Origin of the sequence: Streptomyces sp. NPDC127108 (assembly GCF_042677545.1) — a bacterium.
Lineage (GTDB): Bacteria > Actinomycetota > Actinomycetes > Streptomycetales > Streptomycetaceae > Streptomyces.
Genome location: NZ_JBHXTE010000014.1, coordinates 147028 through 190407 on the forward strand (window position 1 = coordinate 147028; position 43380 = coordinate 190407).

Annotated in this window: 45 protein-coding genes (1 of these 45 only partly in view); 36 read left to right on the forward strand and 9 right to left on the reverse strand. The window is 74.5% G+C overall.

Annotation, left to right across the window (positions count from 1 at the left end):
- The 15 genes from ACFVHO_RS14350 to ACFVHO_RS14420 all read left to right on the forward strand — a co-directional run.
- Positions 1 to 339, forward strand: the 3' end of a protein-coding gene (locus ACFVHO_RS14350; RefSeq protein ID WP_385713406.1) for an agmatine/peptidylarginine deiminase. The gene continues 702 nt to the left of window position 1, outside the view; 339 of the gene's 1041 nt are visible here — the last part of the coding sequence; its start codon lies beyond the left edge, outside the window; its stop codon occupies positions 337 to 339.
- Between the two features lie 19 nt (positions 340 to 358).
- Positions 359 to 2017: an ABC transporter substrate-binding protein gene (locus ACFVHO_RS14355; protein WP_385713408.1), complete on the forward strand. Its 1659-nt coding sequence runs from the start codon at positions 359 to 361 to the stop codon at positions 2015 to 2017.
- Between the two features lie 17 nt (positions 2018 to 2034).
- Positions 2035 to 2994: an ABC transporter permease gene (locus tag ACFVHO_RS14360; protein ID WP_385713410.1), complete on the forward strand. Its 960-nt coding sequence runs from the start codon at positions 2035 to 2037 to the stop codon at positions 2992 to 2994.
- Positions 2991 to 3845 (forward strand): ABC transporter permease, encoded by an 855-nt coding sequence (locus ACFVHO_RS14365; protein ID WP_385713412.1) that lies wholly within the window; start codon positions 2991 to 2993, stop codon positions 3843 to 3845. Before ACFVHO_RS14360 ends, ACFVHO_RS14365 begins: the two co-directional genes overlap by 4 nt.
- A complete protein-coding gene (locus ACFVHO_RS14370; RefSeq protein WP_385713414.1) occupies positions 3842 to 4891 on the forward strand; it encodes an ABC transporter ATP-binding protein in 1050 nt (349 codons plus the stop codon). The genes ACFVHO_RS14365 and ACFVHO_RS14370 overlap by 4 nt, the downstream gene beginning before the upstream one ends.
- A gap of 175 nt (positions 4892 to 5066) precedes the next feature.
- Positions 5067 to 5870: an ABC transporter ATP-binding protein gene (locus ACFVHO_RS14375; RefSeq protein ID WP_385713488.1), complete on the forward strand. Its 804-nt coding sequence runs from the start codon at positions 5067 to 5069 to the stop codon at positions 5868 to 5870.
- 94 nt (positions 5871 to 5964) lie between these two features.
- Positions 5965 to 7101, forward strand: coding sequence for an agmatine/peptidylarginine deiminase (locus ACFVHO_RS14380; protein WP_385713416.1), 1137 nt, complete (start codon positions 5965 to 5967; stop codon positions 7099 to 7101).
- Between the two features lie 181 nt (positions 7102 to 7282).
- A complete protein-coding gene (locus ACFVHO_RS14385; RefSeq protein ID WP_385713418.1) occupies positions 7283 to 8116 on the forward strand; it encodes a M55 family metallopeptidase in 834 nt (277 codons plus the stop codon).
- Positions 8109 to 9434, forward strand: a complete 1326-nt coding sequence (locus tag ACFVHO_RS14390; protein ID WP_385713419.1) for a M20/M25/M40 family metallo-hydrolase — start codon at positions 8109 to 8111, stop codon at positions 9432 to 9434. Before ACFVHO_RS14385 ends, ACFVHO_RS14390 begins: the two co-directional genes overlap by 8 nt.
- 43 nt (positions 9435 to 9477) lie before the next feature.
- Entirely contained in the window at positions 9478 to 11478 is a 2001-nt protein-coding gene (locus ACFVHO_RS14395) for an LpqB family beta-propeller domain-containing protein (RefSeq protein ID WP_385713421.1), read from the forward strand.
- Positions 11479 to 11600: 122 nt separating this feature from the next.
- Entirely contained in the window at positions 11601 to 12536 is a 936-nt protein-coding gene (locus ACFVHO_RS14400; RefSeq protein ID WP_385713490.1) for an LD-carboxypeptidase, read from the forward strand.
- Positions 12537 to 12659: 123 nt separating this feature from the next.
- Positions 12660 to 12911 (forward strand): hypothetical protein, encoded by a 252-nt coding sequence (locus tag ACFVHO_RS14405; RefSeq protein WP_380859950.1) that lies wholly within the window; start codon positions 12660 to 12662, stop codon positions 12909 to 12911.
- A 76-nt stretch (positions 12912 to 12987) separates the two neighbouring features.
- Positions 12988 to 13548: a GNAT family N-acetyltransferase gene (locus tag ACFVHO_RS14410; RefSeq protein ID WP_385713423.1), complete on the forward strand. Its 561-nt coding sequence runs from the start codon at positions 12988 to 12990 to the stop codon at positions 13546 to 13548.
- 113 nt (positions 13549 to 13661) lie between these two features.
- Positions 13662 to 14558, forward strand: a complete 897-nt coding sequence (locus ACFVHO_RS14415; RefSeq protein ID WP_385713425.1) for an arginase family protein — start codon at positions 13662 to 13664, stop codon at positions 14556 to 14558.
- 126 nt (positions 14559 to 14684) lie between these two features.
- On the forward strand, positions 14685 to 16643 hold the full coding sequence (locus ACFVHO_RS14420) for a DUF5107 domain-containing protein (protein WP_385713427.1): 1959 nt from the start codon (positions 14685 to 14687) through the stop codon (positions 16641 to 16643).
- Positions 16644 to 16904: 261 nt separating this feature from the next.
- Here the strand turns inward: ACFVHO_RS14420 and ACFVHO_RS14425 are convergent, their stop codons facing one another.
- A complete protein-coding gene (locus ACFVHO_RS14425; RefSeq protein WP_385713428.1) occupies positions 16905 to 17264 on the reverse strand; it encodes a VOC family protein in 360 nt (119 codons plus the stop codon).
- A 136-nt stretch (positions 17265 to 17400) separates the two neighbouring features.
- Here ACFVHO_RS14425 and ACFVHO_RS14430 point away from each other — a divergent pair, with 136 nt between their 5' ends.
- Positions 17401 to 18258 carry a phage holin family protein gene (locus tag ACFVHO_RS14430; RefSeq protein WP_385713429.1) on the forward strand — a complete coding sequence of 286 codons (858 nt, stop codon included), beginning with the start codon at positions 17401 to 17403 and terminating at the stop codon, positions 18256 to 18258.
- Here ACFVHO_RS14430 and ACFVHO_RS14435 read toward each other — a convergent pair.
- Together ACFVHO_RS14435 and ACFVHO_RS14440 are read right to left on the reverse strand one after the other, a co-directional pair.
- Positions 18233 to 18721, reverse strand: coding sequence for a hypothetical protein (locus ACFVHO_RS14435; protein WP_385713431.1), 489 nt, complete (start codon positions 18719 to 18721; stop codon positions 18233 to 18235). The genes ACFVHO_RS14430 and ACFVHO_RS14435 overlap by 26 nt on opposite strands.
- 434 nt (positions 18722 to 19155) lie before the next feature.
- On the reverse strand, positions 19156 to 20259 hold the full coding sequence (locus ACFVHO_RS14440) for an enolase C-terminal domain-like protein (protein ID WP_385713432.1): 1104 nt from the start codon (positions 20257 to 20259) through the stop codon (positions 19156 to 19158).
- A gap of 149 nt (positions 20260 to 20408) precedes the next feature.
- Between ACFVHO_RS14440 and ACFVHO_RS14445 the strand changes: the two genes are divergently transcribed.
- From ACFVHO_RS14445 to ACFVHO_RS14495, 11 genes are all read left to right on the forward strand, one after another.
- A complete protein-coding gene (locus tag ACFVHO_RS14445) occupies positions 20409 to 21767 on the forward strand; it encodes an NAD(P)/FAD-dependent oxidoreductase (protein ID WP_385713434.1) in 1359 nt (452 codons plus the stop codon).
- A gap of 67 nt (positions 21768 to 21834) precedes the next feature.
- Positions 21835 to 22164, forward strand: a complete 330-nt coding sequence (locus ACFVHO_RS14450; RefSeq protein WP_385713435.1) for a gas vesicle protein — start codon at positions 21835 to 21837, stop codon at positions 22162 to 22164.
- A 134-nt stretch (positions 22165 to 22298) separates the two neighbouring features.
- The gene (locus tag ACFVHO_RS14455; RefSeq protein ID WP_385713436.1) at positions 22299 to 22733 is read left to right on the forward strand and encodes a gas vesicle structural protein GvpA; all 435 of its coding nucleotides are present in this window, start codon (positions 22299 to 22301) and stop codon (positions 22731 to 22733) included.
- Positions 22730 to 23488 carry a GvpL/GvpF family gas vesicle protein gene (locus tag ACFVHO_RS14460; RefSeq protein WP_385713438.1) on the forward strand — a complete coding sequence of 253 codons (759 nt, stop codon included), beginning with the start codon at positions 22730 to 22732 and terminating at the stop codon, positions 23486 to 23488. The genes ACFVHO_RS14455 and ACFVHO_RS14460 overlap by 4 nt, the downstream gene beginning before the upstream one ends.
- A 16-nt stretch (positions 23489 to 23504) precedes the next feature.
- On the forward strand, positions 23505 to 23783 hold the full coding sequence (locus tag ACFVHO_RS14465) for a gas vesicle protein GvpG (protein ID WP_385713439.1): 279 nt from the start codon (positions 23505 to 23507) through the stop codon (positions 23781 to 23783).
- A gap of 16 nt (positions 23784 to 23799) precedes the next feature.
- Positions 23800 to 24402 (forward strand): DNA primase, encoded by a 603-nt coding sequence (locus tag ACFVHO_RS14470; protein WP_385713441.1) that lies wholly within the window; start codon positions 23800 to 23802, stop codon positions 24400 to 24402.
- The gene (locus tag ACFVHO_RS14475; RefSeq protein WP_385713443.1) at positions 24395 to 25546 is read left to right on the forward strand and encodes an SRPBCC family protein; all 1152 of its coding nucleotides are present in this window, start codon (positions 24395 to 24397) and stop codon (positions 25544 to 25546) included. The genes ACFVHO_RS14470 and ACFVHO_RS14475 overlap by 8 nt, the downstream gene beginning before the upstream one ends.
- Positions 25543 to 25941, forward strand: coding sequence for a gas vesicle protein (locus ACFVHO_RS14480; RefSeq protein ID WP_385713444.1), 399 nt, complete (start codon positions 25543 to 25545; stop codon positions 25939 to 25941). Before ACFVHO_RS14475 ends, ACFVHO_RS14480 begins: the two co-directional genes overlap by 4 nt.
- The gene (locus ACFVHO_RS14485; protein WP_385713446.1) at positions 25931 to 26797 is read left to right on the forward strand and encodes a GvpL/GvpF family gas vesicle protein; all 867 of its coding nucleotides are present in this window, start codon (positions 25931 to 25933) and stop codon (positions 26795 to 26797) included. Before ACFVHO_RS14480 ends, ACFVHO_RS14485 begins: the two co-directional genes overlap by 11 nt.
- Before the next feature lie 14 nt (positions 26798 to 26811).
- Positions 26812 to 27051 (forward strand): gas vesicle protein, encoded by a 240-nt coding sequence (locus ACFVHO_RS14490; RefSeq protein WP_385713491.1) that lies wholly within the window; start codon positions 26812 to 26814, stop codon positions 27049 to 27051.
- A gap of 95 nt (positions 27052 to 27146) precedes the next feature.
- Positions 27147 to 27416 carry a gas vesicle protein K gene (locus ACFVHO_RS14495; protein WP_385713448.1) on the forward strand — a complete coding sequence of 90 codons (270 nt, stop codon included), beginning with the start codon at positions 27147 to 27149 and terminating at the stop codon, positions 27414 to 27416.
- A gap of 70 nt (positions 27417 to 27486) precedes the next feature.
- Here the strand turns inward: ACFVHO_RS14495 and ACFVHO_RS14500 are convergent, their stop codons facing one another.
- Both ACFVHO_RS14500 and ACFVHO_RS14505 read right to left on the reverse strand, forming a co-directional pair.
- Positions 27487 to 28314, reverse strand: a complete 828-nt coding sequence (locus ACFVHO_RS14500; RefSeq protein ID WP_385713449.1) for a class I SAM-dependent methyltransferase — start codon at positions 28312 to 28314, stop codon at positions 27487 to 27489.
- An 80-nt stretch (positions 28315 to 28394) separates the two neighbouring features.
- Positions 28395 to 29882 (reverse strand): bifunctional phosphatase PAP2/diacylglycerol kinase family protein, encoded by a 1488-nt coding sequence (locus tag ACFVHO_RS14505; RefSeq protein WP_385713450.1) that lies wholly within the window; start codon positions 29880 to 29882, stop codon positions 28395 to 28397.
- Positions 29883 to 30037: 155 nt separating this feature from the next.
- On the opposite strand from ACFVHO_RS14505, the gene ACFVHO_RS14510 reads away from it, so the two are divergent.
- The 3 genes from ACFVHO_RS14510 to ACFVHO_RS14520 all read left to right on the forward strand — a co-directional run bounded on the left by ACFVHO_RS14510 (position 30038) and on the right by ACFVHO_RS14520 (position 33687).
- Complete coding sequence (locus ACFVHO_RS14510) at positions 30038 to 31666, forward strand: ABC-F family ATP-binding cassette domain-containing protein (protein ID WP_385713452.1); 1629 nt, start codon at positions 30038 to 30040, stop codon at positions 31664 to 31666.
- Between the two features lie 53 nt (positions 31667 to 31719).
- A complete protein-coding gene (locus ACFVHO_RS14515) occupies positions 31720 to 32682 on the forward strand; it encodes an AraC family transcriptional regulator (protein ID WP_385713454.1) in 963 nt (320 codons plus the stop codon).
- Between the two features lie 420 nt (positions 32683 to 33102).
- Positions 33103 to 33687: a TIGR03086 family metal-binding protein gene (locus ACFVHO_RS14520; RefSeq protein WP_385713456.1), complete on the forward strand. Its 585-nt coding sequence runs from the start codon at positions 33103 to 33105 to the stop codon at positions 33685 to 33687.
- A gap of 43 nt (positions 33688 to 33730) precedes the next feature.
- Here the strand turns inward: ACFVHO_RS14520 and ACFVHO_RS14525 are convergent, their stop codons facing one another.
- Positions 33731 to 34141 carry a CBS domain-containing protein gene (locus tag ACFVHO_RS14525; protein WP_385713458.1) on the reverse strand — a complete coding sequence of 137 codons (411 nt, stop codon included), beginning with the start codon at positions 34139 to 34141 and terminating at the stop codon, positions 33731 to 33733.
- A 306-nt stretch (positions 34142 to 34447) separates the two neighbouring features.
- Between ACFVHO_RS14525 and ACFVHO_RS14530 the strand changes: the two genes are divergently transcribed.
- Positions 34448 to 35431 (forward strand): RNA polymerase sigma factor SigF, encoded by a 984-nt coding sequence (locus ACFVHO_RS14530; RefSeq protein ID WP_385713460.1) that lies wholly within the window; start codon positions 34448 to 34450, stop codon positions 35429 to 35431.
- On the opposite strand, the gene ACFVHO_RS14535 is transcribed toward ACFVHO_RS14530, so the two are convergent.
- A complete protein-coding gene (locus tag ACFVHO_RS14535; protein WP_385713462.1) occupies positions 35412 to 36533 on the reverse strand; it encodes a PAS domain-containing protein in 1122 nt (373 codons plus the stop codon). The genes ACFVHO_RS14530 and ACFVHO_RS14535 overlap by 20 nt on opposite strands.
- 107 nt (positions 36534 to 36640) lie before the next feature.
- Between ACFVHO_RS14535 and ACFVHO_RS14540 the strand changes: the two genes are divergently transcribed.
- The 4 genes from ACFVHO_RS14540 (at position 36641) to ACFVHO_RS14555 (ending at position 41109) form a co-directional block, all read left to right on the forward strand.
- Positions 36641 to 37342 (forward strand): ANTAR domain-containing response regulator, encoded by a 702-nt coding sequence (locus tag ACFVHO_RS14540; RefSeq protein WP_385713463.1) that lies wholly within the window; start codon positions 36641 to 36643, stop codon positions 37340 to 37342.
- 78 nt (positions 37343 to 37420) lie between these two features.
- Positions 37421 to 38323 carry a hypothetical protein gene (locus tag ACFVHO_RS14545; protein WP_385713465.1) on the forward strand — a complete coding sequence of 301 codons (903 nt, stop codon included), beginning with the start codon at positions 37421 to 37423 and terminating at the stop codon, positions 38321 to 38323.
- Between the two features lie 108 nt (positions 38324 to 38431).
- Positions 38432 to 39679, forward strand: coding sequence for an aminotransferase class I/II-fold pyridoxal phosphate-dependent enzyme (locus ACFVHO_RS14550; protein WP_385713467.1), 1248 nt, complete (start codon positions 38432 to 38434; stop codon positions 39677 to 39679).
- A 239-nt stretch (positions 39680 to 39918) separates the two neighbouring features.
- Positions 39919 to 41109 (forward strand): MBL fold metallo-hydrolase, encoded by a 1191-nt coding sequence (locus ACFVHO_RS14555; RefSeq protein WP_385713493.1) that lies wholly within the window; start codon positions 39919 to 39921, stop codon positions 41107 to 41109.
- A gap of 15 nt (positions 41110 to 41124) precedes the next feature.
- Here the strand turns inward: ACFVHO_RS14555 and ACFVHO_RS14560 are convergent, their stop codons facing one another.
- Both ACFVHO_RS14560 and ACFVHO_RS14565 read right to left on the reverse strand, forming a co-directional pair.
- Positions 41125 to 41757, reverse strand: a complete 633-nt coding sequence (locus ACFVHO_RS14560) for a DedA family protein (RefSeq protein WP_385713469.1) — start codon at positions 41755 to 41757, stop codon at positions 41125 to 41127.
- The gene (locus tag ACFVHO_RS14565; RefSeq protein ID WP_385713471.1) at positions 41754 to 42548 is read right to left on the reverse strand and encodes an MBL fold metallo-hydrolase; all 795 of its coding nucleotides are present in this window, start codon (positions 42546 to 42548) and stop codon (positions 41754 to 41756) included. The genes ACFVHO_RS14560 and ACFVHO_RS14565 overlap by 4 nt, the downstream gene beginning before the upstream one ends.
- An 82-nt stretch (positions 42549 to 42630) precedes the next feature.
- On the opposite strand from ACFVHO_RS14565, the gene ACFVHO_RS14570 reads away from it, so the two are divergent.
- On the forward strand, positions 42631 to 43059 hold the full coding sequence (locus ACFVHO_RS14570) for a hypothetical protein (RefSeq protein ID WP_385713473.1): 429 nt from the start codon (positions 42631 to 42633) through the stop codon (positions 43057 to 43059).
- Positions 43060 to 43380 lie beyond the last annotated feature (321 nt).

Below are 43380 nucleotides of genomic sequence, written 5' to 3' on the forward strand. Positions count from 1 at the left end.
AACCGCGCCGTCCTGGAGGCCAGCACCGACGCCCGCGGCCGCGCCCTGGAGATCGTCGACGTCCCGCAGACCGTGTACGCCGAGGTGGCGGGCGGCGAGGTCGAGGTGTCGTACCTCAACTACTACGTCGCGAACGGCGGCGTCGTCGTACCGGTGGCGGGCAGGCCCGAGCACCCCGGTGCCCCGGAGCACCTGGAGGACGAGGCCGCGCTCGCCGTGATCGCTTCGGCGCACCCCGGCCGCAAGGTCGTCGGCGTGCGGGCCGCCGCCATCGCGTACGGCGGCGGGGGAGTCCACTGCATCACCCAGCAGATCCCCGCCGCCCGCCCCAGCGCGTGACGACCGGGTGAGCGCCCCCATGACCACCGCGTCCTCGTACCGCGTCGGGAGCCGCCGCCGCGGCCGGCACCGGCGGCTCGTCGCCCAGGCCGCCGCCCTGGCCACGCTCGCCGCCCTCGCGGCGTGCGCCGGACCGCCCAGGAACGGCTCCGGCATCGCGTACTCCCTCTCCGCGGGCACCCCCCGCGCCAAGGGCGACATCGACTCCTTCACCTGGGCGCTGTACGCCGAACCGCCCACGCTCGACTACACGGTGGCGTTCGACTACCCGCAGAACATGGTGCTCTCCAACGTGTGCGAGAGCCTGATGCGCTGGACGCCGGGGCTCACCGTCGAACCGGGCCTGGCCCGACGGGCCACCCACCCCGACCCCACCACCTGGGTCTACGACCTGCGCCGGGGCGTGCGCTTCCACGACGGCAGGACGATGACCGCCGACGACGTGGTGTACAGCCTGCGGCGACAGCGCGACCCGGACAACGCCGCCGCGTGGGCACAGGTCTTCCAGAACGTCACCTCCGTTCGCAGGACCGGCGCGCTCCAGGTCACCGTCAAACTGAAGAAGCCCGACTCCCAGTTCCCCCAGTACATGGCGAGCGCCGCCGGAGTGGTCGCCTCCAAGGCCGGGGTCGAGGCGGCAGGACGGGACTACGGCACCTCCGGCGGGCTCGCCTGCACCGGCCCGTTCACCCTCGGCACCTGGCACAAGGGCCAGTCCGTCGAACTCGACCGCTTCGACCGCTACTGGGGACGCCCGGCCAAGTCGGGCAAGGTCGTCTTCCGCTTCCTGCCCGACGCGTCGGCCCGCACCAACGCCCTGCTCAGCGGGGAGGCCGACGGCGGCTATCTGATCCCGACGGAGAGTTACGCCCGGCTGCGCGGCAGCGGCGTCGGCAAGCTGTACTTCGGCGAGGGCCTGAGCACGGTCAACGTGGCCCTCACCAACATGCGGGGCGCGCTCGGCGACCTGCGCGTGCGGCGGGCGCTTTCGCTGGCCCTGGACCGCTCCGGCTTCGTCGAGGTCGGCCTCGGCGGTGCGGGCACCCCTACCGGCGCCCTCACCACCCGGGCCGCCTGGGCCGGGGCGCCGGAGCGGACCAGGAAGCGGGCCTTCGCCGGACTGCGGCCCGGCGCCCCCGACATCGCCCGGGCCAAGGCCCTGGTCAAGGCGGCGGGCGCCACCGGCAAGACCCTGACCGTCGCCACCAGCTCCGTCGGCCAGGACGTGTCGCTCCTCGCCACGGCCGTGCAGTCCGCGGGCACCCGCATCGGCCTCGACATCCGGCTCAAGTCCATCGCGCCCAACGCGTTCACCGCGCTGTTCACCGACCCCGGCGCCCGCAAGGGCATCGACATGTTCCCGCTCACGTACTACGACTCGATCACCGACCCGCTGGACCTCCTGACCAACTTCAAGACCGGCGCGTACCTGAACTTCGCCCGTCACAGCGACAAGGAGTACGACGCCCTCGTCGACCGGGCGAGCGCGGTCGACGACCCGGAGCGGCGCCTCGGCATCGAGGCGCGGATCCACCAGCGCGCCGCCCGGCGACTGCTGTGGATCCCCGTCGCGGAGTGGCCCACCGCCGTGTTCCTCAACAAGCGGATCACGGGCGCCCCCACGACCATCTCGTACCTGTACCACCCGTGGGCCGCCGTTGTGGGGGCCGCGAAATGACGGGCCACAGAAGGGAGTTGCCCTTCCTCAGATTCGCGGGGCGCCGACTCGCCGAGATGGCGGCCACCCTGCTCACGGCGTCGTTCGTGGTGTTCGGCGCGATGTATCTGGCACCGGGCAGCCCGGCGAGCTTTCTGCTCTCGGGCCGCTCGGCCTCACCGGAGGCCGTCGCGGCCATCAACGCCCAGTACCACCTCGACGATCCGTTCGCCGTACGGTACTTCGCCTGGCTCGGCGACGTCCTCCAGGGCGACTTCGGCCGGTCCATCACCTACCGCACCGACGTCTCCCGGCTCCTCGCCGACCGGCTGCCCACCACCCTGCTCCTCATCGCGATGGCCCTCACCGTGGTCGTCGCCGTCGGACTGCTCCTCGGCAGACTGGCCGCCGTCCGCGGCGGGTTCACCGACTCCGCGATCCTGCTCGCCACGACGTTCGCCGTCGGCACCCCGTCGTTCGTCGCGGCCGTCCTGCTCCAGGGCCTCTTCGCCGTGCGCCTCGGCTGGTTCCCGAGCGGCGGCGCGGGCGACGGACTCGCCGACACGCTCTGGCACCTGACGCTGCCCGCGATCGCCCTCGCCCTCTACCTGATCGGCATGCTCGCCCGCGTCACCCGCGCGGCCATGCTCGAAGCGCTCGGCAGCGAACACGTCACCGTGGCCCGCAGCCGGGGCGTGCCCGAACGCCAGGTCATCCGCCGCCATGTGTTCCGCAACTCCCTCGGCACCGTACTGACCACCGGTGGCCTGGTCGTCTCCACGCTCCTGGTCTGCACGATCCTCGTCGAGACCGCCTTCAGCGTCGGCGGCGTCGGCCAGCTCCTCGAACTGTCCACCACCACCAAGGACTTCCCGACCGTCCAGGCCATCTCCCTGATCATCGTGGCCCTGTTCATGGCCGTGAACCTGGTCGTCGACCTGCTCCTGCCGCTGGTCGACCCACGGCTCACCCTCGGCACCAGGGGGTCCGCCGCATGACCGCCGTCCTCACCCGCCGCCCCGGCCTGGCCCGGATCCGCGCCGCCGGTTCCCCGCTGCACCTGCTCTGCCTCGGCCTGGTCGCCCTCGTCGTCACCGCCGCCCTGCTCGCCCCCTGGGCGGCACCCCACGACCCGAACGCCGTCGACCTCGGCGGCGCGCTCGCCGGGCCCTCCGCCGACCACCCCCTCGGCGTGGACGCAGCGGGCCGCGACACCCTGTCCCGGCTGCTCATCGGCGCCCGCACGTCCCTGCTCGGCCCGCTCGGCGTGGTCGTCCTCTCCACCCTCGCCGGAGTCGCGATCGGCACGGCCGCGGCCTGGCGCGGCGGCTGGCTCGACTCCGTCCTGTCGCGCGGCACCGAACTCGTCTTCGCCTTCCCCGGCCTGCTCCTCGCGATCCTCGTCATCTCCGTGTACGGCGAGGGGCTCCTCGCCCCGGTCATCGCGCTCGGCGTCGCCTACCTCCCGTACGTCAGCCGCCTCACCCGCTCCCTGGTACTCGCCGAACGCGCCCGCCCCTACGTCAGCGCCTACCTCGTCCAGGGCCACACGGCCCCACAGATCTGCCTGCGCCACATCCTCCCCAACATCGCCCCCGTCGTCCTCGCCCAGGCCACCATCAACTTCGGCTACGCCCTCATGGACCTCGCCGGTCTCTCCTTCCTCGGACTCGGCGTGCCCCCGCTCACCCCCGACTGGGGCCGGATGGTCTTCGACGGCCAGACCGCCGTCCAGCACGGCTATCCGCTGTCCGCGATCCTGCCCTGCGTCCTCATCGTGCTGACCGTGGTCGCCTTCAACGTCGTCGGCGAACGCTGGGCCGACCGCGTCGCCAGGAGAGACCGATGAACACACCCGCCACGCCCACCGATCCGGGCGGCACGCCCACCGATTCAGGCGACACGCCCTCCGACCCGAGCGACACGCTCGACATCCGCGGCCTCCGCGTCACCCTGCCCGGCACCGCACGCCCCGTCCTCGACGGCGTCGACCTCACCGTCGCCGCAGGGGAGACCGTCGCCCTCGTCGGCGAGTCCGGCTCCGGCAAGACCCTCACCTCACGCAGCGCGCTGCGCCTGCTGCCGCCGGGCGCCACCGCCGAGGGCACCGTCCGCGTCGACGGCGACGACGTCCTCATGATGACGGGCGACCGGCTGCGGGCCCTGCGCACCGGCACCGTCGCCATGGTCTTCCAGGACCCGCGCGCCGCCCTCAACCCGCTGCGCCGCATCGGCGACTTCCTGACCGAAGGCGTCCGCGCGACCGGCGGGACGACCAGGGCCGACGCCACCGCCCGCGCCACCGAACTCCTCCAGGCCGTCGGCCTCGACGCCGCCGTCCTCAGCAAGTACCCGAGCCAGGTGTCCGGCGGCATGCTGCAACGCGTCATGATCGCCGCGGCCCTCATGGGCGACCCCGCCCTGCTCCTCGCCGACGAACCCACCACCGCCCTCGACGTCACCACCCAGGCCGAGGTCATCGCGCTCCTCGGCCGCCTGCGCGCCCGCTTCGGCACCGCGCTGCTCTTCGTCACGCACGACCTCGACCTGGCCGCCGCCATCAGCGACCGCGTCTACGTCATGTACGCGGGCCGGATCGCCGAACACGGCCCCGCGAAGGCCCTGTTCGCGAGCCCCCGGCACCCCTACACCGCGGCCCTCCTCGCCTCCACGCCCCGCCTGGAGAGCGCCGGGGACAGGCTCAAGGCCATCGACGGCCAGCCCCCGGACCTGCGCACGCCCCTGACCGGCTGCGCCTTCGCCGCCCGCTGCTCCCTCGCCACCGAGGTGTGCGACCAGCGGGTGCCCGCGCCCCGGCCCGCACCGGGACGGCCCGAGCACCGGGCCGCGTGCCACCACAGCGAACGGCTCGAAGGGAGCAGCGGTGACGAGTGACGCGACGGGAGCACCGGCGACGAGTGGCGTACAGGGAGCCCCGGTGACGGGCGATCCGAAGGGCGCACCGGTCCAGGGCGATCCGAAGGGCGCACCGGCCAAGGAAGATCCGAAGGGCGCACCGGCCAAGGCCGAACCGAAAGGCGCACCGGTCCACGGCGATGCGGCGGCGGCCGTGCCCGTCCTCGAAGTCCGTGGCCTGCGGCGCGTCTTCGGCGCCGTGCGTGCCGTGGACGACGTGTCCTTCGCCGTGCCCGAGGGCGGCTCCCTCGGCATCGTCGGGGAGTCCGGCTCCGGCAAGACCACGACGGCCCGCGTCATCGTGGGCCTGGAGCGGGCCGACGCCGGTGAGGTCCACGTGCGCGGCCGGTCCCGGGCCGACCGGGCGCGCGGCCGGGAACGCGGCCGTCAGCGGCGGCTCGCCCGGGCCCGCGAGGTCCAGATGGTGTTCCAGGACCCCTACCTCTCCCTCGACCCGAGGACGAGCGTCGAGGCCGTCCTGCGCGAGACCCTGCGCCTGCACTTCCCCCGCGCCGACCACACCCGGCGGGTGCGGGAACTCCTCGACCAGGTCGGACTCGGCACCCGTGCCGCCGACGCACTGCCCCGCCAGCTCTCCGGCGGCCAGCGCCAGCGCGTGGCCATCGCCCGCGCCCTGGCCGTGGAACCCGCCGTGCTCGTCCTCGACGAGGCCGTCGCCGCCCTCGACGTGTCCGTACAGGCGCAGATCCTCAACCTGCTCGCCGACATCCGGGAGCGCACCCCGATCGGCTACCTCTTCATCACCCACGACCTCGGCGTGGTCCGCCACGTCACGGACGACGTCATCGTGATGCGCCACGGCGCCGTCGTCGAGGCCGGGCCCACCGCCGCCGTGCTCGGCGCGCCCACGCACCCGTACACCCGGCTGCTCCTGGACTCCGTCCCGCACCCGGGCTGGGACCCGGAGCGGATCTCGGCGGCCCGCAGGGCCCTGTGACCCACCCGCACGACCCGCTCACCCCCCTTTTCCCTTACCCCTCTCCTTCCCCCACCCCGCGCCCTTCCCGGGCCGGTCGAAACAGGAGGCACCCGTGAACGACACCCCGGCACGCAGGACCGGCAGGCCGACCCCGAGCAGGCGCGCCTTCCTGATGACGGCGGGCGCCGTCGCGGCGGGCGCGGCCCTCACCGGGACCGCGGTCCGGGCCGGGGCCGAGCCCCGGTCGGACTTCGCCGTCCCGGCCGAGGACGCCCGCCACACCCGCACCTGGATGGCCTGGCCCGACAGCCGCGCCATCTGGGGCGGGGGCCTCGGCGGGGTCCAGGCGGACATCGCGCTGATCGCACGGACCGTCGCCCGCTACGAACCCGTCACGCTGTGCGCCAACCCGGCGAGCGCCGACCGCGCGCGGTCCCTGTGCGGCCCCTCGGTCACCGTCGTGACGTCCGTCCCGGTCGACGACTGCTGGATGCGCGACTCCGGGCCGGTCTTCCGCACCGACGGCGCCGGCGGCCTGGACGCCGTCGGGCTGCACTTCAACGGCTGGGGCGGCAAGCAGACCCATGCCAGGGACGCGCGGGTCGCCGAGCGGATCGCCGCGCTCGCCGGGGTGCCGTTCACCGGCGCGGGCCTGGTGGGCGAGGGCGGCGGCGTCGAGCAGGACGGCGCGGGCACCCTGATGGCGACCCGCAGCAGCCTCCTCAACAAGAACCGCAACCCCGGCATGTCCGAGGCACGCCTGACGGACGCCCTGTGCGACGCGTACGGCGCCGACAAGGTCATCTGGTTCGACGGCGTCTACGGCCAGGACATCACCGACGACCACGTCGACGCCACGTCCCGCTTCCTCGCCCCCGGCCGCGCGCTCGTCCAGATGCCCCTGGCCTCGGACGACGACGCGTACGCACGGGACGCCCGGGCCCAGTACCGGACCCTGTCCGCGTCCACCACCGCCACCGGGAAGCCCATCGAGGCGACCCGCCTCCAGGGCCCCGACTACGACCGGATCCGCTCCCGGAACCCGAACTTCCTCGCCTCCTACGCCAACTACTACGTGTGCAACGGCGCCGTCATCAGCGCCCACTTCGGCGACACCGCGGCCGACGCGGCGGCCAAGGCGACCCTCGCGCGGCTGCACCCCGGCCGGACCGTCGAACAGCTCGACATCGACCGCCTCGGCGCGGGCGGCGGCGGCATCCACTGCGTCACCCAGCAGCAGCCCGCGTAACAACCTGAACAGCAGCCTTGCGGGAGAGGTCTAGGCCCGGGCGATCCACACCGCGTAGCGTGACGCCCTGTGAAGATCTTTACCCCGGACCGGCGGTGCCCGTGGGCCGGGTGAGCGGTGCTGATGCCGCTCCCCGCGCCCGCGTCCCGCACGCACCGCCTCGCACGCAAGGCTGGAGCTCATGAAAATCCTCATCAGCGCCGACATGGAGGGCGCCACCGGCGTCACCTGGCCCGCCGACGTGCTGCCGGGCACGCCGCAGTGGGAGCGGTGCCGGTCGATGTTCACCTCGGACGTGAACGCCGCCGTGCTCGGGTTCTTCGACGGCGGTGCCGACGAGGTGATCGTCAACGAGGCGCACTGGACCATGCGCAACCTGCTCCTCGAACGGCTCGACGAGCGGGCCGAGATGCTCACCGGCAGGCACAAGTCCCTCTCCATGGTCGAGGGCGTCCAGCACGGCGACGTGGACGGCATCGCCTTCATCGGCTACCACGCGGGCGCCGGCATGGAGGGCGTCCTCGCGCACACGTATCTGGCCAACCAGATCACCGGCGTGTGGGTCGACGGCGTCCGCGCCAGCGAGGGCCTGCTCAACTCCCACGTCGTCGCGGAGTACGGCGTCCCGGTGGTCCTCGTCACCGGCGACGACCTGGCCTGCGAGGACGCCCTCGGCTACGCGCCGGGCGCGCTGAAGGTCGCCGTGAAGGACCACGTGTCGCGGTACGCGGCGGTGTGCCGCACCCCCGCGCGCACCGCCACCGACATCCGGGCCGCCGCCAAGGAGGCGGCCGCCCTCGCCGTGCGCCACGAGCCGGTGGCGGGCGGCCCGCACACCGTGGAGGTCGAGTTCGACGCGGAGCACCTGTCGATGGCCGCGACGGTGGTTCCGGGCGTGCGGCGCGTGGCGGAACGGAAGGTCGCCTACACGAGCGACACCATGTACGAAGGCATCCGCACGTTCAAGGCGGTCACCACGATCGCCTCCGCCGCTGTCGAGGAGCAGTATGGCTGAGCAGGTCGACCCGCAAGCACTGGACGAGGTCGTCCGGTTCACCTCGGACCTCATCCGCATCGACACCACCAACCGCGGCGACGGCGAGTGCCGCGAGCGCCCCGCCGCCGAGTACGCCGCCGAGCTGCTCGCCGGGGCGGGCCTGGAGCCCACGCTCCTGGAGCGCACGCCGGGCCGCACGAACGTCGTCGCCCGGATCGAGGGCACCGACCCGGCGGCGGACGCGCTGCTCGTCCACGGCCATCTGGACGTGGTCCCGGCCGAGGCCGCCGACTGGCGCGTGCACCCCTTCTCCGGCGAGATCGTCGACGGCGACGTGTGGGGGCGCGGCGCCATCGACATGAAGAACATGGACGCGATGATCCTCGCCGTCGTCCGCAACTGGCGGCGGGCGGGCGTGCGTCCGCGCCGGGACATCGTGATCGCCTTCACCGCCGACGAGGAGGCCAGCGCCCGCGACGGCTCCGGGTTCCTCGCCGACGAGCACGGGGATCTGTTCGAGGGCTGCACGGAGGGCATCAGCGAGTCCGGGGCGTTCACGTTCCACGACGGCCGGGGCAACCAGCTCTACCCGATCGCGGCGGGCGAGCGCGGCACCGGCTGGCTCAAACTCACCGCGCGCGGCACCGCGGGCCACGGCTCCAAGGTGAACCGCGACAACGCGGTCAGCAGGCTCGCCGCGGCCGTCACCCGCGTCGGGGAGCACCGCTGGCCGGTGCGGCTCACCCCGACGGTGCGGGCGGCCCTCGTCGAACTCGCCGGGATCTACGGCCTGGAGGCCGACCCGGACGCGCCCGCCTTCGACGTCGACGCCTTCATGGAGAAGCTCGGCCCCACCGCCGCCCTCGTCGAGCCCACGGTGCGCAACAGCGCCAACCCGACCATGCTCCAGTCCGGGTACAAGGTCAACGTGGTGCCCGGTGAGGCCACGGCCTATGTGGACGGCCGATATGTGCCCGGCGGCGAGGAAGAGTTCCGCGCCACCCTTGACCGGCTCACCGGACCGGACGTCGACTGGGAGTTCCACCACCGGGAGGTGGCGCTGCAGGCGCCGGTGGACACCCCCACGTACGCCAGGATGCGGGCGGCCGTCGAGGAGTTCGCGCCGGAGGGCCGGGTCCTTCCGTACTGCATGTCGGGAGGCACGGACGCCAAGCAGTTCTCGCGGCTCGGCATCCGCGGCTACGGCTTCTCGCCGCTGCGGACGCCGGAGGGCTTCGACTACCAGGCCCTCTTCCACGGAGTGGACGAGCGGGTGCCGGTCGAGGCGCTGCACTTCGGCACCCGGGTGCTCGACCGCTTCCTGCGCACGGCCTGACCGAGCTGTCGGGGGGAACGAACGACATGGCCCTTTGGGGGAGATGAACGACATGGCGAAGACCAAGCCGTACGGCTCGTGGCCGTCCCCGATCGACGCCGCGCTCGCCGCGGCCCACGACGGCCACCCCGCCTTCGTCGGCTTCGTGGGGGACGAGGCCTGGTGGACCGAGCCGCGGCCCACCGAGGGCGGGCGGCGGGCGCTGGTGCGGCGCCGCCCGGACGGGACCGAGGAGTCGGTGCTGCCCGCGCCCTGGAACGTCCGCAGCCGCGTCATCGAGTACGGCGGCCTGCCCTGGGCCGCCGTCGCACGGCCCGGGAATCCGCGCGGACCGCTCCTGGTGTTCGCCGACTTCACCGACCAGCGCCTGTACGCCCACGAGCCCGACGTCCCCGAGGCCGAGCCCAGACCCCTGACCCCGCTGTCCGGCGTCGGCGGCGGGCTTCGCCTCGCCGACCCGCGCATCCTCCTGGACCGCGGCGAGGTGTGGTGCGTCCTGGAGGAGTTCACCGGCGAGGGGCCCACCGACGTGCGGCGGGTCCTGGTCGCCGTACCGCTGGACGGCTCGGCGGCACAGGACCGGGCGGCGCTGCGGGAACTCTCCGACGGGCGGCACCGCTTCGTCACCGGGCCGCGGCTCTCCCCGGACGGCACCCGGGCCGCCTGGCTGGCCTGGGACCATCCGCGGATGCCGTGGGACGGCACGGAACTCCTGGTCGCCGACGTCGGCGCGGACGGCGTCCTCGCGGACGCCCGGGTGCTCGCGGGCGGCCCGGAGGAGTCGATCGCGCAGGCCGACTGGGCGCGGGACGGGCGGCTCCTCTACGCCAGCGACCGCTCCGGCTGGTGGAACCTGTACCGCGCCGAGCCCGACGGCACGACGAGCGCGCTCTGTCCGCGCGAGGAGGAGTTCGCCGGGCCCCTGTGGCAGCTCGGCCTCAGCTGGTTCGCGCCCCTGGACAGCGGCCTCGTCGCCGTCGTGCACGGCACCGGCGCCACCGCGCTCGGCATCCTCGACCCGGAGACCGGCGAGGTCGTCGACGCGGCGGGCCCCTGGTCGGAGTGGTCCGCCTCGCTCGCCGTCCACGGCACCCGCGTCGCCGGCATCGCCGCCAGCCCCCGCAGCGCCTACGAGGTCGTGGAGCTGGACACCCGCACCGGCAGGGCCCGTGTCATCGGCGCCGCGCACGACGACCCGGTCGACCCCACGTACTACCCCGAACCCCAGATCCGCACCTTCCTCGGCCCGGCCGGGCGCGAGATCCACGCCCACATCTACCCGCCGCACCACCCCGGCCACCTCGCCCCCGGCGACGAACTGCCGCCGTACGTGGTGTGGGCGCACGGCGGCCCCACCACCCGCGCCCCCCTTGTCCTCGACCTGGCCATCGCCTACTTCACGTCCCGTGGCATAGGCGTCGCCGAGGTCAACTACAGCGGCTCCACGGGGTACGGCCGGGCCTACCGCAACCGGCTGCGCGAGCAGTGGGGCATCGCCGACGTCGACGACTGCGCGGCCGTGGCGCTCGCGCTCGCCGACGAGGGCACCGCCGACCGCGCGCGGCTCGCGATCCGGGGCGGCAGCGCGGGCGGCTGGACCACGGCGGCCTCCCTGACCACGACCGACGTGTACGCCTGCGGCACCATCATCTACCCCGTCCTCGACCTCACCTCCTGGCAGGACGGCGAGACCCACGACTTCGAGTCGCGCTATCTGGAGACCCTGGTCGGCCCCTACGCCGAGGTGCCGGGCCGCTACGAGGAGCGCTCGCCCGCCCGCCACGCCGACCGCATCACCGCGCCGTTCCTGCTGCTCCAGGGCCTCGACGACGTGATCTGTCTGCCCGCGCAGTGCGAGCTGCTGCTCGCGCGGATGCAGCGGCGCGGGGTGCCGCACGCGTACATCGCCTTCGAGGGCGAGGGGCACGGGTTCCGGCGCGCCGACACCATGATCAGGGCCCTGGAGGCCGAACTCTCCCTGTACGCCCAGGTGTTCCGACTCGACCCGGCGGGTGGCAGACCCACGCTGGAGCTCACCAAGTGACCGGACCCGACAAGCCCGAGTCCGACGAGCCCGAGTCCGAGCAGCCCGGGGCCGAGGAGCCCGTGGCCGGTCCGAGGCTGACCGTGCCGCCGCTCCCGCCGCCGCCCGTGCCCGCGGTCACCATGCCGCCCCTGGTCCGGCCGCCCCGGCTCGTCCCCGGCGACCGGGTCGCCGTCGTCGCGCCGAGCGGGCCCGTGCCCGAGCACCGGCTCGAAGCGGGCCTCGACATCCTGCGCGGCTGGGGCCTTGAGCCCGTCGTAGCCCCCCACGTCCTGGACGTGCACCGGGAGTTCGACTACCTCGCGGGCGAGGACGCCGACCGCGCGCGGGACCTGGAGCGGGCCTGGCGCGACCCGTCGGTGGCGGGCGTGCTCTGCGCCCGCGGCGGCTACGGCGCCGCGCGGATGGTGGAGCTGATCGACTGGAACGCGCTGCGGGCCTTCCCGCCCAAGGTGTTCCTCGGGTTCAGCGACATCACCACGCTGCACGAGGCGTTCGCACGGCGCCTCGGGCTCGTCACCCTGCACGGCCCGATGGTGGCCGCGGCCGACTTCCTCAAGAACGCCCGCGCCCAGGAACACCTGCGGCTCACCCTGTTCCGGCCGGAGGCGGTGCAGGTCGTCGAATCGCCCGGGCGGCCCCTCGTCGGCGGCCGGGCCCGCGGCGTCACCTTCGGCGGCTGCCTGTCCCTGCTCGCCGCGGACGCCGGTGTGCCCGGGACGCGGGTGCCCGCACGGGGCGGGCTGCTGTGCCTGGAGGACACGGACGAGGAGCCGTACCGCCTCGACCGCTACCTCACGCAACTCCTGCGCGCCGGATGGCTCGACGGCGTCACGGGCGTCGCCCTCGGCTCCTGGGAGGAGTGCGGCCCCTACGACGCCGTGCGCGCGGTCCTGCGCGACCGCCTCGGGGGTCTCGGCGTGCCGATCGTGGAGGAGTTCGGATTCGGCCACTGCGAGGGGGCGCTGACGATCCCGTTCGGGGTGGCGGGGGAGCTGGACGCGGACACGGGGACGCTGCGCCTCGACACACCGGCGCTGGCGGAGCGCCCGGCCTGACGTCACCCGAATGGCCCACCCCGTCCCGCCCCCGGCGACACCCACCGCGCGGGATCCCGTACCACTGCCCATCCTGGACCCGGAGGAGCGGCCGACGCTCCGACGGAACGGAAGGGTCCAGACATGAGCCCCAAGAGCTCCACGGGCGGCTCGACGAGCCCCTCGAAGGGCGGCGTGGGTGCGCTGATGACGCCCGGCAGAGTGACCGTCGCGGTGATCGCCCTCCTCACGCTCGTCTTCATCTTCGAGAACACCCGCAGCACCAAGATCCGGCTCCTGATCCCGGAAGTCACCGTGCCGCTGTGGATGGCGCTGCTCGGCACCGGCCTGATCGGCGCCCTGTGCGGGGCGTTCTTCGTCAGCCGGCGCAAGTGACGGCGCCCTCGTCGCGGCGTCCGGCCGGGGTCGACCGCGTGCGGTGACCCCGCGGACCGCCGGGTAGCGTGGCCGGATGTCGCACACCCGGCCCGCCCCGCTCGCCGAAGGCCCCCGCGTGGGCATACGCCCCTACTCGTACGCGGACGCCGCCGAGTTCACCGCCCGGGCCCGGGAGAGCGGCGAACTGCACCGGCCCTGGCTGTTCCCGCCGACGACGGACGAGACCTACGCGGCGTACGCGCGCGTGCTCATCGAGGACCCCGGCAAGGCCGGTTTCCTCGTCTACGAGCGGGCCGACGGCGCCCTCGCCGGGTTCATCAACATCAACAACATCGTCGAGGGCGGCTTCCGGTGCGGGGCCCTCGGCTACGGCGCGTTCGCGCACGCCGCGGGGCGCGGGCTCATGGGGGAGGCGCTCGGGCTCGTCGTGCGCCACGCCTTCGGGGAACTGCGGCTGCACCGTCTGGAGATCAACGTCCAGCCGCGCAACACCGCCTCCATCACCCTCGCCCGCCGCGCGGGCTTCCGTCTCGAAGGGTTCTCACCTCGCTTCCTCTTCCTCGACGGCGCCTGGCGCGACCACCAGCGGTGGGCCCTCACCACCGAGATGATCACGGGCGACGCCCTCGGATGACGCGGTCCCGACCCGCGTCCCGTCGCCCGAGGGCGTCGGCCGGGACGGATCGCCGAAGGTCCGCGGCCGAGGGCCATTGAAAGCGGCCACGCGGGTCACGGAGGATGAGCGGCATGCGAACTGTTGTGATCATCGACGCGCCCTCCAACCTGGGACTGCGTCCGCCCGCCCCCGGCACCGTGCCCGGCTGCTACAAGCTCGCCGGAGCGCTGCGCGAGCGCGGCATCCTGCGCCGCCTCGACGCCGTGGAGGGCGGCGTCGTCGTACCGCCCCGCTATGACCGCGGCGCGTGGAAGGAGGGCGACGGCGTCTTCAACGCGGCCGCCATCGCCGCCTACACACCGAAGCTCGCCGACCGCATCGAGCGGCACGTCCGCGCCGGAGAGCTGCCCGTCGTCCTCGGCGGCGACTGCTCCATCCAGCTCGGCGCGTCCCTCGCGCTGCGCCGGATCGGACGCTTCGGCCTCGCCGCGATCGACGCCTCCGCCGACTTCCGCCACCCCGGCAACTCCGACCGCGTCGGCGCCGCGGGCGGCGAGGAGCTGGCCCTCGCCACCGGGCGCGGCCAGCGCGACCTCAGTGACCTCGAAGGGCTCAGCCCCTACCTGCGCGACGAGGACGTACGCCTCTTCGGGATGCGCGACGAGGACGAGGACCGCGTCGAACTCGGCGAGCTCGGCATACCGACCGTCACCGTCGGCGAACTGCGCCAGTGGGGCGCCGACGACGTGGCCCGCTCCGCCGTCCTCAGCCTGGAGAACGAGGCCCTGGAAGGCTTCTGGGTGCACCTCGACGCCGACGTGCTCGACCCCTCCGTGATGCCCGCCGTCGACAGCCCCGACGCGGACGGCCTGCACCCCGACGAACTCCTCGCGCTGCTGCGCCCGTTGGTGCGCTCCCCGCGCTGCGTCGGCCTCAACGTCACGATCTACGACCCCGACCTCGACCCGGACGGCACCGCGGGCGACGTCCTCACCGACGTGGTCGTGGCCGCCTTTGCGGAATCCTGACCCTTCCGTACGAAATCCGTGCGCAATCCTGACCGGCGAAGGCCCTGGCCGGAGCGGGGCCGAGCGTGTTCCATGGTCGACGAAGGGCCCGGGGGCGCGCAGCCTCCTTGAACTGGGGAGGACGCCTTGGCGACGACCGTGCGACGCGACACGACGACCCTGCCTGCGGCCGCGCTGGGACCGGAGAACCCACTGCCGCCGCTCAAGCCGCTGGACGCGGCGCACGGCCTCGACGACCGGGACCTGCAGGGGATGCCGCGCGACATGGCGCGGCAGCTCCGTTACGAACCGCTGCGGTCGGTGCTGCCCGCGCGCGTCCGCGACGGCTACGGCCGCGAGCGGACCCCCACGTCCTTCGACACCCTCGTCATCGAGAACGCCCGGCTGCGCGTCACCGTCCTGCCCGGCCTCGGCGGCCGGATCCACTCCCTCTTCCACAAGCCCACCGGGCGTGAACTCCTCTACCGCAACCCGGTGTTCCAGCCCGCCGACTTCGCCCTCAACGGCGCCTGGTACTCCGGCGGCATCGAGTGGAACATCGGTGCCACCGGCCACACGGCCCTGTCCTGCGCGCCCCTGCACGCCGCGCGCCTGACCGCGCCCGACGGCGGCGAGATGCTGCGCCTGTGGGAGTGGGAGCGGCTGCGCGACATTCCCTTCCAGGTCGACCTGTGGCTGCCGGAGGACTCCGACTTCCTGCACGTCGGCGTGCGGATCCGCAATCCCCACGAGCGGCCCGTGCCCGTCTACTGGTGGTCCAACATCGCCGTGCCCGAGGAGCGCCGGGTCCTCGCCCCCGCCGACGAGGCCTGGCACTACGGATACGCGCGCACCCTGCGGAAGGTGCCGGTGCCCGAGCACGACGGCGTGGACCGCACCCGCCCGCCGCGCGCCGAGTTCCCCGCCGACTACTTCTACGACGTCCCCGACGGGGCGCGCCGCTGGATCGCGGCCCTCGACGCCGACGGGCACGGTCTCGCGCAGACCTCCACGGCCCTGCTGCGCGGCCGCAAGCTCTTCGTGTGGGGCACCGGGGCGGGCGGGCGGCGCTGGCAGCGGTGGCTCACCGAGCCCGGCACCGGCGGCTATGCGGAGATCCAGGCGGGGCTCGCGCGCACCCAGCTGGAGCACGTACGCCTCGACGCGGAGAGCGAGTTCGCGTGGCTGGAGTCGTACGGGCCGCTCACCGCCGCCCCGGACGTCGTGCACGGCGCCGACTGGGCGGCGGCCCGCGGCGAGGCGCGGGCGCGGCTCGACCTGGCGCTGCCCGCCGAGGCCGTGGACGCCGCCTACGCGCGGTGGCGGCCCCACGCCGACGCCGAGCCGGGCGAGACGCTGGCCGCCGGGTCGGGGTGGGGCGCCCTCGAAGTCCTGCGCGGGCAGTACAAGTTGCCCGGCACGCCGTTCGCCGAGTCCACGCTCGGGCCCGAACAGGAGCCGTGGCTGGAGCTGTTGCACAGCGGGGCCGTGCCGGAGCCCCGGCGGGTCGGGCCGCCCGGGCCCACCCTGGTCGCCCCGCACTGGCGGGACATGCTGGAGACCGCGCCCGCACGCCCGCACGCCGAGTACCACCTCGGCGTCGCCCAGTGGCACGCCGGGGATCTCGCCCAGGCGGTCCGCAGCTGGGAGCGCGGCCTGGAACTCGCCCCGTCCCGCTGGCCGTTGCTCCGCTGCCTCGCCGTCGCCGATCAGGAGTCCGGCCATGTGGAGCGCGCCGCCGACCGGTACGCCGAGGCCTTCGACGACCTGTGCGCCGAGCGCCGCGACGACGGTGTGGTGTGGTCCGCAGCGACCGCGTCCCTCGGCCGCGAGGCCATCGGCGCGCTCGTGGCCGCGGGGCGCGCCGAGGCGGCCCGCGGCGTGTGGAACCGCCTCCATCCGCACACCCGGCGAACGGGCCGCTTCCGCCTGATCGAGGCCCAGCTGCTCCTCGCGGAGGGCGAACTCACCGCCGCCCGCGCCGTCTTCGACGAGGACTTCGAGGTGGCCGACCTGAGAGAGGCCGACGAGGTCATCGGCGAGGTGTGGGCGGCGGTGTCGGACGAGCCCCTGCCGGGGAGGTACGACTTCCGGATGCGGCCTTGAGGGGGCCTGTGGGGTGAGGAGCCTGCGAGGCGCGGGGCCTGTGAGGTGCGGGGCCTGTGGGGTGAGGAGGGTGTGCCCCGGCTGCGTGTGACCCAGGTCGGACCGTGCGGGGCCGGGTGTGCGCCTCGGTGGTTCACGTCGGCCCGCTCCGGCCGGTTCGCGCCCTCGGTGGCGCGCCCTCTCCCGTCCCGGTCCACCCCGGTGCGGTGCCGGGGCGACGGTGACGGGTGGGCGCTTTCGGTTCGGTCTGCGGGGTGAGGGTCAGCGGGGGGCGGGGGCGTTGCGGTCCACGTACTCGAAGACCGAGCCGTCGGGGTGCATCGCGATGAGGTTGCGTCCCGCGGGGGTCGGCACAGGTCCGGCGACGATGTGCGCGCCGGAGGCGGTGAGGGTCGCGTGCGCCTCGTCGACGTCCTTGACGGCGATGGTCGCGGCGACCTTGCGCAGCACCTCCAACTCCGCCTCAGGACCGCTCATGAGCAGAAAGCAGCCGACCGAGGCGACGGCCACGCCGCCCCGCTCGAAGCGCATCGCGGTGCTGCCCGTCAGCCGTTCGTAGAACGTGACGGACGCCTCCAAGTCGCTGACGCAGACACGCAGCACGGTTCCCAGGATCTCCATGGGGACGAGCCTAGTTGGCGCCGCGCGGACACGAGATCGTTTCCGGTTCTCGGGCATCCGGGGCCCGGAGCCGTTACGCGCCGCGGGCGCCGGGTACCCGTCCGCCCCGACCGCTTCGGACAGGAAGGACGAGGAGATGCCGGTCCAGGACAGGAACGCACCGCTGACGGACAGGACCCTGGGCGACGCCCTGTCGCAGGTCGTCCGCGACGCGGTGCACGAGTCCCTGCGGCAGACGGTGCGGCAGTCGCTGCGCGAGGAGCTGCGCCGGGAACTGCGCCACGAGTTGCGCGAGGAACTGCGCACGGAGGTCTCCGGGGTGGCGCGCAAGCAGCGCCGCAGGGCCGCCCTGTACGCGTCGTCCGGCGTCGCCGCCCTCTACGCGGGCGCGGGCGCCGCGCTCGCCCTCGGCCTGGTCATCGCCCTCGGCCTGCCGGGCTGGGCGGCCGCGCTGATCGTGACCGCGTTGCTCGCCGTGGCCGCCGTGGTGATGCGCAACGCGGCCCGGTCGCCGGGGAAGGCACCGGGGGCACGTGAGGCCCACAAGGCTCCGGCGGTCCCGGAGGCTCCGGCGGTCCCCGAGGCCTCGGTCGCTCCGGAGGCGTCGGCGAGCCACGCGGCCGCCGCTGCCGCCGATGCGCCCGCCGCCCCTGAGGTCCCCGCTGCGCCCAAGGCCCCCGCAGCCCCCGACGCGCCCGCACTCCCCACGCCGACCGGACCCCCGGCGGCGGCAGCGAACCCCCCGGCCGCCGCCCCGGCCACCCCGACGGCCCCGCCTCCGACAGCCCCGGCCCCGACAGCCCCGGCCCCGAACACCCCGACGGCGCCAGCACCCCCGACGGAGTCGGCAACCCCTGCGGGGCCCACGACCCCCGCAGGGCCCGCGACCCCCGCGCAGCCCGCACCCCCGACCTCCCCACCCACCCCCACCGCCGACTTCCCGACGGTCCCGCCGTCCCGCGCGCCCCTCAGGCCGCCCAACCCGCCCGCCTGATCACCTCCGCCGCGATGTCGCCCACCGTCCGGCCGTCCGTCGGCACACGGTGGGTGTCCGGCGGCACCAGCTCGTCGAGGTGCCGCGACATGAAGGCGCTGCGGCGCAGGTGCCGGTCCAGCTCGGAGCCCGACTCGCGTTCGGTGAGGCGCTGTTCGGCTGTGGCGTCGGTCGCCGTGAGCAGGATCCGGACGAGCCGGGGGCGGCCCAGGGCCTCCGTGAACAGCCACTCCTCGGAGGGCAGGACGCTCGCCGTGTTCGTGTAGACGAGGCGGCGGCAGCCGAGGTCGGCGTAGTTCGCCCAGAGGGCGGCGAGGTTGCGGCGGGTGAGCTGGGAGCGGTGCGGGTCGCCCGCGGGGGCGGGGTGGACCGCGTCCAGGAAGTCGCCCTCGATCAGGGCGTGGCCGATGTCGGCGGCCCGCAGCTGGGCCGCGATCTCCCAGCCGACGGAGGACTTGCCCACCCCCGAGCGTCCCCCGATCAGCACGACGTCCGGCCCGGCGGCGGGCCCTGTGTCTGGCCCCGCGTCCGATCCCGCGTCTGGCCCCGCGTCAGGCCCCGTGTCCGGCCCCGCGTCCAATCCCGCGTCCAATCCCGCGTCCGATCCCGTGTCCGGCCCCGCGTCCGATCCCGCGTCCGATCCCGTGTCCGGCCCCGCGTCCGATCCCGCGTCCGATCCCGTGTCCGGCCCCGCGTCCGATCCCGCGTCCCCGGCGGGCCCTGCCCCCTCGGCGGCCCCGACAGCCGTGGTGTCCCCGTTCGGCCCGGCATCCCTCATCGCGTCCATGACCGCCGAGCATGCCCGCGCCCCACCACCGCACGCGACCCGATATTCCACGCCCGATGTCCGCCGACGTCCGCCCCGACACGCATTGCCTCACACAGCCGCACGCCGCCTCACGCGACCCGGTACTCCTCCACGTCCGGCGTGCGCAGGCGCAGCCCGTGGCCGGTGCCGCCGCCCGGGCGGACCGTGCCTCCGGTCGGGTCGAGGACGCCGTCGAAGACGATCGACTCGACCCGGACGTGGTCGTGGAACCACTCGACGTGCCGCAGGTTCGGCACGCACGCCGCGACCGCCGCGTGCGCGTGCGGGGCGCCGCGCGCCGACACCTCCAGGCCGTGGGCCTCGGCGAGCGCGGCGGCGCGCAGCCACGCGGTGAGGCCGCCGCAGCGGGTGGCGTCGGCCTGGAGGCAGTCGACGGAGGGGATCATCCGGGCGAAGTAGGGGAGCCCGTGCCCGTACGCGCCGGCCGCGACATCGCAGACGAGGGCGTCGCGCACCAGCGCGAGCCCCCGCAGGTCGTCGGAGGACACCGGCTCCTCGAACCAGCCCACGCCGTGCTCGGCGAGCACCCGGCCGATCCGTACCGCCTGCTTGCGGGTGTAGGCGCCACCCGCGTCGACGTACAACTCGGCCTGCCGCCCGATGACATCCCGGGCCCGCCGCACCCGCGACACGTCGCGCGCCGCGGCCCGCCCCCAGCTCTCGCCCACCTTGATCTTGACGCGCGGTATCCGCTGGCCGTGCACCCAGCCGTTGAGCTGGGCCGCCAGATGCGTGTCGTGGTACGTGGTGAAGCCGCCGCTGCCGTAGACCGGCACGTCGTCGCGGGCCGCGCCGACGAGACGGACCAGCGGGACCTCGAAGAGGCGGGCCTTGAGGTCCCACAGGGCGATGTCGAGGGCCGAGATCGCGCGGGCGGCGAGCCCCTCGCGGCCGGAGTCGCGCACCGCCTTGGTCAGCGCGTCGTGCGCGGCGGGGATGTCGAGGGCGTCGCGGCCCGCGAGGACGGGCGACAGCTGCTCCCGTACGAGGTCGACGGTGGCGGCGGGCGCGTAGGTCCAGCCGGTGCCGGTGACGTCGCCCGCGGAGACCTCGGCGACGACGATCGTCGTGGTGTCCCACGCGAACGTGCCGTCGGCCTCGGGGGCGTCCGCCGGGATCGTGTACGCCGACACCATGGGTGGTTCCACGCTGACGTATCCGGACTCGGCCATGGGGCACACGCCCTTCGCTGCGGTGTGCGGGCCGGGTAACCCGGCGGCGCGGCGGCAAACGGCGGGCGTTTCACCGTGCGCGGCCCCGGGCACGCGGGAGGTCCGTTCCGGAACACACCGGACGTACCGGACCACGCCGGAGGCACACTGTGAGCCGAACTGCCAGCCGACCGGACATCCTTGTCGTCGGTGCGGGCTTCGCGGGGTTCCAGGCCGCCCGCACCCTGTCGCGGCTGACCCGCGGCCGGGCCGACATCACCCTGCTCAACCCCACCGACTACTTCCTCTACCTGCCGCTCCTGCCCCAGGTCGCCGCGGGCGTCCTCGAACCGCGCCGCGTCACCGTGTCGCTCGCCGGCGCACTGCGCCACGTACGCCTCGTGCTCGGCGAGGCCGACGGCATCGACCTGACGCGGCGCACCGTGCACTACGCCGACCCCGAGGGCCAGGACGGCGAACTCTCCTACGACCGCCTGGTGCTGGCCGTCGGCAGCGTCAACAAGCTGCTGCCCGTGCCCGGCGTCGCCGAGCACGCGCACGGCTTCCGCGGGCTGCCCGAGGCCCTGTACCTGCGCGACCACGTGACACGGCAGATCGAGCTCGCCGCGGCCGCCGACGACCCCGCGGCGTGCCGGGCGCGCTGCACGTTCGTCGTGGCGGGCGCCGGCTACACGGGCGTCGAAGTCGCGGCGCACGGCGCGCTGTTCACCCGCTCCCTGGTGCGGCGGCAGCCGCTGCGGACCGGGATCGAGCCGCGCTGGGTGCTGCTCGACATCGCCCCGCGGGTCCTGCCCGAGCTCGACCGGCGGCTCTCCGGCACCGCGGACCGCGTGCTGCGGCGGCGCGGCGTGGAGGTCCGCACGGAGACGTCCGTGAAGGAGGCGACCCCCGGGGGTGTCCTCCTCTCCGACGGCGATCACCTGCCCACGCGCACCCTGCTGTGGTGCGTGGGCGTGCGACCCGACCCGCTCGTCGCCGGGATCGGCAGCCCGCTGGAGCGGGGTCGGCTGCTCGTCGACCCGTTCCTGAACGTGCCGGGCCACCCCGAGGTGTTCGCCTGCGGCGACGCGGCGGCCGTGCCCGACCTGACCGAGAAGGGGCAGTACACGGCGATGACCGCGCAGCACGCCTGGCGGCAGGGCAAGACCGCGGGCCACAACGTCGCCGCCTCCCTCGGCCTCGGCAAGCGGCGCTCCTACCGCCACCACGACCTCGGCTTCACCGTCGACCTCGGCGGCGTCAGCGGCGCCGCCAACCCGCTGGGCGTCCCGCTGTCCGGCCCCCTCGCCGGGGCCGTCACCCGCGGCTACCACCTGGCTGCGATGCCGGGCAACCGCGTCCGCGTCGCCGCCGACTGGCTCCTGGATGCCGTACTCCCGCGCCAGGGCGTGCAGCTGGGCCTCGTCCGGTCCTGGTCGGTGCCGCTGGACACGGCGTCACCGGAGACCGCGCGGGTGGCGGGGGCGCCGGAGCGGACGCGGGACGCCGCCGAGCGGGCCCCGGAGTAGCAAGGGCGGGCCCGCACTCCGGCGGTTTGGTCCGTGCCCGCGGGGTCACTCGGAACAGGAGGTGGCCATGACCCAGACGTCGAGAAAGCAGAGTGCCAACAAGAACAAGGCCGACGCCGACGACCTGCCCGGACCCGTCGCCGTGCTGCGCCGCGCGCGCGAGCAACTGGCGGAACTCACCGGTCTGACAGTCGAGTCCGTGTCGTCCTTCGAACGATCCGAAGAGGGCTGGGACCTGGCCGTCGAGGTGCTCGAACTGGTCCGCGTGCCGGACACGATGAGCCTGCTCGCGAGCTACGCCGTGACTCTCGACCCGAAGGGCGACCTGACCGGGTACCGGCGCGAGCGGCGCTACGAACGAGGGCGGGCCGACCCGCCCCGGCCGGGCGGCGGCTGACCCCCGCCCCACCGGACGGCGGCGGACCCGCCCCGGGCGCCCGCTCTGGTCTCCGTGACGGGCCACGCGCCCCCGACCTCTCAGCCAGCCCCGACACCCCCCGACATCCCCATAGGCAAGGAGGACCGGTCGGCATGACCGTCGTCCCAGCACAGCAGTCCGGCGGCGCAGGCGGCACCAGCGGCCTGTACGACGTCATCGAACTCATCCTGGACCGCGGACTCGTGATCGACGCCTTCGTCCGCGTCTCGCTCGTCGGCATCGAGATCCTGAAGATCGACGTGCGGGTCGTGGTCGCGAGCGTCGACACGTATCTGCGGTTCGCCGAGGCCTGCAACCGCCTCGACCTGGAGGCGGGCCCGCACAAGAGCCCCGGCCTGCCCGACCTCGTCGGCGAGATCACCGAGTCCGGCGCGCGCGGCAAGTCCAAGGGCGCGCTCTCCGGCGCCGCGGAGACCATCTCCGACGCCTTCCGGCAGGCCCGCGACGAAGGCCGCACCGAAGAGGAGCCCGCCCGGCCGCGCGCCCGGCGCGCACCGTCCCGCGGCCGGAAGGAGGAGCAGGAGTGACCACGTACATCTACGGCATCGCCGCCACCACGCACCCGGCCCTTCCCGAGGGCATGGGCGGCATCGGCGACCCCGCGCACAAGGTGCGCGTCGTCCGGCACGGCGACCTCGCCGCGCTCGTCTCCGACAGCCCCGAGGACCTGCGGCCCAAACGCCGCGACCTGCTCGCGCACCAGAGCGTCCTGGACGAGGCGGGCGCGGGCGGACCCGTGCTCCCGATGCGCTTCGGCAGCCTCGCGCAGGACGACGACGCCGTCATCGCGGTGCTCGCCGACCGGGCCGAGCACTACGAGGAGCGGCTGCGCGCCCTCGAAGGCAAGGCCGAGTACAACGTGAAGGCCGCCCACGACGAGCAGGCCGTCCTGCACCAGGTGCTCGCCGACAGCCCCGAACTGCGCGCCATGGTCGAGGCCAACCGGCGTGCGGGCGGCGGCAGTTACGAACAGAAGCTGCGCCTCGGCGAGCAGGTGACCGCGGCCGTGCGGGACCGGGAGGTGGGTGACGGCGCCGAGGTGCGGCGTGCCCTGGAGCCGTGCGCCGACTCCGTGAGCGCGGGGCCCGGGGGTACCGGCTGGCTCGCCAACCTGTCGTTCCTGGTGACCCGCGACAGCGCCGACGGATTCGTCGCCGCCGTCGAGGAACTGCGCCGCAGTCGGCCCCACCTGGAGCTGCGCGTGCACGGCCCGCTGCCCCCGTACAGCTTCGTCGACCCGGGCCCGGCCCGGCCCGCTGACGACGCGGCGGGCGTGGGCTGAGGCGGCGAGGTCGGCCATGGGACTCATCGGTGAACTGCTCGCCCTGCCGCTGGCCCCGGCCCGGGGCACCCTGTGGGTGCTCCGGCAGGTGGTGGCGGAGGCGGAGCGGCAGTACTACGACCCCTCGGCCATCACCCGGGAACTCGCCCTGCTCACCGAGCGGTTGGACGCCGGAGAGATCGACGAGGACGAGTTCGACCGCCGCGAGGACGAACTCCTCGCCCGTCTCGGCCACGGACCCGTCGGCGACGCGGCCCGGACGGACGACCGACCGCCGACACCGTCAGGGCAGTAGTGAGGACAAGGACGTCATGAATCGACTGGCAGTGGGCCTCGCCGTGGGCGCGGGCTACCTTCTCGGACGCACGAAGAAGGCGAAACTCGCCTTCGCCGTGGGCACGATGGTCGCGGGCCGCAGGCTGCAGCTGAGCCCCGGCGCGCTCGTCGGCGCGGTGACGCGGCAGCTGGAGAACAACCCGCAGTTCAAGGAGATCGGCGACCAGCTGAAGCAGGATCTGCGCGGAGTCGGCGAGGCGGCGACCGGCTCGCTGCTCGACCGGCAGCTCGAAGGCCTCGCCGACCGGCTGCACGACCGCACCCTGGACGTGCGCGACCGGCTTTCGGGGGTCACCCCCGACACGGATGCCGTGCCCGACGCTGAGGAGGCGTCAGGCAAGGCCAAGGACGCGGGCAAGAGTGCGGGCGGTGCAGCCAAGTCGGGTGCGCGGAAGGCGGGTTCGACGACGAAGAAGGCCACATCGGCCGCCCGGGGCGAACGCAGGACGGGCCCGGCACGCAAGGCGCAGTCCTCGCGCGGCACGGACAGCGCCCGCGGCTCGCAGCAGCGCGGCACGGGCCCGCAGCGGCGCACCGCGAAGAAGACCACCCGGGCCCGGGGAGGCAGCGATGACTGACACCCGTGAGCAGACCCGCGAGGACACCGGTAACGGCTCCCGCGACGGAGCCCCGAACATGCTGCGGTCTGCCGCTCACAGCCCGGCGGCGGACCGCCTGAAGGACGAGGCCAAGGCCTACGCGATGGCGCAGGCCGAGCGCGCCCTGATCGGGGTCGGCCGCAAGCTCGGCGAGACCACGGTCAAGCTCAACGACATCGCCGACGGCCGCAGCCCCGGCCTCGGCAAGCTCGCCCTGGAGGGCGGCCGCAAGCTCGCCCAGGGCAAGGGCCCGCTGCGCAGCGCCGTGGAACTGGGCGGCAGCCGCCTCAAGGACTCGGTCAAAGGTGCCGTGAAGAACCTCACCGGACGCCGCAAGAAGGGCGGGGGCGGCCAGAAGCCCACCGTCATCCTGGAGTACGTCGACGTCGGCGTGCCGGTGCGCGAGGCCTACGACCAGTGGACGCAGTTCCAGGAGTTCTCCACGTACGCCAAGGGCGTCAAGGGCGCCACCGCGGCGGGCGACACGGACTCCGACTGGCAGCTCAAGGTCTTCTGGTCCAGCCGCAGTTGGAAGGCGCACGTCACCGAGCAGGTGCCGGACCAGCGCATCTCCTGGACGTCGGAGGGCGCGAAGGGCACCACGAAGGGCGTCGTCACCTTCCATCCGCTCGGCGAGCAGCTGACCCGCGTCCTGCTCGTCATCGAGTACTACCCGAAGGGCCTGTTCGAGAAGACCGGAAACATCTGGCGCGCCCAGGGACGCCGGGTCCGACTCGACCTCAAGCACTTCGCCCGGCACCTGTCGATGCGCGGTGAGGCGAGCGACGGCTGGCGCGGCGAGATCCGCGACGGCGAGGTGGTGCGCGGCCACGACGAGGTGGTGGCGGACGAGGAGGAGTCCGCGGACGCGTACGAGGACGATGCGGAGGCCGAGGACGAGGGCCGGGGGGCGTACGAGGAGGAGGACGAGGACGACGAGGGGGCGTACGACGAGGTCGACGAGGACGAGCCCGACGAGCCCGACGAGCCCGACGAGGACGAGCGCGAGGCGGAGGACGAGGCCGACGTGGACCCGGAAGCGGCCGACGACGGCGAGGACAGGGCCGACGAGGACCCCGATGACGAGCTCGTCGCGGCCGACGGCGGCCGGAACCGCCGATGACGACCGCGAGCCGGTTGCCAGAGCCCTACCCGCAGGGCGGCGCGAACCTCGCCGACATCCTCGAACGCGTCCTGGACAAGGGCATCGTCATCGCGGGGGACATCCGGATCAACCTGCTCGACATCGAGCTCCTCACCATCAAGCTCCGCCTCGTCGTCGCCTCCGTGGAGCGCGCCAAGGAGATGGGCATCGACTGGTGGGAGGACGACCCGGCCCTGTCCAGCGGTGCGCGTCGGACCGCGCTCGCGCGGGAGAACGAGGAACTGCGGCGCCGTGTCGAGCAGTTGGAGTCGATGACGGAGGCGGAGGGCCTTGGCGCCCTCGAACGCGGTGGCGGGACCGCATCTGACGGCACGGGGAAAGACGGCCGAGGAGAACGTGAACGTGAACGATGACCTGCGCTATGTGTACGCCGTGTGCCGCCCGTTGGCCGCGCCGCTGCACGCCGACCTCATCGGCGTGGGCGGCGCGCCGCCGCGTCAGCTCGTCCACGAGGGCCTGGTGGCCGTCGTCAGCCCCGTCCCCGAACGGGACTTCGGGCGGGAGCCGCTGCGCGCACACCTGGAGGATCTGCACTGGCTGGCGGCGACGGCCCGCGCCCATCAGAACGTCGTCGCCGCCCTCGCGACCGTGACCTGTCCGCTGCCGCTGCGGCTCGCGACGGTCTTCCACGACGACAGCGGCGTACGCGCCATGCTGGAGGACGAGTCCGAGCGCCTGCACCGGATCCTGGACCGGATCGACGGCCATGTGGAGTGGGGCGTGAAGGTGTGGCTCGGCGCTTCGGCCGGCGACGGGGACGAGGGTGCGGACGGGGGCAGGGGCGCCGACGGGTCCGCCGCCTCGTCGCCCGCACGTGTGCCGAGGTCCGGGCGGGACTATCTGCGGTGCCGCCGGGCCGGGAACGCCGCGCGTGAGGAGGCCCTCGCGCGGGCCGAGGTGTTCACGCGCCGCCTGCACGGCGACCTCGCCCGGTACGCGGCCGACGCCCGGCTGCACCCCGTGCAGAGCGGGCCGCTCACCGACGCCGGTTCCGGCCGGAACATCCTCAACTCCGCCTATCTGGTGCCGCGTACGTGGTCCGAGGAGTTCCTGGAGCTGATCGGCCGCACGGAGGGCACCCGGCCGGGGCTGCGCGTGGAGGTGACCGGACCGTGGGCGGCGTACTCCTTCACGGACGACCCCGACGCGGGGGAGGGGCCGCACGGCGGGGAGGGCGCCGCACGCCAGGACGCGGGCGGGGCGCCGTGAGCGGGCGGGGCGCCGTGGGCACGTCGGCCGACCGCGTCCGGTCCGCGTCCGTCGAGCCGTTCGCGCGGCGGGAGATCGCGCTCGTCGACCTGCTCGACCGTCTCCTTGCCGGTGGCGTGGTCATCGCGGGCGACATCACCCTGCGCATCGCGGACGTCGACCTCGTCCGAATCGATCTGAAGGCGCTGATCAGCGCGGTCAACGCACAGGTGCCGTCGCCGTGGCCCACGGCCGACGTGCGGGAGGCGTCATGAGGAGGGGGCCGTCATGAGGAGCGAGCCCTCATGGAGCGGGGCTGTCACGAAGCGGGGCTGTCACGAAGCGGGGCCGTCATGAAGGGGGAGTCGTCATGAAGATGGACCTGGAACCGGACACCGTGGAGCGCGACCTCGTCGCCCTCGTCCTGACCGTCGTCGAGCTGTTGCGCGAGCTGATGGAGCGCCAGGCGATCCGCCGCTTCGAGTCCGGTGAGCTGACGGAGGATCAGGAGGAGCGGGTCGGGATGACGTTGATGCTCCTGGAGGACCGCATGACACGGCTCCGCGAGCGCTACGGACTGCGGCCCGAGGACCTGAACCTGGACCTCGGGCCCCTGGGCCCCCTGCTGCCCCGGGACTGAGCCACCGCCCGCCGCCCACTGTCCGACGCCCGCCGCCCCCTGCCACCCGACCGTCCCGCCCCGGGTCACCTCACACCCGGCAGAGCAACTCCCCGTGCAGCACCACGAACCAGCCGTCCTCCGCCCGCCCCCACTCCCGCCAGGCCGCCGCGACCGCCTCGAGCTGCCCCCGGTCGGCGTGCCCGGCCGCCGTCGCGCGCTCGGCGTACGCCGACGCCACCGTGCGGTCCGCCCACAGCCCGCTCCACCAGGCCCGCTCCTCGGGCGTGCTGTAGCACCAGGTGCCCGCCGACGCCGTGATCTCGGTGAACCCGGCCTCCCGCGCCCAGGACTTGAGGCGCCGCCCGGCGTCCGGCTCACCGCCGTTGGCGCGGGCGACCCGCCGGTACAGATCCAGCCAGTCGTCCAGGCCTGTCACCTGCGGGTACCAGGTCATCGCCGCGTAGTCGCTGTCGCGCACCGCGACGATCCCGCCCGGGCGGCACACCCGGCGCATCTCGCGCAGCGCCCGCACGGGATCGCCGACGTGCTGGAGCACCTGGTGGGCGTGCACGACGTCGAACGTGTCGTCGGGGTGGTCGAGGGCGTGCACGTCGGCGACGGCGAACGTCACGTTGTCCAGGCCGCGTTCGGTGGCCGTGGCGCGCGCCCGGTCGAGGATGTCGGGCGCGCGGTCGACGCCGGTGACGTGCCCGTCCGGGACGAGCGCGGCCAGGTCGGCGGTGATGGTGCCAGGGCCGCAGCCGACGTCCAGGATCCGCAGGTGCGGTCGGAGCGAATCGAGGAGGTAGGCCGCCGAGTTGGCGGCGGTGCGCCAGGTGTGGGAGCGCAGCACGGACTCGTGGTGTCCGTGCGTGTAGACGGCGGTTTCGGCGTGGGGCTGCTGCGGTGCTGACATGACGGCACTGTAAGCCGCTCGTGCCAGATGATGAGACCCCCGTCTCAATATCTGGTCGACAAGGGTCCGCGGCGGCTCGGTCACGTCGCCAGCGACGGCCGGTACACCGCCAGCGCCTCCGGCAGCTTGTCGAGCAGCAACTCGCCCTCCGCCGAGGAGAGTTCACCGTCGTAGGCGATCTTCGTGCCGGGCGCGAGGCCGTCGATGCGCAGGCGGCGCGGACGGGCCGTCGTCTGGACGGGAGAGCGCTCGACCGGAGCGGTCAGGGCCGCCGCGAGCAGCCGCGACCCGGGCCTGCGGCCGCCGTGCACGATGCGGACGTCGAGCAGTCCGTCGGCGAGGTCGAAGCGCCGCGTGGGCGCCGGACCCAGGCGGTTGTACACGCAGTTCCCGGCGAACAGCAGCCACAGCGGCCGCTCGGTCCCGCCGATCTCCGCGCGCAGCGGGTGCTGGTCGGAGCGCAGGACCCGCGCCGCGGCGAGCACGCCCGCGGGCCAGCCGCCGATCCGCGGCGACCACCGCTCCCGCTCGCGCACCAGCTCGGGATAGACGCCGAGGCTGAAGGTGTTGAGGAAGTGCCCGGAACCGGAGCGGGAGCGAAAGCGCCCCACGTCCACCGCCACGGCGTCGCCCACCTCCACGGCCCGGGCCAGCTCGCGGGGTCCCTCGACGCCGAGGTCGTACGCGAAGTGGTTGAGCGTGCCGCCGGGAAGCACCGCGAGCGGCACGCCGTGCCGCAGGGCCACCGAGGCGGCCGCGTTGACGGTGCCGTCGCCGCCGCACACCCCGAGGGCGCGGGCGCGGGCCGCCGCCTTGTCCAGCTCGGCCACGAGGCCGTCCGGCGCGCACGTCACCACCTCGGCGTGCGGCAGGACGTCGAGCAGCTCGCGCACCCGGTCGGAGGTCTTCGCGCCGCTGTTGGTGACCACGACGAGGCCGCGCCCGCCGGGCAGGGCGGGGGCCTCGGCGCGCGGCCGGCCGGGCAGCGGCAGCTGGGACCGGGTCGGCACCAGGCCGCGTACGGCGTACGCGGCACCCGCGCCCAGGGCGGCACCGGCGAGTACGTCGCTCGGGAAGTGCACGCCCGTGTAGACGCGGGACAGCGCGACGGCGCCCGCGAGCGGGGCGACGGCCGCGCCGAGCCGGGGCGACTCCAGGGCCACGCCGACGGCGAAGGCCGCCGCGGACGCGGCGTGCCCCGAGGGGAACGACGTGGTGACGGGCTGCCGCTTCAGCCTGCGCACGAGGGGCACCGGGTCCAGGACCGGCCGGGTCCGCCGCACCGAGCGCTTGCCGAGCGTGTTGATCGTCGCGGACGCCACCGCGAGCGACGCCACGCCCCGGGCCGCGGCGCGCTTGGCCCGCGGGCCCCGGGTCGCGGCGAGGACGCCCGCCGTGGCGAACCACAGCCGCCCGTGGTTCGCGGCGTGGCTGAGCCGCGGGAGCAGCCGGTCGGCGCCGGGCCAGTGCCGGGCGGCCACGGCGTCGAAGACCCGGCGGTCCAGCGCGATCAGCCGGTTCCTTGGCCCGCGGGCCGTGGGCAGGGGGCGGTGGGCATCTGAGGTCATATGTGTCGCGTACCCCCCGGCGGCGATCCGCAACGGATCGACCCGCCGAGGCGCTCCTGCGCCGCCCTGACGGCTCAGGGCCCGCGGGGCCCGCCGGGACCCCGGCCCGAGAATCCGTTTGCCGTCATCGAACACCGCCCCGGACAATCGCCCCCATGGGACATCTGGAAGCCGCGCACATCGAGTACTACCTGCCGGACGGGCGAGCGCTGCTCGGTGACGTCTCGTTCCGGGTGGGCGAGGGCGCGGCGGTGGCGCTGGTCGGGGCGAACGGCGCGGGCAAGACGACACTGCTCCGGCTCATCGCGGGGGAGCTGCAGCCGCACGGCGGCAGCGTGACGGTGAGCGGCGGTCTCGGTGTGATGCCCCAGTTCGTCGGCTCGGTCCGCGACGGCACCACCGTGCGCGACCTCCTCGTGTCCGTGGCGCAGCCCCGCATCCGCGAGGCCGCCCGGGCGGTCGACCGCGCCGAGCACGCCATCATGACGGTCGACGACGAGGCGGCCCAGCTCGGTTACGCGCAGGCGCTCTCCGACTGGGCGGAGGCCCGGGGGTACGAGGCCGAGACGCTGTGGGACATCTGCACGACGGCGGCGCTCGGCGTCCCCTACGACAAGGCCCAGTGGCGCGAGGTGCGCACGCTCTCCGGCGGCGAGCAGAAGCGCCTGGTCCTCGAAGCGCTGCTGCGCGGCACCGACGAGGTGCTGCTCCTGGACGAGCCCGACAACTACCTGGACGTCCCCGGCAAGCGCTGGCTGGAAGAGCGCCTGAAGGAGACCCGCAAGACCGTCCTGTTCGTCAGCCACGACCGGGAGCTCCTGGCCCGCTCCGCCGAGAAGATCGTGAGCGTGGAGCCGAGCCCCGGTGGCTCGGAGGTGTGGGTGCACGGCGCGGGCTTCGCGACGTACCACGAGGCGCGCCAGGAGCGCTTCGCCCGCTTCGAGGAGCTGCGCCGCCGCTGGGACGAGAAGCACGCCCAGCTCAAGAAGCTCGTCCTGGACATGCAGCAGTACGCCGCGCGCAGCGACGAGATGGCGTCGCGCTACCAGGCGGCGAAGACCCGGCTGCGCAAGTTCGAGGAGGCCGGACCGCCGCCCGAGCCGCCGCGCAAGCAGGAGATCACCATGCGCCTGCACGGCGGCCGCACCGGCGTCCGCGCCGTCACCTGCAAGAACCTCGAGCTGACCGGCCTGATGAAACCCTTCGACCTGGAGGTCTTCTACGGCGAGCGCGTCGCCGTCCTCGGCTCCAACGGCTCCGGCAAGTCGCACTTCCTGCGCCTTCTCGCGGGTGACGCCGACAACCCGGTGGCACACACGGGGGAGTGGAAGCTCGGCGCGCGCGTCGTGCCGGGACACTTCGCGCAGACCCACGCCCACCCGGAGCTGATCGGCCGCACCCTCCTCGACATCCTGTGGCGCGAGCACGCCAAGGACCGGGGCGCGGCGATGTCCCGGCTGCGTCGCTACGAACTCACCGGACAGGCCGAGCAGCGCTTCGAGAAGCTCTCCGGCGGCCAGCAGGCGCGCTTCCAGATCCTGCTCCTTGAGCTGGAGGGCGCCACTGCCCTGCTGCTCGACGAGCCCACCGACAACCTCGACCTGGAGTCGGCCGAGGCGTTGCAGGAGGGACTCGAGGCGTACGAGGGCACGGTGCTCGCCGTGACCCACGACCGCTGGTTCGCCCGTTCCTTCGACCGATACCTCGTCTTCGGCGCCGACGGCCGCGTTCGGGAGACCTCGGAGGCCGTATGGGACGAGCAAAGAGTGGAACGGGCCCGCTAGCGCGGCGGGTAGCGTGGTGAAACCACGCCGTACGCTGCGCAGTTGGAGAGACCGTGGCTGTCAGGACGACCTTTCGGACCAGTGATGTGGACGAGGCCCGGGAGGTGTTGGTAGCTGCCTACTACAGCAACTTCTTGGACGTGCTCGACCGGCAGCGGTCGTTCCGGGCCGAGTTCGCCATCGGGCGGCTCGGCGCGGTCACCGTCGGGGGCCTGCACTGCAACACCGATGTGCGGGTGCGCCTCGGGGAACTCGGGGCGTACCACGTCAACATCCCGCTCAGCGGCCACATGACCTGGCGCCAGGGCTCCGGCTCGTCCGTGCTCACCACGCCCGACAGCGCCGCCGTCTACCAGCCGTGCGGCGACACCGTCGTCGACCGCTGGTCGGGCGACTGCCGGGTGCTCGCCGTGAAGCTGGACCGGGTGGCCCTCGAGGAGAACCTGGAGACGCTGCTGGACCGGCCCACCCGCGGCCCGGTGTCGCTCGACCCGGGCTTCGACACCAGCCAGGGGCCCGGCCGGGGCTGGACCCGGCTCGTCCGCGCGGTCGCGGACGACCTCCTCGACGAGTCCGCGATGCTGAGCGGATCCCTCGTCGCCGCGCCCCTCCAGGAGGCGCTCCTGAACGGCCTGCTGCTCGCCACCGGACACCGCTACCGCGATCAACTCACCGACCCCGTCGCCCGGTTGCGGCCCGCACCGGTCAAGCGCGCCATGGACGCCGTCCAGCAGCGGCCCGAGCACCCCTTCACCGCCGCGACCCTCGCCGCCGAGGCCCGGGTCGGGGTGCGCTGGCTCCAGGAGGCCTTCCGCCGCTACGTGGGGATGTCCCCGATGGCGTACGTACGCGACGTACGGCTCCAGCGCGTACGGGACGAACTGCGCGCGGCCGTGCCCGACGAGCAGTGCGTGAGCGCCGTCGCGCACCGCTGGGGCTTCACCCACCTGGGCCGGTTCGCCGAGCAGTACCGGGCGCGCTTCGGGGAACTGCCGTCGCAGACGCTGCGCGGGTGAGCGCCCGGCGGCGTGCCGGTGCCGTGGCACGGGACGGTGTGTCGCGGTGCGTTATGCGGTGCGTTATTCGGACACTCGCCGCGTCGAGCGGATCGTGGGCCCGTGGGCGCCCGCCTAATGTGTCGCTGTGCCGGGTGGACCGGTCGCCGTCGCGGGAGCCCTAGCCTTCTTCCGGGGCGTCGGCCGTGGACGGAGACCCGGTGCTTCCGGCCCGGCGGACTCCGCCGGGCCGGCTCGGACCGCGGGCCCGGTCTTTCCCCCTCGGTACCCACGCGGTGCCATCGGGCCCGCCCCTTCCGGCCCCTTCTGGCCCTTTCTTTCTGGTTCTCGCGGTTCCTTCGGTCTTCACTGGACACAGACACAGACACAGACGCAGACGCAGATGCTGGACACAGACGCCCGAGACGGACCGGAGGCGGCATGAGCGCGACCGACACCACCCGACTGCTGCGGCACCACGGCCGGGCCGTCGACCTGTTCACCGACCGGGTGCACGCCGTCCGCGCCGACCAGTGGGACGCGCCGACGCCGTGCGCGGAGTGGACCGTACGGGACCTCCTCGGCCACCTCGTCGTCGAGCAGCTGTGGGTGCCGCCGCTGGTCCGCGACGGCGCCACCCTCGCGTCCGTCGGCGACAGCTTCGACGGCGACGTCCTCGGCCCCGACCCGGTCGCCTCCTGGGACACCGCGGCCGACGCGGCCCGCGCCGCGTTCGCCGGGCCCGGCGCCCTGGACCGCACCGTGCACCTCTCGTACGGCGAGACGCCCGCGGCCGACTACTGCGCCCAGATGGTCACCGACCTCGTCGTGCACGCCTGGGACCTGTCCCGGGCGATCGGCGCCGACGAGCACCTCCCGGACGACCTCGTCGCCGACGCCGTACGCGAAGTGACGCCGTACGCGGCCGAGTTGAGCAAGACCGGCCTGTTCGCCCCCGCCGTGCAGCCCCCGTCGGGGGCGGACGCGCAGACCGCGCTCCTGAACCTGCTGGGCCGAACGCCCTGACTGTCGGCCGACTTCGGCGGTCCCCCGGCCCCCGCCGCCCCGTTCAGCTCCCGGTCCTGCCGCCCCGCTCGACCGACAGGTCGCCGATGGTCATCATGAGGTCGCCGATGCTCACCATGCCGATGGGCCTGCCGTCCTCGACGACGGGCAGGCGGCGCACCGCGTGGGCCCGCATCAGGCCGAAGGCCTCCGACACCGCGTCGTCGGGGGCGACCACCACCGGGTTCGGCGTGCACACGGACTGCGCGCTGACCGTCAGCGGGTCCACGCCGTCGGCCACGGCGCGCAGGGTGATGTCCCGGTCGGTGAGCACCCCGAGGACCCGGCCGCCGCCCGTCACGACGACACCGCCGATGTCCTCGGCGCGCATCAGCTGCGCTGCCTCCACCAGCGACGCGTCGGGCCTGACCGTCGTCACTCCCGGTGTCATGACGTCCCTCACGTACCGCTCCATGGCGTTGAGCCCCCTTTGTTCCGGTCTCTCCGGTCCGTCCGGCCTCGCGGTCCGAGCCACCGCCGTCCGGGTGCCCATCCGGCGGGGGTTCTCACATCGAGGTGGGACGGCGCGCGGCCCCGGTGCGCACAGACGGGTGTTTGCCCCACGGCGCGCGGGGCAGGCGGAAAGGCAGTGCTTCGGACCGGAGGCACGTCCGTGGGAGCGGTTGTCGCTCGCCCCGGGTGTGCCCAGGTGTGATGAGCGCACGCCCTCCCACGGTGACCGTCCACACCAGGCACCGGCTCAAAGGGAGTTGCAGGCATCATGCGATCCGATGCGGCACGAGTTCAGGACACGACCCGCCACCACGGCGCGGTACGCCCCCCGCACCCCCCGTCCTCGCACCCCCAGCCCCCGCACCCTCAGCCCTCGCAACCCCAACCCGCGCGCCCGCAGCGGCCGCGGTCCAAGCGGCACCCGCACGACGACGCCCCCGACACCGCCGCGGCCTTCCGGCGGCTCTGCGAACTGCCCCACGGACCCGAGCGGGACGCCCTGCGCGAGGAGCTCGTACGGGCCTGGCTGCCCATGGCCGACCGGCTCGCGGGCCGCTTCCGCAACCGCGGCGAGGCCCTCGACGACCTGCGCCAGGTCGCCGCGCTCGGCCTGGTCAAGGCCGTCGACCGCTACGACCCGGAGCGCGGCAACGCCTTCGAGAGCTACGCCGTGCCGACCGTCACCGGCGAGATCAAGCGCCACTTCCGCGACCACATGTGGACCCTGCACGTGCCGCGCCGCGTGCAGGACCTGCGCAACCGCGTGCGGTTCGCCTGCCAGGACCTGACCCAGACCACCCCCGGACGCACCCCCAGCGTCGCCGAGATCGCCGAGCGGGCCGGGATGAGCGAGGAGGAGGCGGCGACCGGACTCGAAGCGCTCGACAGCTTCACCGCGCTGTCCCTGGACGCCGAACTGCCGGGCAGCGACGACGGCTACGCCCTGCGGGACACCCTCGGCGGCCCTGACCCCGCCCTCGACGTCGTCGTCGACCGCGAGTCCGTCAAACCCCGCCTCGCGCAACTGCCGGAACGTGAGCGGACCATCCTCTACCTGCGGTTCTTCCGCGACATGACACAGAGCCGCATCGCCGAGCACCTGGGCATCTCACAGATGCACGTGTCGCGCCTGATCAGCCGCTGCTGCGGGCGGATGCGCGAGGAGGTCCTCCGGGAGTCGACCCACCACGCGGCCGCCGCCCGGCGCGAGGAGCGGGCCCGCGCCGCCCGGGTCACCCCGAGCGCCGCATAGCCAGGGCGATGTGCCGGGACATCACATCCACGGCGCGCGCCTCCGCCATCGAGAACGCGAGGCGCGCGCCGGTCCTGAACAGACTCAGCACCCCCTCGACCGCGCTGCCCTGGCCCGACGCGATCGGCACGCACAACAGGGACGTGACATGCGCGCGCACCAGGACCGGGGCGCCGCTCGCGTCCCGGCCGAAGCCGTCCGGCGGATCCGGCCGCACCTGCAGCGTCGGCGCCCCGCAGCGCGCCGTCTCCATGACCAGCGGGCAGTCGGCCGGGTCCTGCGCGAGCACGTCGGCGACCGGGCCGCCCTCGGGGCCGAGCACGGTGCGCCGGCGCGGCCGCTGGGCGCCCTCGTCGGCGATCACCCAGTCGGCGAACCGGCCGTGCAGCACCTCGGGGACCCGGGCGAGCACCTGGGACGGGTCCCCGGCCGGCGCCGTGAGCAGGGTGACCGTCATGGCGTCCGCCAGTTCGAGGAGTTCGGCGTTCCGGGTCGCCTCGGCCAGGTCCGGCGTCCGCCCCCGCACGCTGCGGGGCAGCGGTTCCCGGGTGCCCGGCGGCTGCAGTACGACGAGGACGACCGTGCGGGGCTCGTTGCCGGGCCGCAGCGCGGTCAGCGTCGCCCGCACCGGCATCCGGGGCCGATGCTGCAGCCGGACCGTCAGGCTGCGGTCGCCCTCCCTGCGGGCCACCGCCGCGGCCTGCGAGCGGAACGCGGTCCGGTCGGACGGCGTCAGGAAACCGGCGAGCGGCCGCCCCGTCGCGTACCCGCCGAGCACCCCCGTGAGATCCACCGCCGCGCTGTTCAGCCGCCGCACCACGGTCTCGCCGTCGACCAGGGCGACCGGCAGCGGGAACCGCTGGAAGACGGTGCGCAGCAGCCTCTGTTCGTCCCGTACGGCCGTCGTGCCCGGCGCCGGGCCGTTCGCCTCGAGCCGCTCGAGACCGGGCCACAGCCGCTCCGCCACGTGGTCGAGCTCGAACAGCGCCGCGTCGAGCATGGTGCGCAGGTCACCGGAGGGAACCGTGCGCGAAGCCTTCAACTCCGCGACCCGGCGCACGAAGTCCGCCAGGTCCTCGCTGAAACGGTCGGTGTCCGCCATGCCTCGAACGTAGCGGCTGGGGCCGTTTTCCGGGGGTGTCACCGGGAACCCGAGGAAGAGGAAAGGAGATGCCTCAGACGCCGGAGACGACGAGGAGACGAGTCACCATGCCCATGCTGCTCGGAACGGACGGACCGGAATCCGCCCTGCCGGCGCGCAGGCTCTCGGAACTGGCCGAACAGGCGTTGCGCTGCACCGCCGAGTGCTGCGGCGCGGGCGCGACCGTCACCGAGGGCGGCCAGGTGCACCCGGCCGCCGTCACCCATCCCGACCTGTCCGGCCTCGTCTCGGCGCAGTTGCGCTCCGGCGACGGGCCGATCCCCGCTGCCCAGGAGCGGGGCGCGCCGGTGGACGCGGGGGATCTGCTGCACGACGACCGCTGGCCGGAGTACCGCGCGCTCGCCCTGGACTCCGGAGTCCGCGCGAGCGTCACGCTGCCCTTCAAGCGCTCCGGGCTCACCCTCACCCTCAGCCTGTTCAGCTTCCGCCCCGGGACCCTGGACGACGCGGGCTGCGGACCCGCGCAGGCGCTCGGGGACCTCGCGGCGGCGGGCCTGGTCCGCGACCGCCACTACCGCGCCGCGCTCACGGAACTCGACCACCTGGGCGAGGCGCTGCGCACCCGCCCCGTCGTCGACCAGGCGTGCGGCATCATCATGCACATCGTGACCTGCGACGCCGACCGCGCCTTCACTCTTCTGCGCCGCGTCTCCCAGCAGTCCAACCGCAAACTCGCCGAAGTGGCGGGGGCCCTGGTCGAGACGCGCGGCCGGGGGCTCGAGGCCGAGCTGACGGCAGTGGTGGACTGAGGCGCCGGGCCCGGCCCCCGGTCACCCGGCCGGAGGCCACACCGCGCGGATGACGCACCCCCACGCTCGAATGACCTCATGCGCACTTCCGTCCCGCACCTCGCCCTGACCCTCACCACCGCCGCACTCTGCACCCTCGCCGCCGCCCCGTCCGCGTACGCGGGAGACGCCACCGCCGAAGTGACCCCCAAGCACCTCGCCCCCGGCGAACAGATCACTGTCTCCGTGTCCTGCCCGGACACCGGCGGCACGCCCCCGCAGACCATGACCGCCAGCTCCCAGGCCTTCGAGCAGGGCAGCGTCCAGCTCCAGCGCGTGCAGAGCGGCCAGGGGCTCCCGAACGGACGGCAGCACGAGCAGAGCGACCCGTACGGCCTCACCGACCCGCAGGGAATCCAGCCCGACAGCGAGCCGGGCCTGGAGCCGGACCTCGGGACCGTACCGGGCGAGGAGTTCGACACCGGGACGGGAACGGACGCGGGAGCGGACATGGGCACGCGCGACGAGGTCGGGATCGGGGGCGGCGCCGCGAACACCGCGAACGCCGTGAAAGCTGCGAATGCCGAGCACGCCGAGCACGCCGAGCACGCCGTGAACGCCGAGAACGGGGACGACGCCGAGAACGCGGACGGTGCCGGGGCCGCCTACCAGGGCACGGCCCGCATCGCCGCCGCCGCGTCCTTCGAGGGCGGCGGCCCGAACGCCGTGGGCCCCGAGTCGCAGTGGGCCGTGGACGGCGTCTGCCACGACGACGGCCAGTGGAAGGCGACGTTCACCGTCACCCGTACCGCCCACACGCCCACCCATCGGCCCACCCACGAACCCACCCATACGGCCCCCGCCGCCCACGGCGTCCACGCCGGGCGTGACGGCGGCTTCACCGACTCCCCGGCGGCCCTCGCGGCGGGCGGCCTGCTGGTCAGCGGGGCCCTGGGCGCCGCCGTGCACCGGCTGCGCCGCGACCGGACGTCCGCCCGCTGACCGCCGGTCAGGTCAAGTGGCCGACCACCGGAAGGTGGAGCGGCGCCGCCGTGGGTACGCACACACCCGACGGCACACGAGAGGTCACGGGAGCGCACGGAGGTACCCATGCGGCGGACGGACCACGAGGGTCGCGGCCGCGTCCGGTACGGCCCGCCGCTGCCGGAGCCGGGGCTCCCGGTCCTCGCGGAGCTGACGGCCGTCCTCGCGTCCGCCGCGGGCCGCTCGCACGCCCAGGCGCCCGGCGGCGACCCGGCGCTGCTCGACGCGGCCTGCGGCTACTGGACCCGGCGCGGCCTGCCCGCCGAGCGCGACCACGTCGCCGCCGCCCCCGGCGCCGCGCCGTTGCTGCTCGCGCTCACCGCGGCCGTCGGCGGCGACGTCCTGCTCCCACGCCCGTGCGCCGCCTGGTGGGAGCCCCAAGTGCGCCTCCTCGGCCGGTCGGTGTACCACGTGCCGACGCCCGCCGAGTGCGGCGGCGTCCCCGATCCGTACGCCCTCCTGGAAACCGTCCGCCGGGTCCGCGCCGAGGGCGGCTCGCCGCGGCTGCTCGTGATGTCGGTCGCCGACGACCCGACGGCCACGGTGCCGCCGCCGGAGGTCGTGCACGAGGCCGTCGAGGCCGCGGCGGGCGCGGGCCTGCACATCGTCAGCGACGAGACCTGGCGCGACACCCTGCACCGCCCCCGCGAGACCGTCCTGGTCGGCCCCGCCGAGATGGCCCCCGAACGGGTCACCGTTGTCTGCGACCTGTCCGGCGCCTTCCTGCCGCCCGCCCTGCCCGCGGCCATCGCCCGGTTCCCCGCGGGCGGCCCCGCGGCGGCCCTGCGCGCCCGCGCCCTGGACGTCCTCACCGCGCTCGGCGCCGCCCCGGCCGCGCCGGTCGCCGCCGCGGCCGCGTACGCCCTGGGGGAGCCGGACGAGATCACCGCCCGCCTGACCGCCGCGACCCGGCTGCACGCGCGCGTGGCCGGGGCGCTGCGGCAGGCGGTCGTCGGGGCGGGCGGTTTCGCCCGGCCGCCGCGCGCGGGACGGCACCTGTACGCCGACCTCGGGCCGCTGCGGTCCGAGCTCGCCGCGCGCGGCGTGACCGACGCGCAGGAACTGGAGGACTTCCTGGGTACCCGCCTCGGCATGCCCGCACCCGGCGGCCACCGCTTCGGCGACGACATCGCCGCGCTGCGCGTCCGCCTGTCCACGGGGCCGTTCCTCGGGACGGACCCGGAGGAGCGGATGGCCGCGCTCGCCGCCCCCGACCCCCTGGAACTGCCGCACGTGGAACGGGCGTTGAACTCGTTCGAAGCGGCCTTCGACGATCTCCGTGCCGAAGCACAGCGATGGGAGCCTCCTCGGTGACGCAGCAGACGCAGCAGCAGCCACGGGACAGCGAACAGGCGGAGCAGACGCAGCCGGTCCGACGGGGCCGGGAGGCTCCGGAGAAGGGCGGCGGGGCGCCGCCGCGCGCGCTGCGGATCGGGGAGGCGCAGGACAGCGGGGGCGGGCTCGACGACGGTGAGGGCGGGCCGGAGGAGCGGGGCGCGCCAGACGGCGGGGGCCGGTCGGAGACACGGGACGCGCGAGGTGGCCGGGGCCGGATGGAGAGGCGGGTCGTGCAGGACGTGCGAGGTGACGGGGGCGGGCCGCAGGCGCGGGACGCGGCACGGTGTGGCGGGGGCGGGGCGGAGGCGCGGGGCGTAAGCGGTGGCGGTGGCGGGCCGCAGGCGCGGGGCGTGTGGGACGGGCGGGGCGTGCTGGGTGCGCCGGATGCGCGGGGCGCGCGGGATGTCCGGGGCGCGCGGGATGTCCGGCCCGGCGCCGCCCCGGTCGCGCCCCGCACCCCCGGCACCGTCCGGCTGTGGCCGAAGTCCTTCGCCGACCGGCTCACCGCGCCGCTGCCGGGCCTTCGGGCCTTCGCCAGGTTCGCCCGCGAAGGGGCGCTCCGGCCCCCGCCCGGGGCGCTCGCCGACATCCCGCGCCTGCCGTACGCACCGGGCCCGCTGCCCCGCGTCGACTCCCGCACGGTCGCGGTGACCTGGGTCGGGCACGCCAGCTGGGTGCTGCGCGTCGGCGGGCTCACCGTCCTCACCGACCCCGTCTGGTCCCGCAGGATCCTCGGCACCCCCGCCCGGGTCACGCCCGTCGGCGTCCCCTGGAGCGCGCTGCCCCGCGTCGACGCGGTGGTCATCAGCCACAACCACTACGACCACCTGGACGCGCCCACCCTCAGCAGGCTCCCGCGCGACACCCCCGTCCTCGTCCCCGCGGGCCTCGCCCGGTGGTTCACGCGCCGCCGCTTCACCCGCGTCGTCGAGCTCGACTGGTGGGAGGGCGCCGAACTCGGCGGCGTCCGCTTCGACTTCGTACCGGCGCACCACTGGTCCAAGCGGGGCCTGCGGGACACCTGCCGGAGCCTGTGGGGCGGCTGGGTGCTCACCGACGCGGACGGGCAGCGGGTGTACTTCGCCGGGGACACGGGGTACGGCCACTGGTTCGAGCGGATCGGGGAGCGCTACCCCGGGATCGACCTGGCGCTCCTTCCCATCGGGGCGTACGAGCCGCGCTGGTGGCTGCGGGACGTGCACTGCGACCCGGAGGAGGCGGTGCGGGCCGCGCTCGACGTGGGGGCGCGGCGGATGGCGCCCATGCACTGGGGCACGTTCCTGCTGTCGGCGGAGCCGGTCCTGGAGCCGCTGACGCGCGTACGGGACGCCTGGGCGGCGGCCGGGAGGGAGCGGGGGGACCTGTGGGACCTGCCGGTGGGCGGCTCCCGGGTGCTCTCCGGCTGAGAGGATCCGGCGCGTTCAGCGGGCCGTCGAGCGGGCCCGGCGGAGGCGGCGCCACGCCGTCGGGGCCAGGCTGATGACGACCGTGAGGCCGACGGCCAGGGCCACGCCCTGCCAGGGTTCCTCGAACAGGGAGCCGCCGAGAATGCCGATGAGCTGGTACGTCACGGCCCACGCCAGGCAGGCCGGGAGGTTGCCGCGGGCGAACCGGCGCAGCGGCAGCTTCGCGAGGAGACAGGCCAGCATCACCGGGAGGCGGCCCGCGGGGACCAGGCGCGACAGGACGAGCACCAGCACGCCGTGGTCCTCGAGCTTGTCCTGGGCCTGGGCGAGCCGCTCCTCCGGAGCCCGGTCCCGGATGGCCTCCAGCCAGCGCGAGCCGTTCCTCGACCGCATGCCGCGCTGCCCGAGCCAGTACAGGCCCATGTCCCCGCAGAACGCCGCGAGCGACGCCACCCCGAACACGATGAGCAGCGCGAACGGCGACGTGTCGGTCTGGTGGAAGGCCACCACCGCCGCCGAACTCACCAACGCGCCCGTCGGCACCACCGGCACCAGCGCGCCGAGCACCACCAGCAGGAACAGCGACGGATAGCCCACCGCCTGCTGGGTGGACTCCGGCGTCACCGTCGCCGCCGCGGCGAGGATCATCGAGCGACCTCCGGCCGTACGGACTCGCCGTGCCCGAGCCGGTGCACGGCGACGTCCGGCGCGCGGCGCGCCGCCTGACGTACGAACTCCTCACCCGGGCCGTGGAATTCGTGCGGCCGCACCGCGTCCATGCCGATCGGCCAGTACGTGCCGTAGTGCACCGGCACCGCGCTGCGCGGCGCGAGCCGCGCCAGGGCCTCGGCGGCACGGGCCGGATCCAGATGGCCGTGGCCGAGGTAGGGGCCCCAGCCGCCGACGGGGAGCAGCGCCACGTCGACGGGCCCCACCTCGTCGGCCATCGCGTCGAACAGGCCCGTGTCACCCGCGAAGTACGTGCGGGCGCGGCCCTCGACGACATAGCCGAGCGCGGGGGAGCGGTGCGGGCCCAGCGGCAGCCGACGGCCGTCGTGCAGGGCGGGCACGACGCGCACGGCGACGCCGCCGCTGCCGTTGCTCCCCACGGGGATCTCGTCGCCCGGCACGACCTCCGTGAACCGCAGGTGGGACAGCTTGCGCAGGCCCGGCACGGAGCGGGGGGCGCCGCGCGGGACGAGGACGTGCGTGCCCGGGGCCAGGCGGGCCAGGGAGGGCACGTGCAGATGGTCGGCGTGCAGGTGCGACAGCAGGACGACATCGGCGACGGCGGCCTGCGGGGGCGGGAGTGCGCCTCTGCGCCGGCGCAAGTGCGCGAGACGGCGCACGAACAGCGGATCGGTCAGCACGCGGGTGCCCGAGTCCTCCACCGTGCACGTGGCATGGCCCCACCAGGTGACCGTGACGTCGGCCCGCACCCGTTCCTCCTTCGTGTGACTGTCTCCGAGCCTACGGCCAGGAGTAGTGTCGACGGCTGACGCCAGAGGTGAGGGGGACGCCATGGGAGAAGCCGGCCGGGGGGCCGCACGCGCGGTGCGGGTCGCGGCGATCGCCAGCCTGACGCCCCTGGAGGAACTGGACGCCGACCCCTTCCTCGTGGACTCGCGCAGCCAGCACGCCATGTGCGCGAAGTGGGCTGCCGCCCAGGGGTACGTGGTGACCCGCGAGCTCGTCGTCCGCGGTCTGCGCGCCGACCACGCCGTCCTCTGGAACGACGTCGACGCCGGACTCGTCGACCTGTTCGTCGTCCCCTGCCGCCGCGTGCTCGAACTGGCCCTCCAGTCCGCCGACGAGTTCACCGCGGAGTGCGCGCGGCGCGGCGTGCGGATCGAGACCGCCGGGTTCGCGGAACCGGCCTACGACTCCGGGATGAAGGCGCGGGTGCATCGGAGGTTGTCTATGCCTACTGCTGGGTACGACGGCTGCTGACCCTGGCCCCTGGGCCCTCACCAACCCCGGCACCCCCGCCGCTCCGCGGCGCTCTTCCCCACCCACCCACCCGTGACTGTCGTCCCCGACTCACCCCCGTCAGCCACCCCGGCCGGTGACTCTCGCCGCCCCGTGCGCCCTGGCCGGCAACCCTCCCGCCGCTTCGCGGCGGTTGTCCCACCCGCCCGCCCGTGACACTCGTCCCCGGGTGGCCCCCGTACGGCCGCCCCGGCCGGTGACTCTCGCCGCCCCGTGCGCCCTGGCCGGCAACCCTCCCGCCGCTTCGCGGCGGTTGTCCCACCCGCCCGCCCGTGACACTCG

Bases quoted from the DNA above. Each gene is read 5' to 3' on its own strand.
- ACFVHO_RS14455 (WP_385713436.1), top strand. From the start codon at position 22,299: ATGACCGTCGTCCCAGCACAGCAGTCCGGCGGCGCAGGCGGCACCAGC.
- ACFVHO_RS14545 (WP_385713465.1), top strand. From the start codon at position 37,421: ATGCGCACTTCCGTCCCGCACCTCGCCCTGACCCTCACCACCGCCGCA.
- ACFVHO_RS14570 (WP_385713473.1), top strand. From the start codon at position 42,631: ATGGGAGAAGCCGGCCGGGGGGCCGCACGCGCGGTGCGGGTCGCGGCG.
- ACFVHO_RS14495 (WP_385713448.1), top strand. From the start codon at position 27,147: ATGAAGATGGACCTGGAACCGGACACCGTGGAGCGCGACCTCGTCGCC.
- ACFVHO_RS14465 (WP_385713439.1), top strand. From the start codon at position 23,505: ATGGGACTCATCGGTGAACTGCTCGCCCTGCCGCTGGCCCCGGCCCGG.
- ACFVHO_RS14475 (WP_385713443.1), top strand. From the start codon at position 24,395: ATGACTGACACCCGTGAGCAGACCCGCGAGGACACCGGTAACGGCTCC.
- ACFVHO_RS14415 (WP_385713425.1), top strand. From the start codon at position 13,662: ATGCGAACTGTTGTGATCATCGACGCGCCCTCCAACCTGGGACTGCGT.
- ACFVHO_RS14405 (WP_380859950.1), top strand. From the start codon at position 12,660: ATGAGCCCCAAGAGCTCCACGGGCGGCTCGACGAGCCCCTCGAAGGGC.
- ACFVHO_RS14430 (WP_385713429.1), top strand. From the start codon at position 17,401: ATGCCGGTCCAGGACAGGAACGCACCGCTGACGGACAGGACCCTGGGC.
- ACFVHO_RS14440 (WP_385713432.1), bottom strand. From the start codon at position 20,259: ATGGCCGAGTCCGGATACGTCAGCGTGGAACCACCCATGGTGTCGGCG.
- ACFVHO_RS14520 (WP_385713456.1), top strand. From the start codon at position 33,103: ATGAGCGCGACCGACACCACCCGACTGCTGCGGCACCACGGCCGGGCC.
- ACFVHO_RS14355 (WP_385713408.1), top strand. From the start codon at position 359: ATGACCACCGCGTCCTCGTACCGCGTCGGGAGCCGCCGCCGCGGCCGG.
- ACFVHO_RS14480 (WP_385713444.1), top strand. From the start codon at position 25,543: ATGACGACCGCGAGCCGGTTGCCAGAGCCCTACCCGCAGGGCGGCGCG.
- ACFVHO_RS14395 (WP_385713421.1), top strand. From the start codon at position 9,478: ATGAACGACATGGCGAAGACCAAGCCGTACGGCTCGTGGCCGTCCCCG.
- ACFVHO_RS14560 (WP_385713469.1), bottom strand. From the start codon at position 41,757: ATGATCCTCGCCGCGGCGGCGACGGTGACGCCGGAGTCCACCCAGCAG.
- ACFVHO_RS14450 (WP_385713435.1), top strand. From the start codon at position 21,835: ATGACCCAGACGTCGAGAAAGCAGAGTGCCAACAAGAACAAGGCCGAC.
- ACFVHO_RS14530 (WP_385713460.1), top strand. From the start codon at position 34,448: ATGCGATCCGATGCGGCACGAGTTCAGGACACGACCCGCCACCACGGC.
- ACFVHO_RS14505 (WP_385713450.1), bottom strand. From the start codon at position 29,882: ATGACCTCAGATGCCCACCGCCCCCTGCCCACGGCCCGCGGGCCAAGG.
- ACFVHO_RS14525 (WP_385713458.1), bottom strand. From the start codon at position 34,141: ATGGAGCGGTACGTGAGGGACGTCATGACACCGGGAGTGACGACGGTC.
- ACFVHO_RS14365 (WP_385713412.1), top strand. From the start codon at position 2,991: ATGACCGCCGTCCTCACCCGCCGCCCCGGCCTGGCCCGGATCCGCGCC.
- ACFVHO_RS14555 (WP_385713493.1), top strand. From the start codon at position 39,919: ATGGAGAGGCGGGTCGTGCAGGACGTGCGAGGTGACGGGGGCGGGCCG.
- ACFVHO_RS14540 (WP_385713463.1), top strand. From the start codon at position 36,641: ATGCCCATGCTGCTCGGAACGGACGGACCGGAATCCGCCCTGCCGGCG.
- ACFVHO_RS14410 (WP_385713423.1), top strand. From the start codon at position 12,988: ATGTCGCACACCCGGCCCGCCCCGCTCGCCGAAGGCCCCCGCGTGGGC.
- ACFVHO_RS14425 (WP_385713428.1), bottom strand. From the start codon at position 17,264: ATGGAGATCCTGGGAACCGTGCTGCGTGTCTGCGTCAGCGACTTGGAG.
- ACFVHO_RS14535 (WP_385713462.1), bottom strand. From the start codon at position 36,533: ATGGCGGACACCGACCGTTTCAGCGAGGACCTGGCGGACTTCGTGCGC.
- ACFVHO_RS14550 (WP_385713467.1), top strand. From the start codon at position 38,432: ATGCGGCGGACGGACCACGAGGGTCGCGGCCGCGTCCGGTACGGCCCG.
- ACFVHO_RS14510 (WP_385713452.1), top strand. From the start codon at position 30,038: ATGGGACATCTGGAAGCCGCGCACATCGAGTACTACCTGCCGGACGGG.
- ACFVHO_RS14370 (WP_385713414.1), top strand. From the start codon at position 3,842: ATGAACACACCCGCCACGCCCACCGATCCGGGCGGCACGCCCACCGAT.
- ACFVHO_RS14470 (WP_385713441.1), top strand. From the start codon at position 23,800: ATGAATCGACTGGCAGTGGGCCTCGCCGTGGGCGCGGGCTACCTTCTC.
- ACFVHO_RS14390 (WP_385713419.1), top strand. From the start codon at position 8,109: ATGGCTGAGCAGGTCGACCCGCAAGCACTGGACGAGGTCGTCCGGTTC.
- ACFVHO_RS14385 (WP_385713418.1), top strand. From the start codon at position 7,283: ATGAAAATCCTCATCAGCGCCGACATGGAGGGCGCCACCGGCGTCACC.
- ACFVHO_RS14500 (WP_385713449.1), bottom strand. From the start codon at position 28,314: ATGTCAGCACCGCAGCAGCCCCACGCCGAAACCGCCGTCTACACGCAC.
- ACFVHO_RS14400 (WP_385713490.1), top strand. From the start codon at position 11,601: ATGCCGCCCCTGGTCCGGCCGCCCCGGCTCGTCCCCGGCGACCGGGTC.